The organism is Inquilinus limosus DSM 16000, from assembly GCF_000423185.1.
In the GTDB taxonomy this organism is placed as follows: Bacteria; Pseudomonadota; Alphaproteobacteria; order DSM-16000; family Inquilinaceae; genus Inquilinus; species Inquilinus limosus.
Genome location: NZ_AUHM01000025.1, coordinates 55,129 through 110,891, shown reverse-complemented (window position 1 = coordinate 110,891; position 55,763 = coordinate 55,129). Strand labels below are relative to the sequence as shown.

Here is a 55,763-nt window from a genome sequence, read left to right as displayed (position 1 = left end):
CTGGTGGTGCAGGTGCATTCGGTCGACCCGCCGCACCCCTTCATCCTGCGCTCGATCGAGCTGGTGGCGCAGGAGGTGGCGCCCGCCTTCGGCTGGGTGCGCCGGGACCGGGACATCCGCCTCGCCGCCGCGTCCTGCTGACGCCGCCGCAAGAACCATCCGTGAGAAGGACCAGACGATGAGCGAACCGACGGCCGATGTCATCGACCTCCTGGCCGGGGTCGAGCGCGGCTCCGCCCTCGACCGGATCCGGGCCCAGCGCCCCGCCGCCCGGGAGAACGCGCAGAAGAGCTGGGCGGCGCTGTTCCTGCCGGAAGATCCCGGCACGGTGTCGGCGCTGGAGCGCCACGCCGTCGCCGCCTTCGTCGCGGCGCTGCACCGCGAGCCGGCGCCGGCCCGCTTCTACGCCGAGGCGCTTGCCAAGCGCGATTCCGGCCTTGCCGCCGCCGTGGCCGTCGAGGCCGAGCGGGCGGCCACGGAGGGGCCCTATGGCCGCTATCCGGCCGGGCCGCTGAGCGCCGAGGACAAGGACGGCCCGGTCCACCACGTCTCGGATGAGAGCCGCGGCGTGCTCGGCCCGCGCCTCGCGGCGGCGCTGGAGCACACGCATCTGCTGGTGTTCCGCCCGCGCGATGCCAGCGCCGCGGCGCTGCAGGCGCTGCTCGACGCCGGCTGGTCGACCACCGACATCGTCACCCTGTCGCAGCTCGTCGCCTTCCTGTCCTTCCAGATCCGCGTCGTCGCCGGGCTGCGCGCCCTGGCCGCCGCCTGAGGCCCGCCATGACCGAGACCGTCCTGATCCATCCCGACAACCAGGAGCCGACCGTCTTCACCCAGGACGAGCTCGGCTGGCTGCCCTGGCTGGAGCCGTATCCGGCCGACCGGCTGACCGACCGGCACTGGGCCGGGCTGGTCGACCCGGCCCGCGCCAAATCCGACTATTTCCGGCTGCTGGTGCGCGATCCGGACGTGCTGCAGGCGCGCACCAGGACCGACAAGGACATCTTCTACAACCCCGAGGGCGGCCTGCCGCGGGCGGAGCGCGAGCTGGCGGCCACCGCGACCTCGCGCCTCAACGGCTGCATCTACTGCGCCTCGGTCCATTCCCGCTTCGCCACCGTCCATTCCAAGCGCGGCGACGACGTGCAGCGCCTGCTGGACGAGGGCGTCGGCGCCGATCTGGGCGAACGCTGGAACGCCATCGTCGCCGCCGCGGTGGCGCTGACGGCGACGCCGTCGGCCTTCGGGCCGGAGCATGTCGCGCGGCTGCGCGCGGCCGGGCTGGACGACGCCGCGGTCGCCGATGTCATCCAGGGCGCTGCCTTCTTCAACTGGGCCAACCGCCTGATGCTGTCGCTGGGCGAACCGCAGGTCCAGGCCGAGGCCTGACCGATCGAAACGGGAGTTGACCATGAGCCTGTCGCTGGATCACGTGGTGATCGCCGTCCGCGACCTGGACCAGACCGTCGCCGATTACGAGGCGCTCGGCTTCACCGTGGTGCCGGGCGGCGAGCACACGCACGGCGCCAGCCACAACGCGCTGATCGTCTTCGCCGACGACACCTATATCGAGCTGATCGCCTTCCGCCGTCCGAACCCGGAGTTCCGCTGGTGGCGGGTGCTGAGCGAGGCCGGCGACGGGCTGGTCGACTTCGCCCTGCTGCCCGGCGACATCGGGACCGATGTGGCGGCGGCGAAGGCGCGCGGCCTCGCGCTCGACGGGCCGACCGACGGCGGCCGGCTGCGGCCGGACGGGCAGCGGCTGGAATGGCGCACGGCGCGGGCGGCGACCTCGGACCTGCCCTTCCTCTGCGGTGACGTCACGCCGCGGCACCTGCGGGTGCCCGACGGCGATGTCCGCCGCCACGCCAACGGCGCGCTCGGCGTCGCCGGCATCGAGGTGGCGGTGGAGAACCCGGAGGTCAGCGCCTGGCGCTACGGCGCTCTGCTCGGCGCTGCCGTCGATTCCGGCGTGCCGATCGCGCTGGGCAACGGCCAGTCGGTCGGCCTGCTGGGGCCGGACCGCGCCGGCGCGTCGCTGGCGACGCGCGGGGAGGGGCCGGTGTCGCTGACGCTGCGCGTCGCCCCCGGCAGTGCTCCGGGCGATCTCGACCCCGTGCGCACCCAGGGTGTCCGCATCACCCGGATCGCCTGATCCCGGCCGGTCACAGGAAGCTGTTCGCGATCAGCTCCCTCGTGTAGGGGGCGGCGACGCTGCGGGCGCGCAGCGCGTCGGAGGGCAGCTCCTCGACGCAGGCCCCGTCCTTCATCACCAGCACCCGGTCGCACATCTGGCCGACCACGGCGAGGTCGTGGCTGACGAAGACATAGGTCAGCCGGTGCTCCTCGCGCAGGGCCATCAGCAGGTTCAGGATCTCCGCCTGGATCGAGACGTCGAGCGCCGAGGTCGGCTCGTCCAGCAGCACGACCGGCGGGCGCAGGGCCAGCGCCCGGGCGATGGCGATGCGCTGCCGCTGGCCGCCCGACAGCTCGTGCGGGTAGCGGTCGGCGAAGCGCGCCGGCAGGCCCACCCGCGCCAGGGCCCCGGGCACATGGTCCCAGGGATCCGGCAGGCCCATGGCGATCAGCGGCTCGGCCAGGGCGCGGCCGATCCGGTGCCGCGGATGCAGCGACCCGTAGGGATCCTGGAACACCATCTGCACCCGGGCCAGCTCGTCGCGGCCGCGCCGCGGCCCGACCAGGCGCCCGGCCAGCTCGATCCGGCCGGTCCAGCGCTGCTCCAGCCCGGCGAGGCAGCGCAGCACCGTCGACTTGCCGCAGCCGGATTCGCCGACGATGCCGAGCGTGCCGCCGGGCTCGACCGCGAAGGAGACGCCCTTCACCGCATGCACCGTGCCGCGGCGGGAGGAGAAGCGGACGTCGAGATCCGACACCCGGATCATGGCCTCGGCAGCGCTCATCGGGCGGCCTCCTCGAGCGCGGCGAGGCGCGCCCGGTCGATCACCGGCAGCCGGTGCGGCCGCGGGCCGTCGAAGCCGGGCATCGAGGCGATCAGCCCCCGCGTGTAGGGATGCTCGGCCTCGTCGAGCGACCGCAGCTCCTCGACCACCCTTCCGGCATACATCACCAGGATCCGGTCGCAGAAGCGCGCGACCATGCGGATATCGTGGCTGATCAGGATCAGGCCGGAGCCGTTCTCGCGCACCAGCCGGTCGAGCAGGGTCAGCACGTCCTGTCGCACGCTGACGTCGAGCGCCGAGGTCGGCTCGTCGGCGATCACCAGCTTCGGCTTGTTCAGCAGCATCATCGCGATCATCGCGCGCTGGCCCATGCCGCCCGAGATCTCGTGCGGATAGAGCGTCATCATCCGCTCCGGATCCCGGATCCGGACATGGCCGAGCATCTCCAGCGCCGCCTGCCGCGCCGCCCGGCTGCCCAGCTTCAGATGCACCCGCGCGGATTCCGCGATCTGCGTACCGATCGGCTTGACCGGATTCAGCGAATAGCGCGGGTCCTGCAGGATCAGCGCCATGTCCCCGCCGCGGATCCGGGTCATCTCGCGCTCGCTCAGGCTCAGCAGGTCGCGGTCCATGAAGCGCAGCGCGTCGGCCCGCACCCGCGCGCCCTTCGGCTGCAGCCGCATGATCGCGCGCCCGGCCGTCGACTTGCCGGAGCCGCTCTCGCCGACGATGCCGAGCCGCTCGCGGCCCAGCGTGAAGCTGACCTCGTGCACCGCCCGGACCGGTCGGGCCGCCTCGCCGAACTCGACCGACAGCTTCTCGATCTGCAGCATGGGAGCTTCAGCGGGCATGGCGGGGGTCCAAGACGTCGCGCAGCGCGTCGCCGAGCAGGTTGAAGGCCAGGCTGGTGGCCAGGATCGCCAGGCCGGGCATCACCGAGACCCACCAGGCGTCGAGCATGAACTTGCGGCCGCTGGAGATCATCGCCCCCCATTCCGGCGCCGGCGGCTGGGCGCCGAGGCCGAGGAAGCCGAGCCCCGCCGCGGTCAGGATCACGCCGGCCATCGACAGGGTCAGGCGGACGATCACCGACGGGATGCACATCGGCATGACGTAGAGGCCGATCAGGCGCAGATGCGAGGCGCCGTAGAGCCGCGCCGCGGCGATGTACTCGGCCTGGCGCACCACCAGCGTCTCGGCCCGGGCCAGCCGCGCGATCGACGGCCAGGCGGTCAGCGAGATGGCGACGATCGCGGTGCCCAGCCCGGCGCCGAGGGCCGCGGCGAAGGCCAGGGCCAGCACCAGGGACGGGAAGGACAGGACGATGTCGGTGGCCCGCATCAGCACGGCGTCGACCCGCCCGCCGCAATAGCCGGCGACGACGCCGATCAAAAGGCCGATCGGGCCGATGATCAGCGTCACCGTCACCACGATCTGCAGCGTGATCCGGCTGCCCCAGACGAGGCGGCTGAAGATGTCGCGGCCCAGCTCGTCGGTGCCGGCGAGATGCACCCAGTCCGGCCGCTGCAGGACGTTGTCCAGATTCTGCACGGTCGGGTCGTAGGGCGCGATCCAGGGCGCCAGGATTGCGACCAGGACGAGCAGGCCGATGAAGGCGAGGCCCGCCAGCCCCAGCGGCTCGCGGCGCAGGCGGCGCAGGGCCAGCACCCACCAGCTGCGGGCCGCCGGCTGTGCCGCCGCGGGCGGCGCGATCGGCTGCTGCGCTTCCATCGACATCACCGCGCCTCCCGCGTCCGCGGGTCGAGCGCCAGATAGGCCGCATCGGCCAGGGCGTTCAGGATCATGAAGATCAGCCCGATCAGGAGGGTGCAGGCCAGGATGGCGTTCATGTCGCCGATCATCAGCGCATTGGTCATGTACTGGCCGATGCCGGGCCAGGAGAACACGATCTCCACCAGCACCGCCCCCTCCAGCAGATGGCCGTAGGAGATCGCCAGGATGGTGACCAGCTGCACCGCGATGTTCGGCAGGATGTGGCCCAGCACCACGGCGGGCAGGCGCAGCCCCTTGGCCCGGGCGGCGATGATGTAGTCCTGGCCCAGCTGCTCCAGCGTGAAGCTGCGGGTCATGCGGACGATATAGGCCATCGAGGTGTAGGCCAGGATGCAGGCCGGCAGGATCAGGTGGCCCAGCGCGTTCCAGAAGATCTCGGTCTCGCCGGCCAGGAGGCTGTCGATCAGGATGGCGCCGGTCCGCGGCTCGACCAGCCCCTCGTAGAACACGTCGATCCGACCCGGGCCCAGGACCCATTGCAGCCCGGCATAGAATACGATCAGCCCGACGATTCCGAACCAGAACACCGGCAGGGAATGGCCCAGCAGCGACAGCACCCGCGCGATCTGGTCCAGCAGCGTGTCGCGGTAGAGGGCCGCCAGCAGGCCGAGCGGCACGCCGACCGCGACGCTGAGGATGATCGCCAGCGTCGCCAGCTCCAGCGTCGCCGGGAAGGCGGCGGCGAGGTCCGAGACCACCGGGTTGCCGGTCAGCACCGCGGTGCCCAGGTCGCCGTGGAGCAGGTTCGTCAGATAGACCCAGAACTGCTGGGGGATCGGCAGGTCGAGACCCATCTTGGCCCGCATCGCCGCATAGGCGGCCGGATCCGCCAACTCGCCGACGATGGCGCCGACCGGATCGGACGGCATCAGCCGCCCGATCACGAAGGTCAGGCACAGCAGGACGAACAGGCTGAGCAGGAGGCCGAAGGCGCGGCGCAGCAGCCTCAGCGGCAGGTCGCGGGTCATGGCCGGTCCTCCTCGCGCATTGCGGTCACTCGGCCTTCTTCTTCACCGCATCCAGCCGGACGCCGCGGAAGCCCTGGCCGACATAGCCCTCGACCTGCTCCGACACCACCACCGGCGAGAAGCGCTCGAACATCGGCAGGAGGGCCGGGCCGCTGGCCAGGAAGATCTCCTGGATCTTGGTGTAGATGGCCTCGCGCTTGGCCTGGTCGGCTTCGCCGCGGGCCTCGGTCGTCAGCTTGGTCAGCTCCGGGATGTCCCAGGCGGACCGCCAGGTGAAGTAGCCGGAATTGCCGTTCGGGCTGTTGTCGGGGTTGTAGGTGAAGTTCTGCAGCGACCCCAGCGGGTCCGGCATGTTGCCGCCGCCGGAGAGCGGCATCAGCAGGTCGAAGTCGCGGGCCCGGTGGGCGGCGATGATCTGGCTGCCGTTGCCCTGCTCGATCGCGACCTTGATGCCGATCTGGGCCAGCGAGGCCTGGATCGCGGTGGCCAGGTCGACGCGCGGCGTCTCGGCGATCGTCTTCAGCTTCAGCGAGAAGCCGTCCGGGACACCGGCCTTGGCCAGGTATTCCTTGGCCTTGGCGACGTCCAGCTTATAGCCGGGGTCGGGCAGGGCGGTCGGATAGTTCTCCGGCACCGGCACCTGGCGGACGCGGCCATAGGGGCCCATGATCGTCTTCTGCGTGCCGGCGTAGTCGAGGCCCCAGGCGATGGCGCGGCGGACATCGGGGTTGGCCAGGTACTGGTTCTGCGTGTTCATCGCCAGCAGATAGAAGCCGCCGGTCGGCACGCGTTGGGTGACGAAGCCGGCCTTGCCGTCGAAGGCGGCGAGGTCGGAGGCGCCCAGCGCCGTCGCCACGTCGATGTCGCCGCGCTCCAGCAGCAGGCGCTGCACCTGGCTTTCGGCGATGTGGCGCACCACCACCCGCTTCATCGCCGGCGGGCCGCCCCAGAAGCTGTCGTTGCGCTCCAGGAGGATCAGCTCGTTCGGCGCCCAGCGGCGCAGCACGAACGGCCCGGACCCGGCGGAGTTGGCGCGCAGCCAGCCATTGCCGAAATCGCCGTTGGCCTCGTGCTTCGTGGCCTCGGCCTTGTCGATCACGGCGCCGTTGTTGCCGGCCAGCGCGAACAGCACGAACTGGGCGATCGTGCCCTCCGGCAGCTTCAGGCGGAAGGTCTTCGGATCGACCACCTCGAGGAAGTCGTCGATGTTGGTCTCGTCATAGCCGTAGGGCTTCCACAGCGAGGCGGCGGCCTGGTTCAGCTTCAGCATCCGCCGCAGCGACCAGGCGGCGTCCTCGGCCGTCACCGGGTTGCCCGAGGCGAATGTGGCGTCGCGCAGATGGAAGACGATGGACCGGCCGTCCACCTCCCAGCGCTCGGCCAGCTGCGGCACCAGCTCGGTCGGATCATTGGGATCGGTCGAGACCAGCCGGTCGTATATGTTCGAGGTGATGATCCAGGACCCGGACTCGGTCGCCTGGCCGGGGTCCAGCGACAGGACCTGGGCCAGCGACGCGCCGATCACCAGCTGGTCGGCCGGCGTCTTGGCGACGGCGCCGCCGGCCGGCAGCAGCGCGACGGCCAGGGCCAGCAGCCTTGCAACCCACTTTCCCATGGGCGTGCCTCCCGATTTCTAGTATGATGTCAGTTGTATGATGACTGCTTTTTGAAATCTTGGCTTGGCGATCTTGACTTCGCAAGAGGCAAATATGTGACTGGGAAGGAATGGGTGGGGGCCGGCGCCCCGCGCGGATCAGGAGAAGCGGTGCCGAACCGGATGAGTGTCGAAGCGGCGCGGCCGCGGCGCCGCGAGAAGCTGGCCGTCGCCGTCGTCGAGGCCCTGCGCGACCGGATCGTCAACGGCGTGCTGCCGGTCGGGGCCAAGCTGCCGACCGAGCAGCGCCTGATCGACGAGTTCAACGTCAGCCGCACGGTGGTGCGCGAGGCGATCGCCGAACTGCGCGCCAAGGGGCTGGTCGAGCCGCGGCAGGGCGTCGGCGTGTTCGTGACGCCGGTGGCGGAGCCTGCGCCCGGCCTGTTGTCCGGCGACTTCACCCGCCTGTCGGAGGTGCTGGAACTCTTGGAGTTCCGCATGGGGGTGGAGATCGAGGCCGCGGGCCTGGCGGCGCTGCGCCGGTCCTCGGGGCAGGAGGCCGAGATCCTGCTGGCGCATGAGCGCATGATCGCCGTGGTGGATGGCGGCGGCAGCGCCGTCGACGCCGACTTCGCACTGCACCTCGCGATCGCCGCCGCCACCAACAACCACTTCTACACCGACGTCCTGAAATATCTCGGCCAGCGCACCATCCCGCGCAGCCGGCTGGGCGATTCGGCCGAGGCGACCACCGGCTATCTGCGCAAGGTGATCGTCGAGCACGCCCGGATCATCGAGGCGATCGAGCGCCAGGACCCGGACGGCGCCCGCCTGGCCATGCGCCACCATCTGACCGAAAGCCAGCGCCGCTACCGGATCATGGGCGGGCTGCCGGCCGAGTCCGCGCCCTGACGCGACGCCGGCCCTCCTTGTCACCACTCGTATGATGACATATCAATCGGGCGAACAGATCTCGACGGGAGGCGGGCATGTATCTCGGGACGCAGAACGGGGTGCGCGACGACGACGATTACCGGGTGCTGGCCCAGCTCGGCGTCCGGCACCTGAACGACAACCCGCCCGGCAATCCGCACGACTGGACGCTGGACGTGCTGCTGCGCCACCGCGAGAAGATCGAGAGCTTCGGCCTGGTGCTCGACATGGTGCAGCTGCCGCTGGCCTCGCGTCCGATCGAGCAGTCGGAGAGCCCCGACATCCTGTCGGCGGGGCCCAACCGCGACCGCCAGATCGACTCGATCTGCCGGCTGATCGAGAACCTGGCGCGGGCGGGGATCCCGGCGGCCAAGTACAACCTCAACATCATCGGCATCCCGCGCACGCCGGACGAGCCGGGGCGCGGCGGCTCGATGAACGCCTCCTTCCGCTGGGAGAAGGCGGACCACGATGCGCCGCCGACCATGGTCGGCACCCTGTCCGAGGACGAGAACTGGGAGCGCATCGACTATTTCCTGGAACGCGTCGTGCCGGTGGCCGAGGCGAACAGGATCCGGCTGGCCTGCCACCCGCACGACCCCTACACCCCGCCGGGCTACCGCGGCGTCACCCGGGTGCTGGGGACGGTCGAGGGGCTGAAGAAATTCGTGCAGATGCGCGAGAGCCCCTATCACGGCCTCAATTTCTGCCAGGGCACGATCGGCGAGATGCTGGACGACCCCCGCAACGAGATCGATGACGTGATCCGCTGGTTCGGCAGCCGCGGCAAGATCTTCAACGTCCACTTCCGCAACATCCGCGGCCGCAAGCTCTCCTTCATGGAGACGTTCCCGGAGGAGGGCGACATGGACATGTGGCGGTCGATCAAGCTCTATGCCGAGCTCGGATATCCCTACATGGTGATGCCGGACCACGTGCCGACGATCAGCGGCCGCGACCCGGAAGGCGTCGCCTTCGCCTTCTGCTACGGCTACATCGCCGCCCAGCTCGAGGCGGTCAGCCAGCTCTATCCGGGGTCGGTGACGCGCTGATCCCCAACTCGTCATTGCGAGCGCAGCGAAGCAATCCAGGGCGGCTCGCACGGCTCTGGATTGCTTCGTCGGCTTCGCCTCCTCGCAATGACGGTGACGGCCGGGTGATGCGTGAAGCCGTCTGCTGAGAGCCTGCCTCTCAGGCCGATCGCGCCCGGTGGCCGGTCGCCTGAGCCGGCGCCTGCAGCGCCAGATCGTCGAGGATCGGGCAGTCGGGGCGGTGGTCGCCGTGGCAGCTCGCCGAGAGATGCTTCAGCGTGGCGATCATCTGCTTCAGGCCTTCGACCTTCTGCTCCAGCTCGGCGACGTGTTCGAGCGCGATCCGCTTCACATCGGCGCTCGACCGGGCGCGGTCCTGCCACAGCGCCAGCAGGCCGGTGATCTGCTCGACCGAGAAGCCGAGATCGCGCGCCCGGCGGATGAAGCGCAGCGTGTGCACGTCGTCCGCGCTGTAGACGCGGTAGCCGGCCTCGGTCCGCACCGCCTTCCGGATCAGCCCGACCGACTCGTAGTAGCGGATCATCTTGGCGGAGACGCCGGAGGCGGCCGCGGCCTGCCCGATGTTCATGGTCTCGCCTCCTGCAGCGCGTTCGGGAAGGACGCCGCCGGCCCGCCCTCCCGGTCGGCCAGCGGCGGCCGGAAGCGGCGGAGCCGGAGGGCGTTGGCCAGCACGAAGACGCTCGACAGCGCCATCGCGCCGGCCGCCAGGATCGGCGACAGCAGCCAGCCCTGGGCCGGATAGAGGGCGCCGGCGGCCACCGGGATCAGCGCGACGTTGTAGGCGAAGGCCCAGAACAGGTTCTGCTTGATGTTCCGGATCGTCGCCCGCGACAGGGCGATGGCGTTGACCACGCCGCGCAGGTCGCCCGACATCAGCACCAGATCGGCGCTCTCGATGGCGATGTCCGTGCCGGTGCCGATGGCGATGCCGACATCGGCGGCGGCCAGGGCCGGCGCGTCGTTGATGCCGTCGCCGACGAAGGCGACCCGGCGATCGCCGGCGGCCAGCCGCCGCACCGCCTCGACCTTGCCCTCGGGCAGCACCTCGGCGGCCACCTCGTCGATGCCCAGGCGCCGGGCGATCGCCTGCGCCGTGCCGCGGTTGTCGCCGGTGACCATCGCCACCTTCAGGCCCAGCGCGTGCAGGGCGCGGATCGCCTCCGGAGTCGTGTCCCGGATCGGGTCCGACACCGCCAGGACCGCCGCCAGCCGCCCGTCGACCGCGGCGTAGAGCGGCGACTTGCCGTCCTCGCCCAGCCGGCGCGCCGCCGCGGCGAAGGCGGAGGGATCATGGCCGAGCTGGCGCATGAACCGGTCGGCCCCGACCGCGACGTGCCGGCCTTCGACCGAGGCGGTCACGCCATGGCCCGCCACCGCCTCGAAGGCCTCGGCCGGCGCCAGCGCCAGGCCGCGCTTCCCGGCCGCCGCGACGATCGCCTCGGCGATCGGGTGCTCGGACCGCGCCTCCACCGAGGCGACGAGCCGCAGGACCTCGTCGCGATCGAAGCCGTCGAGCGTGTCGAGATCCGTCAGCTCCGGCCGGCCGCGGGTCAGCGTGCCGGTCTTGTCGACCGCGATCACCTGGGCATCGCGCAGGGTCTGCAGCGCATCGCCCTTGCGGAACAGCACCCCCATCTCCGCGGCGCGGCCGGTGCCGACCATGATCGAGGTCGGCGTCGCCAGCCCCATGGCGCAGGGGCAGGCGATGATCAGCACGGCCACCGCATTGACCAGGGCGAAGGCGAGCGCCGGATCCGGGCCGAAGGCCAGCCAGACCAGGAAGGTCGCGGCCGACGCCGCCATCACGGCGGGCACGAACCAGGCCGTCACCTTGTCGACCAGGGCCTGGATCGGCAGCTTCGCCCCTTGCGCCTGCTCGACCATGCGGATGATCTGGGCCAGCACCGTCTCGCCGCCCACCCGGGTGGCGCGGAAGGAGAAGCTGCCGGTCTTGTTGACGGTGCCGCCGACGACCTCGGCGCCGACGCCCTTGGCCACCGGCACCGGCTCGCCGGTGATCATCGCCTCGTCAACGAAGGACGAGCCCTCGACCACCTCGCCGTCGACCGGCACCCGCTCGCCCGGCCGCACCAGCACGATGTCGCCGGCCCGCACCTCCGCGACCGGCAGGTCCAGCGTGCGGCCGTCGCGGACCACCCGCGCCGTCTTCGGCTGCAGCCCGACCAGCCGCCGGATCGCCTCCGAGGTCCGGCCCTTGGCCCGCGCCTCCAGCGTGCGGCCCAGCAGGATCAGCGTGATGATCACGGCCGCAGCCTCGTAATAGACATTGGCGGTGCCGGCGGGCAGCACGCCGGGCAGGAAGGTCGCGACGACCGAATAGCCCCAGGCGGCGGCGGTCCCCAGCACGACCAGCGAGTTCATGTCCGGCGCCCCGCGCAGCAGGGCCGGCACGCCCTTGCGGAAGAACCGCAGCCCGGGGCCGAAGAGGACCAGGGTCGCGAGGACGAACTGGAGGTACCAGCTCTCCCGCATCCCGATCGTCGTCATGACGACATCGTGGATGGCGGGGACGAAATGCGACCCCATCTCGAGGACGAAGACCGGCAGCGTCAGGGCGGCCGCGACAGCCAGGCTCCGCCCCAGCGCCTTGGATTCCGCGGCACGGGCGTCGCGCTCGCGGTCGCTGATGTCCTCCGAACCGATGCGCCGGGCCTCGTACCCCGCCTCGCGCACCGCCTGCTCCAGCGCCTCCGGCTGGACCGCGCCGCGGACGAAGCGGACCGTGCCGCGCTCGGTGGCGAGGTTGACCGCGGCCCCGGTCACGCCGGGCACCGCCAGCAGCCTCTTCTCGACCCGCGCGACGCAGGAGGCGCAGGTCATGCCCTGGATCGCCAGCTCGACCGTGTCCTGCGGCACGGCGTAGCCGGCGTGCTCGATCGCCTGCACCACCGCCGGAATGTCGGGCGCGGCCGCGAACGACACCTCGGCGCGCTCGGTCGCCAGGTTCACGGCCGCCGCGGCGATGCCCGGCGTCCGCGCGATCGACTGCTCGACCCGTCGGACGCAGGAGGCGCAGGTCATGCCCTCGATGGCGACCTGATGCACCTCCCGCCCGGCGGCGCCCGGCGCGGACGCGCCCGATGTCAATTCTGCTACGGCCACGATTCCCATCCTCGCAACAGCGGATGTGGGGAGAGATGGACCTTCCCACAATGGGAAGGTCAAGGGGGCCGCCGGACGATTTCCTTCTGGCCGCGGGCTTCGGCGGAAACTTGCCGATGCCGATCCCCTGGTCGGCGGAATTCCGCCGACCGCGGTTCGGCAAAACGGCCGAAACCTGCTCTCCTCGGCGCCGGGCCTGCCCTGGCACCCGTCTTGCAGACCTCCCCGGCGGCCGCATGCCGCGGCCGGTCAAGAAAGCCCGTTCGGGGAGATGCTCATGGAAGACGCCGTCTCCGGTCTCGGCCAGCGCCGATTCCGTCCCGCACCCGCCGCCGCCCAGCCGGTCGGCACCCGCCAGAGGATCGTGTCGATCTTCGGCGGCTCGGTCGGAAATCTGGTCGAGTGGTACGACTGGTACATCTACGCCGCCTTCTCGCTGTACTTCGCCAAGTCCTTCTTTCCGGCCGGCGACACCACCGCCCAGCTGCTGAACACGGCGGCGATCTTCGCCATCGGCTTCCTGATGCGGCCGATCGGCGGCTGGCTGATGGGCATCTATGCCGACAAGCACGGCCGCAAGGCGGGGCTGACCCTGTCGGTCATGGTGATGTGCGCCGGATCGCTGATCATCGCCCTGACCCCGACCTACGAGACGATCGGCGTCGCGGCGCCGGTGCTGCTGGTGCTGGCCCGGCTGCTGCAGGGCCTCAGCGTCGGCGGCGAATACGGCGCCAGCGCCACCTACCTGTCGGAGATGGCGACCAGCCGGCACCGCGGCTTCTACTCCAGCTTCCAGTACGTCACCCTGATCATGGGGCAGCTGCTGGCCCTGGCCGTGCTGATCCTGCTGCAGCAGGTGTTCCTGACCGCCGAGCAGCTGGAGGCCTGGGGCTGGCGCATCCCCTTCGTCATCGGCGCCATCTGCGCCGTGGTGGCGCTGTATCTGCGCCGCAACCTCGCCGAGACGGAGGCGTATACGAAGGCGAAGCGCACACCGCGCAGCGAAAGCCTGCTGCGGTCTCTCATGCGCCACCCGCGCGAGATCATGATCGTGGTCGGGCTGACGCTGGGCGGCACCGTCGCCTTCTACACCTACACCACCTACATGCAGAAATTCCTGGTCAACACCGTGGGCATGAGCAAGACGGACTCGACCCTGGTCTCGGCCGCGGCGCTGTTCCTGTTCATGTGCCTGCAGCCGGTGGTCGGCGCCTTCTCCGACCGGGTCGGCCGGCGGCCGCTGCTGATCGCCTTCGGCGTGCTGGGCACGATCCTCACCGTGCCGATCCTGTCGACCCTGGCGCAGACGCAGAGCGCGCTCGCCGCCTTCGGCCTGATCGTGGCGGCGCTGGTCATCGTCTCCGGCTACACCTCGATCAACGCGGTGGTGAAGGCCGAGCTGTTCCCGACCGAGGTGCGCGCGCTCGGTGTCGGCCTGCCCTACGCTCTGACCGTGTCGATCTTCGGCGGCACCGCCGAATACATCGCGCTGTGGTTCAAGGACATCGGGCATGAGAGCTGGTTCTACTGGTACGTGACCGGCTGCATCCTGTGCTCACTGCTGGTCTACGCCTTCATGCCGGACACCCGGTCGACCTCGAAGATCGACGACGGGACGCAGCCGTCGTAGTAGGGTCCAGGCCCCGCCGCACGGTGCGGCGGGGCCTGAGAACCGTGTCGCGTCCGCCATGTACCCGTCCCGCCTGACCGCCCGCCGGGGCCGGATCCTGCTCTTCGCCGCCGCCGGCGCGGTGGCGGCCGGCCTGTCGCTGGCGGTGCACGGCTGGGCGCTGCGCGACGGCAGCGAGGCGCTGGAAGGGCAGGCGCGGGAGCGGCTGACCCTCGCCGCTGCCAGCGTCGAGGCGGCGATCGGCCGCTTCCGCTACCTGCCGCAGGTGATCGCCCGGACTCCCCAGATCCGCACCTTGTACGACGCGCCGCCAAGTGCAGGCGCGATCGATGCCGCCAACCGCCACCTGCAGGCGATCAGCAATGCGGCGGGGGCGGCGGCGCTCTACGTCCTCGACCGCGGCGGCACGGCGATCGCCGCCAGCAACTGGGACACGCCCGGCAGTTTCATCGGCCACGGCTACGCCTACCGGCCCTATTACCGTGAGGCGATCGAGACGGGCGAGGGCAGCTTCTACGGCATCGGCGCCACCACCGGGCAGCCGGGCTATTTTCTGGCCAGCCGGATCGACGCGCCGGGGCCGGGCGGACAGCCCGAGCCGGTCGGCATCGCCGTGGTCAAGGTCGACCTGACCGGGCTGGAGCGCGAATGGGCCGGGGCCGACGCCACGCTGGCGATCGCCGATGCCGACGGCATCCTGTTCCTCGCCGCCCGGCCGGGCTGGCGCTACCGGCCGCTCTTCGCCCTCGGCGACCGCGCCCAGGCCTCGATCCTGGCCGAGCGGCGCTATGCCGGGCTGCCCTCCGTCACCCGGCCGATCTTCCGCAGCCGCTCGACAGCTGAAGCCCAGGGCCGGTCGGTCCGGCTGCTGGACCCCGCGCCCGACGGCGCCGCCGACCTGCTGCTGTTCACCCTGCCGCTGCCCGATCACGACTGGTCGCTGATCGCCGTGGCCGATCCGGGCCCGGTCCGGACCAACGCGCTGGTCGCGGCCGCGGCCACGGGGCTGGCCGTGATCGCGGTGGTGCTGGCCGGTGTGGCCTGGCATGCCCGGCGCCGCGCCCGGCTGGCGGAGCGACGGTCGAAGGACGAGCTGGAGCATCGGGTGGCGGAGCGGACCGAGGCGCTGACCGCCGCCAACCGGCGGCTGGAGGCCGAGATCGAGGAGCGCCGCCGCGCCGAGGCGGAGCTGCACCGCACCCGTGACGACCTGGTCCAGGCCGCCAAGCTGGCGGCGCTGGGCCAGGCCTTCGCCGGGCTGGCGCATGAGATCAACCAGCCGCTGGCGGCGCTGAAGACCTATCTGGCCAGCACCCGCCTGCTGTCCGGCCGCGGCGAGACCGCAAAGGTGGCGGCCAATATCGACGTGATGGCCGAGGCGGTCGACCGGGTCGCCGGGCTGACCGGCCAGCTCAAGCGCCTGGCCCGACGCGACGGGCACGACGCCGCGCCGGTCGACCTCGCCGCCGTGCTCGACAGCGTGCTGCGGCTCCTGGCCTACCGCCTCTCCGATCTCGGCATCGCGCTCGACCGGACCGGCGAGGGGCCGGCGGTGGTGATGGGCGAAGCCGGGCGGCTGGACCAGGTGGTGATGAACCTGCTGGGCAACGCGATCGACGCGGTGCGCGGCTGCGAGACGCGGCGGATCCGGGCGATGATCGAAACGCGGGACGGCGCGGTCCGGCTGACGGTCGAGGATTCCGGTCCGGGCATCGACCCGGCGATCCGCGGCCGGCTGTTCGAGCCCTTCGTCACCACCAAGGAGGCCGGGGACGGCCTCGGCCTGGGCCTCGCCACCGTCTACCGCATCGTCCGCGACCATGGCGGCGGCATCGCCCATCGCCCCTCCGATCTCGGCGGCACCGCCTTCGTGGTCACGCTGCCGCTGGCCGAATCCGAGAGGGCCGTCGCCGAATGACCGCGACGCCCCCGCATCGCATCCTGATCGTCGAGGACGACCCGACGGTCGCCGACTCGATCGAGCAGTGGCTGGGCCTGTGCGGCTTCGCGGTCGAGACGGCGCGCTCGGCGGCCGAGGCGCTGCGCCGGATCGACGGCTTCGGCCCCGACGCCGTGCTGACCGATGTCCGCATGCCGGGCGAGAGCGGCCTCGAGCTGCAGCGCCGGCTGGCGGCGGAGCGGCCCGGCCTGCCGGTGGTGCTGCTGACCGGGCATGGCGACGTGCCGATGGCGGTGGCAGCGCTGCAGGCCGGCGCCTTCGACTTCATGACCAAGCCCTACGAGCCGGACCACCTGGCCGCGGTGCTGCGCAACGCCGCGTCGCAGCACCGGCTGCGGCGCCGGGTGGGCGAGCTGGAGGGCCGGCTGGACGGTGCGCTGGCCGCGACGCTGGTCGGGGACGCCCCGGCGATGCGCCGCCTGCGCCGGCTGGTGGCCGATCTGGCGGCGCTGCCGGTCGACGTCGTGGTCCGCGGCGAGACCGGCACGGGCAAGGAGGTGGTGGCGCGGGCGCTGCATGAGTTCGGCCCGCGCCGCGACCGGCCCTTCGTCGCCATCAACTGCGCCGCGATCCCGGCCGAGATGATCGAGGGCGAGCTGTTCGGCCATGAGGCCGGCGCCTTCACCGGCGCCCGCGGCGCCCGGATCGGCAAGTTCGAGCATGCCGACGGCGGCACCGTGCTGCTGGACGAGGTCGAGAGCATGCCGCTGCCGGCCCAGGCCAAGCTGCTGCGCGTGCTGCAGGAGCGGGTGGTGGAGCGGCTGGGCTCCAACCGGCAGATCCCGGTGGACATCCGCGTCGTCGCCGCGGCCAAGGCCGATCTGCGCGAGCGGGCGGCGGCCGGCGCCTTCCGCGAGGACCTGTTCTTCCGGCTGGCGGGGGTGGAGATCGAGATCCCGCCGCTGCGCGACCGCGGCGACGACATCCTGCTGCTGTTCGAGCGCTTCGCCGGCGCCGCCGCCGACCGGCTGGGGCTGGAGCGGCGCCGCGCGTCGCCGGCCGAGGTCGCGGCGCTGCTGGGCCATGGCTGGCCGGGCAATGTGCGCGAGCTGAAGGCGGCGGCCGAGCGCTTCGCCATGGGCCTATCCGGGGCCGGCGCCGGCGACATCCTGAACCCGGCGGCACAGGCCGGCGGCGGGCTGGCGGAGCGGGTCGCCACCTATGAGCGCAGCCTGATCCTGGCGGCGCTGCGCGAGACCGGGGGATCGGTCGCCGCGGCGCTCGAGATTCTCGACCTGCCGCGGCGGACCCTCAACGAGAAGATGGCCCGGCTCGGCATCGACCGCTCGCGGCTCGACCCATCGGACTGACGGCCCGGCCCGGCTCCGGTCACAAAAGGGCAAAATTTGGGCAAATCCAGGCATGACTACTTTTTAATCTTTTTCCCCTTGCGACGGAGGCCCGGACATGCCATGTTGCAGTGCGACATGCAGCGTTGCTGCCTGTCGTAACGCACTTCTTGGGCGTTTCCTCCCTAAACTCGAGCCGCAGCGATGCGGCTCTTTTTCTTTTCGGGCTGCCGGTGCCCTCTACGGCGCCGCCTCCGCGTCCGTCCGGCGGCGCTCGCGCAGCCGCTCGCGCACGCGGGCGTCGCGGCGGGCCTGGCGCAGCTCCTCGCGGGTCGGCCGCCACCAGCCGCGGACCCGCTCGTCCGGCCCCGCCTCGGCGCGGCTGGGCCAGACGCCGATCAGCTCGTCGAGCGAGGGGCGGCGCCAGCTTGCCCAGACATAGTCGCCGGCCGCCGGGTCGGGATGGGCGTAGATCCCGGCGATGCCGGCGGGATCCGCGATCTCGCCCGTGATCTCGGTGAACGCCAGCATGCCGAAGCGTTCGGTCATCACCGGCCGGTCCAGCGGCGGCAGGTCGGCGGCGAGCACCGGATAGCGGTGCCGGCGGCGCTCCGCGGCCAGGATGGCGGCGCGGCGCTGGCGTTCGGGCGTCCATTCCGCCAGCCGGCGTTTGCGGCGCTCCTCCGGCTCGTTGCGGCGGGCGGCGGCCTCGATCACCGGCCAGCGCCGCCACAGCTCCTCATAGGACCGGAACGGCACCCGCCAGGTCCGGGTGGCGCCGTCCCACCAGGACCAGGGGATGGCGTGCATCTGGTCGACGACCGTCCGGGAATAGGGCGTCCGGACGCGCAGGTCGTCGGCGACCTCGAGATAGGGGCTTTCGATCGGATCGAAGTCGAAGGCGTCGCGGCCTTTGGCGTCGCCGTAATCGCCGCCGGGTGGCAGCTCCTGCGCCAGCCAGCGGGTGAGGCGGCGTTCGGCGGTGGTGCCGGGGATGAACCAGGCGCCTTCCGCCTCGCGCCAGCGGGCCCGGGGGAACGCCTTCATCAGGCGCTCGACCAGGGCGCGGTCATAGGGGAACCGGGCCTCGATCCCCGGCTTGTCGCCGCCGGCCGGCGTGATCGTCACGCGGCCCATGATCCGGTCGGGCTGCCGCCTGTCTGGTCGCATGCCGATTCAGATGGGGGCGCCGCGCCGCTCCGTCGACGCGCCGCGCGGCGGGTGACGGTCCGGCCATCCTCTGCTTTCACCGGTGTGAAACGCCGCTCCTGCCAAAGCGGTGTTCGCGAAACCTTGGCGCCCACGGGTGGGGCAAGCTTCTCCGCTGTCGGCGGCACTTGACAGCTCCCCGCATCGCCTCCAGGCTGATTTCACAAGAATGAAAAAGTAGCGCGACAGGAGGCGAGCCGATGCTGATGCGGGCCGACCGATCGCAAGCACCGTTGTCCCGGGCCGGGCAGGGGGCGCACGGCCTGGCGCTGACGCGGCTGTCGCGGCGCTACGGGCCGGTCCGCGCCGTCGACGACGTGTCGCTGGACATCCCGGGCGGCGAGTTCCTGACCCTGCTCGGCCCCTCCGGCTCCGGCAAGACCACCCTCCTGATGATGATCGCCGGCTTCGTCGCGCCCAGCGCCGGCCGGATCGCGGTCGATGGCCGCGACGTCACCGCCGTGCCGCCGGAGAAGCGGAACTTCGGCATGGTGTTCCAGGGCTACGCCCTGTTCCCGCACATGACGGTGGCCGAGAACATCGCCTATCCGCTCAGGGTCCGCGGCGTGAAGCGGGCGGAGATCGCGGCCAGGGTCGCCGCCGCCGTCGCCCGGGTGCGGCTGGACGGCTTCGACGACCGGTACCCCCGGCAGCTCTCCGGCGGCCAGCAGCAGCGCGTCGCCGTCGCCCGCGCCCTGGTGTTCGACCCCGACATCGTGCTGTTCGACGAGCCGCTCGGCGCGCTCGACCGCCAGCTGCGGGCCGAGATGCAGCTGGAGCTGAAGACGCTGCATCGCGACCTGGGCGCCACCTTCATCCTGGTCACCCACGATCAGGACGAGGCGCTGTCGATGGCCGACCGGGTGGCGGTGATGAATCGCGGCCGGCTGGTCCAGGCCGGCGCGCCGGACGAGCTGTATGAGCGGCCGCGCACCCGCTTCGTCGCCGAGTTCCTGGGCAAGAGCAACTGCATCGCCGGCCGCATGGCCGGCCGCGACGGCGCGCTGATCCGGCTGGAGGCCGGCGGGGCCGCGATCCTGCATCGCGGCGCGGCGACGCCGCCGCAGGGCCGGGCGGTGATGCTGGCGCTGCGGCCGGAGAAGGTGCGGGTCGCGGCGCAGGAGCCGCGCGACCTGGCCAACCGGGTGCCCGGCCGGATTCTCGACATCGCCTATCTCGGCGCCACGCGGCAGGTGGTGGTCGGGACCGACGCCCTCGGCCCCGTGACCGCGACCGGCTTCGCCTGGGAGGCGGTGCCGGATCTCGGCCTCGGCGCCTCCGCCTGGGTCGGCTGGGCGCCGGAGGCCACCGTGCTGATCGAAGAGGAAGCCGACGACCGATCGGCCTGAACAGACAGGGGGCAACCATGACGGCATCTCGGTATCGCGCGGATCTGGCCGCCATCGCGGCGGAGAACTTCGTCCAGGGCCGGATCGACCGGCGCGGCTTCCTGGCCGTGCTCGGCGCGCTCGGCGTCGTGCCGGCGCTCGCCTCGGATCCGGCCCGGGCGGCGGCGCAGGAGATCGTGGTGGTGAATTTCGGCGGCGACGCCGTGCCCGCCTGGGGCAAGGCCTGGGGCGAGCCCTTCACCAAGGACAGCGGCATCAAGGTCACGGTGCTGGGCGCCGAGCCGACGCCCGGCGCGATCAAGGCGATGATCGACAGCGGCAATGTGGTGTGGGACTGCACCGACGCCGACGGCTTCTACCTGCCGATCCTCAGCAAGCAGGGCCTGATCCAGCCCTACGACTATTCGAAGGTCGACAAGGCCAAGGTGCGGCCGGAATTCACCTTCGAATACGGCTGCGCCGCCTACATGTACTCGACCGTCAACGCCTTCAGCCTGGAGAAGACCGGCGGCAGGACGCCGAACGGCTACAAGGATTACCTCAATTTCAAGGACTTCCCGGGCAAGCGCGCGATCTACAAATGGCTGGTCGGGTCGCTGGAGGCGGTGCTGCTGGGCTCCGGGGTCGAGCCGGACAAGCTGTACCCGCTCGACGTCGAAAAGGCCTTCGCCATCCTCAAGGACCACCGCGACCAGTTCCTGCTGTGGGGCGGCGGGGCCGAGAGCCAGCAGCTGTTCCGCGAGGGCGAGGTGACGATGGGGCCGATCTGGTCCACCCGCGCCTCGGTGCTGGACCGGGATTCCGGCGGCAGGATCACCTGGACCTGGGACCACGGCATCGTCGCCCCGGGCGTGCTGCCGGTGCTGGTGAAGAACCCTGCCGGGCCGGCGGTGTTCGACTTCATCGCCTCGACCCAGGCGCCGGAGCGGCAGGTCGAGCTGCTGAAGCTGCTCGGCAACGGACCCGCCAACCCGGCGGCCAGCGCCGGCCTGCCGCCCGAGCTGCAGAAGATCGACTGCGGCTACGAGCCGAACTACCGGCGCCAGATCCCGATCGACAGCGCCTGGTACGCCGAGAACTACGACACCGTGCAGAACGACTTCCTCGATCTGATGGCGGGTTGAGGCATGGTGGCGCCGGCCTTTGGGCTCTCTCCGTCATCCTTTCCTCGTCATGGCGAGGAGCGAAGCGACGTGGCCATCCAGGGGCCGGTGCGAGCCGCCCTGGATGGCCACGCCCCTGCGGGGCTCGCCATGACGGGTCAATGGTTCGGGCTGCGTTTTGGGCTGTCGGCATGACAGCAGCGCCGGCCCTCGACAGCGCACCCCCGGCCGTCGCGCGGCGTCGCGCGCCCGCTGCGGCCTGGGGGCTGGTGCTGCCGCTGATGGCGGCGCTGCTGCTGCTCTACCTGCTGCCGCTGGCCAACATCCTGTGGATCAGCGTCACCGACCCGGCGCCCGGCCTCGGCAACTACCAGCGGCTGCTGGACTCCGAGGCCATGCGGCGGGTGCTGTGGACCACCTTTCGCGTCGCCGCCTGGACCACCGTCTGTGCCGTCGTCCTCGGCTATCTCGTCGCCTATGTCATGCTGCAAGCCTCGCCGCGGCACCGGCTGTGGATCACCGCCTTCGTGCTGGTGCCGTTCTGGGTGTCGGTGCTGGTCCGCGCCTTCGCCTGGCTGACGCTGCTGCGCAGCGAGGGGCTGGTGAACGGGGCGCTGGCCGGGCTGGGCCTGATCGCCGAGCCGCTGCCGCTGGTGCGCAACGAGTTCGGCGTGCTGGTCGGCATGGTGCACTACATGGTGCCCTACGCCGTGCTGCCGCTCTATGCCGGGATGAAGGGCATCGACCCGGCCCTGGCCGCCGCCTCGCGCTCGCTCGGCGCCGGGCCGCTGCGCACCTTCGTCAAGGTGTTCCTGCCGCTGTCCCTGCCCGGGATCTTCGCCGCGGCCCTGCTGGTCTTCGTGCTGTCGCTCGGCTTCCTGGTCACGCCCGCGATCCTCGGCGGCGGCAAGGTGGTGATGATCGCCGAATATGTCCGGCTGCAGATCTTCCAGACGGTGCGCTGGGGTGTCGGCACCATGATGGCCTCGGTGCTGCTGCTGTCCGTCCTGGCCCTGATCGCGGCGCTGTCCCGCGTGGTCGATGTCCGCCGCCTGTTCGGAGGAGGGGCCTGATGCGCTGGTCCGTCCTGGTCGCCCTGTGCTGGGCCGTGCTGCTGTTCCTGATGCTGCCGACGCTGGTGGCGATGCCGCTGTCGGTGACGCCGAACCGCTACCTGTCGCTGCCCACCGACGGCATCTCCTTCCAGCACTACGCCACGCTGTTCGGCGACGCGCAGTGGCGCTCGGCGATGCTGCAGAGCCTCGGCATCGGCCTCGCCGTCACCGCGCTGTCGGTGGCGCTGGGCACGCTGGCGGCGATCGGCCTCTGGCGGCTGTCCTCGGCGCTGGGGGAGTTCGCCCGGATGCTGGCCCTGGCGCCGCTGATCGTGCCGCCGGTGGTCTCGGCGCTGGCCTTCTACCGCTTCTTCGCCGGCATCAGGCTGCTCGACAGCTTCGCCGGGGTGATCCTGGCGCACACGCTGCTGGCGGCGCCCTATGTCCTCGTCACGGTGTCGGCCGCGCTGGCCTCGGTCGACCCGCGCCAGGACCAGGCGTCGCGCTCGCTCGGCGCCTCCCAGTCCCAGACCATCCGCTGGGTGATCCTGCCGCAGATCCTGCCCGGCATCCTGGCCGGCGGGGTCTTCGCCTTCCTCACCTCCTGGGACGAGATCGTGGTCACGCTCTTCATCGCCGCCCGCGCGGTCTACACCCTGCCGCGCAAGATGTGGGACGGCATCAACGAGCGGGTGGACCCGACCATCGCGGCGGCGGCCACGGTGCTGTTCGCCCTGACCCTGCTGCTGGTTCTTCTGCAGATCCTGCGCGCCGGCCGCGAGCCGGCGGCGACCGACCGAGAGGTTGCGCCATGACGATGACGAGCCCCGCCGCGCCGGACGGCGTCACCTGGACCCTGCCCGCCGCCTGGTACCGCGACCCGGAGCGTTACGAGGCCGAGCGCCGGAATATCTTCATCCGGCACTGGATGCTGTTCACCTGGTCGGACCGGCTGCGCAATCCGGGCGACTACGTCACCGGCACGGTCGCGGGCTATCCGGTCTTCGCCATCCGCGGCGAGGACGGGCAGGTCCGCGCCTTCCACAATGTCTGCCGCCACCGCGGCGCCCAGCTGCTGACGAAGGCGGAGGGGCAGTGCGGCAGGCTGGTCGTCTGCCCCTATCACAGCTGGAGCTACACGCTGGACGGCCGGCTGAAGCGGTCGCCGGATTTTGGCTCCGCCCCCGCCTTCGACCCGGAGGAATGGGGCCTCTACCGGATCGCCGCCGAGGAGTGGCGCGGCCTCGTCTTCCTGCGGATCGCGCCGGAGGGGCAGGGGCTGCGCGAGTGGCTCGGCCCCATCGACGCCCTGGCCGCCGACTATCCGCTGGAGCGGCAGCACTGGTTCGCGGAGAAGAACCGCGACTGCGCGGTCGACTGGAAGACCTACGGCGAGAACTACCTCGAATGCTACCACTGCCGGACCATGCATCCGGGGCTCTGCGCGTCGCTGGACATGAGCCGCTACAGCATCGACGTGCATGACGAGGCCGGTGTCTTCCACCTGCACGCGCCGCGGCGCGACGGCGGGCTGACCCGCGGCGTCTACTTCTACCGCTTCCCGTTCCTGATGCTGAACCTCTACGACTGGGGCAGCTCGATCGCGACGCTGGAGCCGCTGGGCGCCGGAAGGCTGCGGCACATCAACTGGTACTTCTTCACCGACGTCTCGCCGGAGACGGCGGAGGAGAACCGCCGGTCGATCGAATGGTCGGCCCAGATCGTCAGCGAGGACCTCGACATCATCACCGGGGTGCAGCGCAACCTGAACGCCGGCATCTACCAGCGCGGGCCGCTGTCGCCGAAGCACGAGCACGCCGTGCATGCCTTCCAGGACATGGTCCGCCGCGGCATGGACGACCCCGCCCCGCGCCACCGCGCCGCCGCCGAATAGAGAGACCGGATGACCACGACTGCTTCTTCCCAGCCCAATGGCACGGCGGCCGGCAAGCGCTACGACGCCATCATCATCGGCGCCGGCCACAACGGCCTCGTCTGCGCCAACTACCTGGCCCGCTCCGGCCTCAAGGTGCTGGTGCTGGAGCGCCGCAAGGTGCTGGGCGGCGCCGCGGTGACGGAGGAGATCGCGCCCGGCTTCCGCGCCTCGATCTTCTCCTACCTGATGAGCCTCCTGCACCCGCGCATCATCCGCGACTTCGAGCTGGCGAAGCACGGCCTCGTGGTGCTGCCCTGCTCGGACATGGTCTCGCCGGTCGGGGGCGACGACTACATCCTGTTCTCCGACGACATGGCCAAGACCCAGGCCAGCTTCGCCAGGTTCTCGAAGAAGGACGCCGCGATCTATCCGGAGTTCGACCGCTACCTGCAGGAGGCGGCGCAGATCGTGCGCAAGCTGCTGTGGGAGACGCCGGTCGACCCGGCCCGGCGCGACTGGCGCGGCTTCCGCGACACCGCCGCCTTCCTGTGGCGGCACCGCAAGATCGGCCGGAAGATGTACCGGGTCGCCGACATGCTGAGCATGAGCGCCTACGACTTCCTGCGCGAATGGTTCGAGGACGACAGGGTGATGGCCGTCCTCGCCTACTACGCCTCGATCGGCACCTTCGCCGGGCCGAAGACCCCGGGATCGGCCTACGTCATCATGCACCACGTCATGGGCGAGCATGAGGGCGCGGGGGGCTGGGGCTTCATCAAGGGCGGCATGGGGGCGATCACCCAGGCGCTGGCCTCCTACGGCCGCGGCATCGGCGTCGACCACGTCACCGAGGCCGAGATCAGGGAGGTGCGGCTGGCGGGCGACCGCGCCACCGCCGTGACCACCGCGGCGGGGGACACCTATTCGGCCCGGATCATCGTCTCCAATGTCAGCGCCAAGGCCCTCTACCTCGACATGATCGGCGAGGCGCAGCTGCCGGCCGAGCTGCTGCGCGAGATCCGCGGCTACCGCAGCTTCTCCACCGCCTTCAAGATGAACATCGCCTGCGAGCGGCCGCCGCAGTACCGGATCCTGGACAAGGTGCGGGCCGACGGCGCCTTGGGCAATTTCAGCTACCCGACCTACATGCACATCGCGCCCGACATCGACTATCTCGAGCGCGCCTATGACGACGCGAAATACGGCTGGTACTCCAGCCGGCCGTTCCTGACGCCGGTGGTGCCGACCATCGTCGACGACAGCCTGGCCCCGCCCGGCAAGCATGTCGTCAACCTGTTCGGCGGCCATGCCCCCTACACGCTGAAGGGCGGCGACTGGGCGGCTGAGAAGGAGAACTTCCGGAACACCGTGTTCGACACGATCGAGGAATACGCGCCCGGCTTCCGCAACGACGTGATCGAGGCCCAGCTGCTGGTGGCGCCCGACATCGAGCGCATCGTCGGCCTGCCGCAGGGCCACATCTTCCATGGCGAGCTGTCGACCGACCAGCTGTTCTTCCAGCGCCCGGTCTCCGGCTACGCCGATTACCGCACGCCGTTCCGGGGGCTTTACATCTGCGGCTCGTCGATGCATCCGGGCGGCGGCGTCTCCGGCATCCCGGGCCACAACGCGGCGCGCGAGATCCTGCGCGACGTCAAGGCCAGGCGGGCGTGAGGCGGAGAGGGATATTGGTCGACGAAAGCAACAAGCGGCTCATCTCCTTTAAGTCCCCCCTCCCCTTGCGGGAGGGGGGCAGGGGGAGGGGTCTGCACGCGTCCGCGCGCGAAAGGGCCGGATCAATCGGGCCGGGCAGCCGGGCCGGCTCTCCGCACATGATCGTCGGCTCAAGCCGAGAGACCCCCCTCCCCCTATCCCCCTCCCGCAAGGGGAGGGGGGACTCGTTCTGCGTCAGCTCGGCGAGGCAACAGGCCGGCGCGAAGGTGCGGTGATGACCGAAGGCGAACACACCGATCCGGACCTGCCGGGAACGGACTCCGACCCGTCCTCCGGCGACCCGGTCGACAGCCTGGGACCGCAGATCCGCGAGCTGCGGCAGCAGCGCGGCCTGACCCTGACCCGGCTGGCCGCCGTCACCGGCCTGTCGGTCGGCCACCTGTCGCAGGTCGAGCGCGGCCTGTCGACGCCGACGATCCGCCAGCTGCAGCTGATCAGCAGCGCCATGGGCGTGACCATCGGCTGGTTCTTCCGCGACCCGACCCCGCGCGACGACGAGGACCGGGTCGTGGTCCGCGCCGGCCGGCGCAAGGTGCTGGACATGGGCGGGCTCGGCCTGACCGACGAGCTGCTGGTGCCCAATCTCGACGGCAAGCTCGAGCTGCTGCTCTGCACCATCCAGCCGGGCGCCGGCAGCCCGGACAGCTACACTCATGAGGGCGAAGAGGCCGGCTTCATCCTGTCCGGCGCGCTGGAGCTGTGGGTCGACGAGAAGCTCTACGTCCTCGGCACCGGCGACAGCTTCGCCCTTGCCAGCACCCGGCCGCACCGCTACCGCAACCCGGGCCCCGGCATCACCCAGGTGATCTGGGCGATCACGCCGCCCAGCTTCTGATCGCGGCCCGGCGTCAGCCGGCCCGCCGGGCCCGGCGCTGTTCCTCGCTGTGGTTCACGACGTGCCCGACATCGCCGAAGGCGATGGCGTTGCCCTGTTCCGGGATGACCTGCTGGCCTTCCAGATCCAGCCGGGCGACGACGATGTCGTCCTTGTCGCCGTTCGAGTTCGTCACCTCCAGGTGGTCGCCGGGCTTGCAGCGTCTCAAGATCACGAGCGGATCCATGGCGGGCTCCATTCCGTTCCGCGACGGCCGCCCGGCCGCGGCTGCGGCGCGGGCCTGGCCCTCCCCGAGTCAACGGGCCGCGCGCGGCGGCGGTTCGGCGGGGCCGGCTACCGAACCGCCGGGGTCACGGCTCAGGCCGCGGCCGTGGCCGTCCGCGGGCGGATGCCGAGCAGGATCATCAGCGCGGCCACCAGGAGGATGAGGCCGGCGGCGGTAAAGACGCCCAGCGCGCCGCTCAGGTCGAAGATCGCGCCGCCGGCGGCCGCGCCCGTCGCGATCGCCAGCTGGACCGCGGCGACCAGCAGGCCGCCCGCGCTCTCCGCCTCGTCGGGGACCGTGCGGGTCAGCCAGGTCGACCAGGCCACCGGCACGGCGCCGAAGGCCACGCCCCACAGGGCCACCATCGCCGAATCCGCCAGGGGCGCGCCGCCGCCCAGGGCCACGAGGCCGAGCCCGAGCACGCCCATGGTCAGCGGCATCAGCATCATGGTCAGCCGCATGCTGCGCTCCAGCAGGAAGCCGCCCAGGAAGGTGCCCAGGAAGTTGGCGATGCCGAAGCCCAAGAGGATGCCCGAGACGCCGTTGATGTCGACGCCGGCCACGCCCTCCAGGAAGGGGCGGATATAGGTGAAGAAGGCGAAATGCCCGGTGAACACCAGGAGGACGGCGAGCATGCCGAATCCGACCTGCGGCCGCGCCAGCACCTCGGCCAGGGTGCGCAGGCTGGTCTGCGCGTTCGGCGCCATCCGCGGCAGCGTCGCGAACTGCACGACCAGCGCCAGCACGCCCAGCGCCGCCGCGATCAGGAAGACGCTGCGCCAGCCGATGAGGTCGCCGAAATAGCTGCCCATCGGGGCGGCAGCGACCGTCGCGGCGGAGACGCCGCTGAACAGCAACGACAGGGCCCGCGGCACCAGCGCCTCGGGCACGAGGCGCATCACCGTCGCCGCCGCCATGGTCCAGAAGCCGCCCAGCGCCACGCCCAGCAGCACGCGCCCGAGCAGCAGGGCCGGCAGGCCGGGGGCGAAGGCGACCAGCAGGTTCGAGATCGTCAGCAGGACCGAGAAGGCCAGCAGCACGATCCGCCGGTCGATCCGCCGGGTCGCGGTCGAGACCAGCAGGCTCGTCACCAGGGCGACCACCGCGGTCGCCGTCACCGCCTGGCCGGCCAGGCCCTCGGTCACGCCCAGATCCGCCGCCATCGGCGTCAGCAGGCTGGCGGGCAGGAACTCCGCCGTCACCAGCCCGAACACGCCGAGCGTCATCGAAAAGACAGCGCCCCAGACCGGCTCCACCCGCGCCGGCGCCGCACCCGTCCGCTGTGTCCACTCGCTCATGAGACCGTCCTTCGAAGAGAGTTTTTGGTGCAGTGCAGCAGAAGGTAGGATGGACTTTCCGGACGATCCATGTCAGACACTCCGGAATGTTTGATCGGAAGTCCGAAACTCGACCCGAGCAGACTCGCCCCCGGCCCTCGGGCGACTTCGTCAGCGAGCTGCTGCTGGGCATGCGCCTCGTCGGCGTCCAGTACCGCCGGATCGCGGTCACGCCGCCCTTCGGCCTCGGCTTCGGCACCGTCGGCGGGCGGGCGCAGTTCCACTTCATCGCCCGCGGCCCGGTCTTCCTGCGCACGGCGGGCGGGGATCTCCACGCCCTAGACAGCGGCGACGCCGTGCTGCTGCCGCGGGGCGGCGCGCATGATCTGCTCTCGGCGCCCGACCGGCCCAGCCGCGACATCGCCAGCTTCGAGGCCGCGGCGCTGTGCGAGACGGTCGGCGCGATCTGCGACTGCCCCGACGGCACCGGCCTGACGGCGGGCGTGCTGGTCTTCAGCGGCTGCATGGAGTTCGACCTCGGCGCCATGCATCCGCTGGTGGCGCTGATGCCCGAGGTGATGCGGGTCGGCACGCTGCTCGACCGCTATCCCGAGATCCTGCCGATGCTGGAGGCGATGGCGCGCGAGGCCTGCTCCGAACGCGTCGGCTTCGCCGCGATCCTGGCGCGGCTGGCGGATGTCGTCTCCGCCTCGATCGTCCGCGGTTGGGTGGAATGCGGCTGCGGCGACGCCAAAGGCTGGATCGACGCGCTGCGCGACCCGCGCCTCGGCCGCGTCATCGCCGCGATGCACCGCGATCCGGGCCGGGACTGGACGGTGGCTGAGCTGGCGGCGGAGATGGGCAGCTCGCGCTCGGTCTTCGCCGAGCGCTTCCTGGCGGTCACCGGCCTCACGCCGCTGCGCTACGTCACCGAGCTCAGGATGCGCCTCGCCGCCCAATGGATCGGGCGCGACCGGATGCCGATCGAGGCCGCAGCGCACCGCCTCGGCTACGGCTCGCAGGCCGCCTTCAGCCGGGCCTTCAAGCGGGTGGTCGGCCGGTCGCCCGGGGCGGTCCGCGCCGCGGCCGCCGCCCCGGCGGGGCCGGCCAACGGTCAGATGTTCGAGCTGTAGATCGCGTCGACAACCGCGTCCGTGACCTCCCTGGTCGTCGCGGTGCCGCCGACATCCGGCGTCAGGATACCGGCCCCGGTCACCCGCTCGACCGCGCGCATCAGCCGCTCGGCCGCCTCGCGCTCGCCGAGATGGTCCAGCATCTGCGCCGCGGTCCAGAAGCTGGCGACCGGATTGGCGATGCCCTTGCCGGTGATGTCGAAGGCCGAGCCGTGGATCGGCTCGAACATCGACGGGAAGCGCCGTTCCGGATCGATATTGGCGGTCGGTGCCACGCCCAGGCTGCCGGCCAGCGCGCCGGCCAGATCGGACAGGATGTCGGCGTGCAGGTTGGTGGCGACGATGGTGTCGAGGCTCCGCGGCTTCAGCGTCATCCGCACCGTCATGGCGTCGACCAGCATCTTGTCCCAGGTGACATCGGGGAATTCCCCCGCGACCTCGGCCGCGATCTCGTCCCACATCACCATGCCGTGGCGCTGCGCGTTCGACTTGGTGACCACGGTCAGCAGCTTGCGCGGGCGCGACTGCGCCAGGCGGAAGGCATAGCGCATGATCCGGGTGACGCCGACCCGGGTGAAGATCGCGACCTCGGTGCCGACCTCCTCCGGCAGGCCGCGATGGGCGCGCCCGCCATGGCCGGAATACTCGCCCTCGGAATTCTCGCGCACGATCACCCAGTCCAGGTCCCCGGGCCCGGCATGGCGCAGCGGCGAGGTGATGCCGGGCAGGATCCGGGTCGGCCGGACATTGGCATACTGGTCGAAGCCCTGGCAGATCGGCAGCCTGAGGCCCCACAGCGTGATGTGGTCCGGCACGTCCGGCGCGCCGACCGCGCCGAAATAGATCGCGTCGAACGGCTTGAGGATCTCCAGCCCGTCCGCCGGCATCATCGCGCCGTGCGCCTTGTAGTAGTCCGAGCCCCAGTCGAAGGTCGTCACGTTGAACCGGACGTCGCCGAGCCGCTTCTCGAGGCTTTCCAGCACCGTGATGCCGGCGGCGATCACCTCGGGGCCGATGCCGTCGGCGGGGATGGCTGCGATCGCGTAGTCGCGCATGGGCGAAGCTCCAGCAAGAGGGTGGTCAGCGCGGACCGACCGGAAGGGGAAGGGCGTCCCGGCGCCGCGGGCGCGCCACCAGGAGGGTGATCGCGGCGGACAGGACCAGGAGGCCGGCGACGAAGTAGAGCCCGCCCGCGAAGCTGCCGGTCTGGCCCTTGATCCAGCCGATCATCGCCGGCCCGACGAAGCCGCCGAGATTGCCGATCGAATTGATCGTCGCGATCCCCACCGCGGCGGCGGAGCCCGACAGGAACGTCGTGGGCATGCTCCACAGCGGCGGCTTGGAGGCGCTGATGCCGATGTTCACCAGGGTCAAGGCGATCAGGACCGCGGCGACGGTGGCGGCGAAGCCGGCGAAGACCAGCCCGGCGGAGGCGAGCAGGCAGGCGGCGACCACATGCCATTTCCGCTCGCCGGTCTGGTCCGACCGGCGCGCCCACAGCACCATGCCGACGACGGCGAGGGTTGGCGGGATGGCGTTGAGGAATCCGACCTGGAGCGAGCCCAGCCCGAACTCCTTGATGATCTGCGGCGCCCAGATCCCGAGCGTGTAGAGGCCGGCGGAGGTGCCGAAATAGACCAGCGCCAGGGCGATCACGCGGACGTCGGCGAGGCCGCGCCACAGGCTGTGGCTGGCCGTGCCGCTCTTGGCCGCCTGCTCGGCCCGCATCGTGGTCACCAGCCAGTGGCGCTCCTCCGCCGTCAGCCAGGACGCCTTCTCCGGCCGGTCGGTCATATGGAACAGGACCACGACGCCCAGCACCACCGCGGGAAGGGCCTCGAGCAGGAACATCCACTGCCAGCCGGCGAGACCGAACAGGCCGTGCATCTCCAGCAGGGCGCCGGAGATCGGCGAGCCGAGCGCGCTCGAGATCGGCACCGCGGCCATGAACAGCGCGGTCACCCCCGCCCGCCGGTGCGCAGGGAACCAGTAGCTGAGATACAGGATGATGCCGGGAAAGAACCCCGCCTCGGCGGCGCCCAGCAGGAAGCGCAGGATGTAGAAGCTGGTCGGGCCCTGCACGAAGGCCATCGCCGCCGAGACCAGGCCCCAGGTGACCATCACCCGGGCGATCCATATCCGCGCCCCGACCTTGTGCAGGATCAGGTTGGACGGGACTTCGAACAGGAAGTAGCCGAGGAAGAAGATGCCGGCGCCGAATCCGAACACGGCCGGCGAGAAGCCCAGGTCCTGGTTCATCGTCAGCGAGGCGAAGCCGATATTCACCCGGTCGAGATAGGCGATGAAGTACAGCAGCATGATGAAGGGGGTGATGCGGTAGGTGATCTTGCGCAGGACCCGCGCCTCGATCTCGCTTCCCATCAGCGTATCCTCGCCCGGCTGTTGTTGTTGGTTGGTCTGTCCGACCTTAGGAGCGGGCGGCGAGGAGCCTCAATCCGCGTTGGATTATTCAAAAAAATGATATGATCTAGCCCGGCCAAAAGGGGAAGGGATGGATCTGCACCAGCTTCGCTGCTTCGTCGCGGCTGCGGAGGATCTGCATTTCGGGCGCGCGGCCCAGCGGCTGGGCATGCTGCCCTCGGCGCTGGGCCGGCACATCCGCCTGCTCGAGGAGGATCTCGGGACGCGGCTCCTGGCCCGGACCACGCGCCATGTCGCCCTGACCGAGGATGGCGCCGCCTTCCTCGACGAGGCGCGCTCGCTGCTGGCGCGGGCCGACGAACTGACGGCGCGCTTCCGGGACAGGGGGCGCAGCCGGGCCACGACGCTGCGGCTCGGCGCCATCGACAGCGCCGCGGCCGGGCTGGTGCCGCTGCTGCTCCAGGATTTCCAGGACCGGCGTCCCGACGTCACGGTGCGCCTGGTCGAGGACAAGACCATCCGCCTGGTGCCGCGCCTCCTGTCGGGCCGGATCGACCTCGCCCTGATCCGCCCGCCGGAGACGCCGGACAAGGCCCTGGAGATCCTGTTCCTGTTCCATGAATCCGCCGTCGTCGCGGTGCCGGAGGATCATGCCCTGGCCGGCCGCGACCGGCTGGCGGTCGCCGACCTCGCCGGCGAGCCGCTGATCGTGCCGGATCGCCGCTCCCGCCCCCACAGCCACGACCTGACCGTCAAGCTCTTCGCCGAGGCCGGGCTGCAGCCGGACATCGCCCAGATTGCCGATGAGAAGCAGACCATCGTCAATCTGGTCGCGGCCGGGCTCGGCGTGGCCATCGTGCCGCGCTGGACCTCGCGGCTGGCGACCCGGGGCGTCCGCTACGTCCGGCTCGAAGGGGCCAAGGCGACCATGGACCGGCTGCCGCTCGCGGCCGCCTGGGTCCGCGATGCCCGCGACGCGGTCCGCGACGACATGGTCGCGCTGCTGCGGTCTCGCCTGGACCGCTATGCCGACCAGGCCTGACGGGCGACGCCGGACATCGCCGGGCGCGCATGCCGCCTCCCTGCGAGCGGATGGCCTGTAATACAGCGATCTGGATTTTATCAGTATTTCGCATTCAATATAAATATTGATGCGGTGGTTGTGTAGGAATTACAATCGAGATCGGAATATGAGAGGCAAATGAATTTAAAATCGCGGTGATTGCGCTCAGGATTGTCATGGCGTGGCGCCGACGATGACGAAGCCTCCAGCCCAAGGATGCGTGGCGGTTTCACCATGGAGGCGACGATGCCGCGATTGGACATCTCGACGATCTGCGATCGCATTGCCGTACAGGCGCCATACTTCGCCTTCGGCGAGCTGGAAGACCTGTCAGACGGGGCCGTCCGCGGCGTCTTCGCCTCGGAGCAGACGGTCGGCTACGAACGCGGGCCGGTCGCCTCGGCCGAGGTCGGGCGGCATCTCGCGATCCTCGGCTCCTGCGCCGCCGTGGCCGGGCGGGCGACGGAACGCATCTACTATCTCGCGACCCGGGCGCGCTTCAGCACCCTCGACGGCGCCGAGCCGAGGGGGGCGGGGAGGGCCTTCGAAGCGACCGCCGAGACGGTCAGCCAGGACCGGCGGTCCCTGACGGCGCAGGCGATCGTGTCGGCCGGCACGCCCTTCGCCCATCTGCGCTGCGAGTACCAGGCCCTGCCGGAGCGGGTGTTCCAGCGGCTGTTCCAGGACTACCGGGCTGAGGAGGTCCTTCCTTCCGGGGGATCTCCCTACCGGGAGCCGATCCCGCTGGAGTTCGACGAGCCGCAGGCGCTGTCGCTCACGGCGCGCAGCCAGCCGCTGGCGCCGGCCCGGTGCGCCGGCCACTTTCCCGGCTATCCGGCTTGGCCGGTCGCGATCATCGCCGAGACCATCGCCCAGGCGGTGGCCCGCCTCCTGCACCACATCCTGGGCCGGGAAGCCGAATACTCCGTGGTCCGGACCGACATCGCGGCGCTCAGGCTCGTCCCCGCCGCGACGCCGCTGTCCTTCCACGTCGACTGTCTTTCGGCCTCGCGCACCCTCTCGCATTACGTCTTCTCGGCGCGGGTGATGTGGGGAGAGGAGGTCGTCGCCACCCTGGATACGGAGCTGCGCGTGTAGGCCGCTGCCTCCAGTTATGCCAACGGCCGGACCGATTGATCCGTCATGGCGCCCCTCGGACTTGATCCGAGGGGCGCGGCCATCCAGGCTGGTTGGGCCTCCTCCGACTGCGGGACTGGATGGTCACGCTTCGCTCGCCATGACGGTTCGGGGGGCATGGGCCTGCTCTCTGGGTCAAGTCGGGATCCAGGTCCCGCCGGTCCGGATTCGCTGCTTTGACCAAAACCCGTCATGGCGAGCCCCGCCCCTTACGCCTATTGGGGGGCGCGGCCATCCAGCGGCACCGGCCCCTGGGATGGCCCCTTATGAACTTAAAAAGGCGCGCGCCGCGCCTCGCCATGATGGAACGGGCTGGAGGGTCGATCTTGGCCGGTGATATCAGCCCTTCGCGAAATTCGCCGCGATCCGCTGCTGCAGATAGTCATGCGCCGTGATCGGGTCGTAGCGGCGCTCCGGGCCCTGGATCACCGCGTCCCGATTGGCCTGGCAGAAGAAGGCGATGGAGTAGCGCGACCCCTGCGGCTCCTGCGGCTTCGGCATGCGGACGCGGTGCAGGGTAGAGAGCAGCCGGTCGTCGCTCCAGCGCATCAGCATGTCGCCGATGTTGCAGGTGACGACGCCGGGCAGCGGCTCGACATCGGTCCATTCCAGCGCCTCGGCCTCCTTGCCGGGGCAGAGCTGCAGCCCGCCCTGGCCGGGCCGCTGGTGCAGCAGGGTCAGGCAGTCGAAATCCGTGTGCGCCCCGGCCCGCCAGAACTTGAAGTCCTCCGGCCGCGCATTCTCCATCGGCAGGTAGTGCAGCAGGCGCAGCGTGCTCTGGTACTCCGGCGATTGCGGATCGTGCGCCGCGGTGAAGAAGTCGGGCGGGAACCCCAGCTTGAGGCGGAAGCATTCGAGCACCTTCATGCCGAGCGCCCAGTTCGCCCGCTCGAAGGCCAGTATCGTGGCCTTGAAGCCCGACAGCTCCTCGCCGCCGGGCCACAGCGCCGCCATGCGCGGCAGGGTGATCTGGTAGGATTCCTTCTGGTCGGCGGTGCCGGTCGACGGCCGCACCTGGGCCTTGTACTCCCAGCCGGCATTGCTGCCGCCGACCAGCGGATACTTCGCCTTGATCTCCTGCGGCAGGGCGAAGAAGCGCTCCGCCATGGCGAAGGCCTCGTCCACCAGCTCCGGCGCGATGCCATGGCCGACCAGCTGGAAGAAGCCGATCTCCGTCGCCGCCGCCCACAGCGCGTCGGCGATCTCCGCCTTCCGCGCCTCGTAGCGGCTCATGTCGATGCGCGGCACCGCGCGCGGCTTCTCCCGCCCTTCGCCGCCATAGGTCGCCTCCCGGCGCAGCTCCGCCAGCGTGGTGTCGGTCATCGAACTCTCCTTCCGTGACATGCTGTTGCTCACCGGGCGCCGGCGGTGCGGGCCACGACCCGTTCGGCGTCGGCAGCCAGTTGGCCGAGGTCGAGCCAGGGAATCCGCCCGTCCGCCACCACCGGCCGGCCGGCGACGAAGCTGTGCCGGACCGTCGCCCCGCCGCCCGAGATGACCGGCCCCAGCACCCGGTCGTGCTGGCCGAGATAGCGCGGCGCGCCGAGGTCGAAGATGGCGAGATCGGCCTGCCTGCCCGGCTCGATCGTGCCGATCGCGTCGAAGCCCAGGGCGCGGGCGCCGCCGGCCGTGGCCCAGCGCAGCACGGTCTCGGCGGTGGTCGCGGCCGCGCCCTTCTGCGCCCGGTGCAGCGAGAAGGCGGCGTAGAGCGCCGAGGCCATGTCCGCGGCCTCGTTCGCCGCCGCCCCGTCGACCGCCAGAGACACCGTCCCGCCCAGCGCGTGCAGCCGGTCGGCCGGCGCGATGCCGGATCCCAGCCGCGCATTGGCCTGCGGGCAATGCGCCATGGCGGTGCCGGTCCCGGCCAGGAGGCGCAGCTCGGCCTCGTCGCATTCGACCAGATGGGCGAACCAGACGTCGGGCCCCAGCCAGCCGTGCTCCGCCAGCCATTCCACCGGCCGCCGGGCGTAGCGCGCCATCGTGTAGGTGACGTAGTCGATGGTCTCCGACAGATGCGAATGCAGCCTGAGGCCCATGGCCCGCGCCGCGGCGGCGATCTCGCGCAGCTCTCCCTCCTCCAGCGAGAAGGTCGGCGTGGTCGGGGCGAAGGCGACCCGGCGCATCGCGGCGGGGGAGGGGTCGTGCCAGCGCCGGGCCGCGGCCTCGACCGCGGCGATCATGCGGTCCAGCGGCTCGGTCGGCAGCGGCGCGCTGCGGCCGGAATCGAAGGCCCGGCCCTTGGTGGCGCCGCCGCGGGCCAGGACGAAGCGCACACCGAAGCGCTCCGCGGTTTCGAACAGGATCGCGTCCGGATCGAAGTCGTAGCGCTCCGAGTAGAAGTAGTGATGATCGGCGACCGTGGTGGCGCCGGACAGCGCCAGCTCGGCCAGGCCGATCGTGGCGGCGACGCGCATCGCCGCCTCGTCCAGCCGGTCCCAATAGGCGTAGGGGACCAGGCGCAGCCAGGCGGCCAGCGGCTCGTTCATCCCTTCCGGCACGGCCTTCAGCACGCTCTGGAACAGGTGGTGATGGGTGTTGACCAGGCCGGGGGTGACGACCGCGCCCGCGGCGTCGACCACCCGCTCGCCCGGCTCCGGCCGCAGCGCGCCGATCTCGGCGATGACGCCGCCGCGCACGCGGATGTCGCCCGCCGCCCTTGCCGCGGGACCGGGCAGGCCGGTCAGGATGCCGACGGCGCCCGTGATCACGAAGTCGGTCATGCGCGGCCCCGCGGCAGGCTCCAGGGGAACCACAGGCGCTGCACCGCGGTGACCAGGTGGAACAGCGCCAGCGACAGCAGCACCAGGACCGCCAGCCCGGCCCAGGCCTGCTGCACCTTGAACATCGAGGTCGAGAACTGGATGAAGTAGCCGAGGCCCTTCTCGGCGGCGACGAACTCCGCCACCACCGCGCCGATGACGGCGAGGGTGATCGAGATCTTCAGCGCCGAAAAGATGTAGGGCACGGCGAAGGGCAGCCGGATCTGCGTGATCTCGCGGATCGCCGGCGCCCGCAGGCTGCGCGACAGCTCGATCAGCTCGGGCGGCGTCGCCATCAGCCCGGTGGTGATCGAGACCACCAGCGGAAAGAAGGTGATCAGCCCGGTGATGACGACGCGCGGCGCGTCGCCGGAGCCGAGCCCGACGATGATGATCGGCGCCACCGCCACCACCGGGATCGACTGCACGACGACGAGGATCGGGTACAGCGCCCGCGACATCAGCTCCGACCGCGCCAGCCCCACGGCGATCGGCAGCGAGATGGCGATCGACGCGAAATAGCCGATCAGCGCCACCCGCAGCGTCGCCCAGACATGCTCCAGCCAGCGCGCGGTCTCGACGGCCTCGAAGCCGCCGAGGATCCGGCTCGGCGCCGGCAGCAGGAAGGCCGGGATGGCGAGCAGGCGGCAGGACGCCTCCCAGGCGACCAGGATCAGCGCGAAGGTCGCGGCCGGCAGCAGGCCGGGCGTGCGGGCCAGCCGCGCGACCCGCAGCCGCCCTGCGGCGGCATCGCGTTCAGGCCGCACGCTTGAGGAGGAGGGCGCGGAGATGTCCGACATGGTCGTGCAGGGCCTTGTGGTTGCTGGTGTCGATGCCGCGCGGCCGGGGCAGGCCGACGGGCAGGTCCTCGACGACGCGGCCGGGCCGCTCGCTCAGCACCACCACCCGGTCGGCCAGCAGCACCGCCTCGCCGATCGAATGGGTGATGAACAGCACCGTCTTCGGCTGCGTCTCCCAGATCCGCAGCAGCTCGAACCCCATCTCCTCGCGGGTCAGGGCGTCGAGGGCGGAGAAGGGCTCGTCCATCAACAGGATGTCCGGGTCCATGAACAGCGCCCGGGCGATGCCGACGCGCTGCTGCATGCCCCCCGACAGCTCCGCCGGCAGCCGCTTCTCGAAGCCGGCCAGGCCGACCCGGGCCAGCAGGGCGCGGGCGCGCTCCCGGTCGCCGGGGCCGACCCGCCCGGTCTTGTGCCGGGCCGGGAAGACGACGTTGTCCTCGACGGTCGCCCAGGGCAGCAGCGTCGGCTTCTGGAACACGATGCCGATGTCGTCGCGCGGCTCCGTCACCGGCCTGCCGAACACCTCGACCGCGCCGGCGGTCGGACGCAACAGGCCGGCGGCCAGGCGCAGCAGGGTCGACTTGCCGCAGCCCGACGGGCCGAGCACCGCCACGAATTCGTGCCGGCCGATCGCCATGTCGACGCCGGCGAGGGCGCGGACCGTGCCGGCCTCCGTCGGAAAGGCCTGCTCGACGCCGGAAAAGCGGATGGCGGGCGGGGCCGTCATGACCTCACATCCCCGGCAGGAAGTTGCGGTCGACGACGGATTCGGGGGCCAGCGCCGCCGGGTCCAGCTTCTCCGCCTTCGCCACGCGCTCCCAGGTCGCCTTCAGCCGGCCGGGCTCGAACACGCCGAGGCCGTCCTTCTCCGTCACCTCGTTGAAGGCGAGGGCCAGCGCGTCCTTGACCGAGCCCTCGACATCCTCGGCCGACAGCTCCGGCACCATGGCCGCGACCGCCTCCGCCGCCTCCTTCGGGTGGTCCTTGGTGAATTCGAGGGATTTCCGGTAGGCGGCGACGAAGCGCCGGGCCACGTCCGGCCGCTCCTTCAGGAACCGGTCCGAGGCGATCAGCGAGGCGGAGTAGAGGTCCAGCCCCGCCGCCGCCCAGGGCAGGATGACCAGCTCCTTGCCCGCCTCCCGCGCCTGGCCGGTGTAGCGGGCGACATCGGTCAGCCAGGCGATGATGACGTCGGTCCGCCCGGTCATCAGCATCGGCCCGAGCGCGCCGGGATCGGCCTTGGTCAGGGTGATGTCGGCCTCGGAGAGGCCGACATCGGCCAGCACCAGCGGCAGGTAGACATTGGATTCGGTGAAGGGCGAGGTGGCGACGCTTTTGCCCTTCACATCCGCGACCGTGGCGACGCCTCCGCCGGCCAGGGCGTAGAAGGCGTGCGGCCCCTTGTTGAACAGCGACATCACGGCGGTGACCGGCACCTTCTCCGTCGCTCGCGCCTCCATCAGCGCGCCGAGGCCGGCGGAGCCGATGTCGGAGGTGCCGGTGGCGATCTTGGTGATCGCCTCGGAGGAGCCGCGGCCGCTCTCGATCGTGACGTCCAGCCCCGCCTCGGCGCAGAAGCCCTTCTGCACGCAGACATAGATCGGCGCCTTGTCGCCGCCCGGCAGCCAGTCCAGCTGGTAGACGACCTTGTCCGCCGCCTGTGCGGCGGGGATGGCGACGGCCAGGGCGAAAGTCCCGCCGAGCAGCCTCACGAGTGTTCCGTGCACGGAAAGCCCCCTTGGTTTGCGGCGCAGACGTGGTCCCGTCCGCCCGATGTCGCATCGGCCGGCTGTTGCGCCTGTCGTGTCGCTGAACGGAGAAGTCGGCATGGCGTCGCCCCAAGCGTCGATCCTGCCGAGCAATGTCCCGGGCCTCGGCCCTGACCGCTTCTACTCGTCACCCGCAACCATGCAGGAGGCGTGCCAGTCGGGAGACCGCTGAAACGGCGACGGTTTCCGTGCTCCTGCAGGCGAGGGGCGATCCGGATTCGGGCAGCCTGCCCAAACAATGGTCAGATCCGCGCTTGCCCGAAAACTGCTCATCCCGATCCTTGTGGCAACGCCTGGGGCCGGCTAGGACTGCGGGGAGCAGAGGAGAGGAGGAGGCCATGGCGATCACCCCGGACCGCGACATCGAGCTGCTGCGCCGGACGATTCGGTTGGCCGAAGAGGCGCGGGCGCGCGGCGACCATCCCTTCGGCGCGCTGCTGGCCGATGCCGACGGCAACGTCCTCCTGGAGGCGATGAACACCTGCGGCACGCGCGGCGACCGTACCGGCCATGCCGAGCGCAACCTGATGACCGAGGCGTCGATGACCTATGACGCCGCCTTCCTCGCCGGCTGCACACTGTATTCCAGCGCCGAGCCCTGCGCGATGTGCGCCGGCGCGGCCTACTGGGCCGGGGTCGGCCGGGTGGTCCACGGCCTCGGTGAGCGGGCGCTCAAGGCGCTGATCGGCCCCGATCCGGAGAACCTGACGATGGACCTGCCCTGCCGCGATGTCCTGGCCGCGGGCCAGCGGCGGGTCGAGGTGGTCGGCCCGCTGCTGGAGGCGGACTCCGCCCGGGTCCATGACGGTTTCTGGCGGCCGCCGGGACCACCGTCGGCGGCCCCATAGGTTTTCAGAGCTTTTCGCCGGGCAGCTGGCTGGCCTGCTTCACCCAGGCGGCGAACTGGGCCTCGTCGAGCTCGCCCTCGCGGATGTCGAGATAGCGCACCTCATTGTGCTTGGACTCGCCGGGCGGGACGGGGCGCAGCGAGGTGCCGCGGAAGAAGGTCACCTTGATGTACTTCGTGAAGCAATGGAAGCTGAGGAACCAGCCCTGGCCCTCGAGGCCGTAGAAGGGCGAGTTCCACTTCACGGCCTTGCGCACCTCGGGGACGGTGCGGACGACGATCGTGTCGAGGCGGCGGCCGATGTCGCTCTTCCAGCCCGGCATGGCCGCGATATAGGCCTGCACGGGGGCGTCGCCATAGCCTTTCGCGATCTGGGGATTGCCGCCGGAGAGGAGGGCCGGCTTCGCGTCCGCCGCGGGGCTCTTGCCCTTCTTGCCCTTGAGGTTCAGCGCGACGGCCGCACGGATGAGGTCCTTGAGGGCGGCTTCGTCGATCGCCTCCCCCTCGCGGATGTCGATGGCACGCCTGGTGTTGCCTTCGAGGCTGGAGTTGAAGAGGCCCGACGGGTCGTCCAGCGAGGCGCCCTTGGCGAAGGTCATCTTCACGACGCTCTTGTACGTCTCGCCGGTGCAGATGATGCCGGCGTGCGACCACACCGGGACCCCTCTCCACTTCCACTCCTCGATCACCTCTGGGTCGGCCTGCCGGATGAGATCCCGGATCCGGGCGAGCGTCTCGCCCCGCCAGTCACCCAGCTCCGCGATCCTCGCGTCGATCAGCCGGGAGGGGGACTCTCCCCCCGTTTCCTCCGTCGCTCCGCTCTTCCCCTTGATCGCCGTCGCGTTCTTCATGGCCGCTGTCGCTCCCCCCGTCTTTCGAGCATCGCCGGTCGGCGTTCGATGTCGGGTCAGCTTATCACGAGATCGCGTCGGCGATTTGGGGTCAGGCCGGCCGGTACACCGAAGTGGCCGTGCCGTGGAACAGCTTCGCCTGGTCCTCCGGCGGCAGCGGCGCCAGGATCCGTTTGAAGCCGGTGAAGATGTCGTCGAAGCTGCCGCACAGGCTGTCGACCGGGAAGTTGCTGGCCACCATCGCCCGGTCGGGGCCGAACATCGCCACGGTCTCGCGCACGATCCAGCCATTGGCCTCGGCGGTCCAGGGCTGGCCCGGCCGGCCGAGGCCGGAGATCTTGACCGCGACGTTCGGCCATTCCGCCAGCCGGGCCATCGCCCGGTGCCAGCCGCGCAGACCCTCCTCGCTGCGGTCGGCGGGCAGGCCGGTGTGGTTCAGCACGATCAGCGTCCGCGGGAAGTCGCGCGCCAGCGCCTCGGCCTCGTGCAGCACCCACCAGGCGGCCTGCAGGTCGAAATGCAGCCCGGCGCCTTCCAGCAGGGCATAGCCGGCGCGCCAGCCTTCGTCCGCCATCAGGCTGCGGCCCGCCTCGCCCGGCCGCGCCGGCCCGCCCGGCTTGTGGCGCACGCTGCGCACCAGCGGGAAGGCGGCCTGGGCCCGCAGCACCTCGGGCCAGTCCGCCCGGTCCAGCCAGCCCTGGGCGATGATGGCGTTGGGCCGGCCGGTCCGCGCCGCGAGCTCCGACACCCAGCGGGTCTCGCCGACCGGGTCGGCGGGGTCCCATTCGGCCTCCATGTAGACCGTGGCGCGGATGTCGTGGCCGCGCGCATCCTCCGCATAGTCCTCGGGCAGGTACCGCCGCTTGATCGGCGTGTAGTCGCCGTAGCGGAAGGGGATCATCGCCTCCGGCCGAAGCCAGGGGTGGTGGCCGTCCTCCGGGACCCAGAAATGCTGATGGGCGTCGACGATCGGGCCGGTCCACAGCGTCGGTTCGGTCATCGGGCGGCTCCGCGGCGGGCGAAGGGGATGGCCAGCGTGCCGACCACATAGGTCGCGGCGCAGCCGGCGAAGAAGGTCAGCACGGCGGCATAGGCGCCGGTGGCCTGCAGGATCAGCCCGGCGGCGATCGGCACCACGATGCCGCCGACGCTGCCGGCGCAGTTCATGAAGCCGCCGACCGTGCCCTCCCTGCCCGGCGGCGCCAGCATCGCCGGCAGGCTCCAGTACAGGCTGCCGAAGCACAGCAGGAAATCGGTCGCGGCCAGAAGGGCCACCGCCGTCCCCGCCTCGGCGACATGCGGCAGCAGCAGGAACCCGACCAGGGTGCCGAGGCCGGAGATGGTCAGGAGCAGCTTCAGCGCGATGCCGCGCCGCAGCCCGCGCTTCTGCAGCGCATCGGCCAGGAAACCGGCGGTCAGGGCGCCGAGGAAGCCGGCGCCGAAGATGACGAAGGTGGCGGCGCCCATGGCCTTGAGGTCGAGGCCGCGCGCCTGGGCCAGGTAGCTCGGCCCCCAGGTCAAGAGGCCGAAATTCATCATCGCCCAGCCGAAGCGGCCCAGCATCATCGGCGCCACGACCCGGGCGGCGACGGCGTCGCCGGTCCGGCCCTTCTCCGCGGCCTCCTGCGGCGCCGGGGCGCGGATATGCGCCAGCTCGGCGGCGTTGACGCCGGGATGCTTGGCCGGGTCGTCGCGCAGCAGCCGCCAGGCGGCGAAGCCCAGCGCGATGGTGACGATGCCGGCGATGCCGAAGGCCAGGCGCCAGGACTCGAGCGCGTAGATCAGCCAGGCGATCGCCGCCCCGCCCAGCGCGGCGCCGAGATAGCTGCCGCTGTCCATGATCACCGCGCCCCGCGCCCGCTCCTGCGGCGCCAGCCACAGCGCGTTCAGCTTGCCGCCGGCCGGGAACAGCGGCGCCTCCGACACGCCGAGGCCGATCCGGGTCAGCAGCAGAGTGAAGCCGTTCACCGCGAACATCGCCGCGGTCTGGAACACGCCCCACAGCAGCGTCGACCCGGCGATGATGCGGCTGGGCCCCATGCGGTCGATCAGCCAGCCGCCGGGGATCTGCAGCAGCGCGTAGCTCCAGAAGAAGGCACTCAGCAGCACGCCCTGCATGGCCGGCGACAGCTCCAGCTCCTTGGCGATCGCCGGCATGCCGACCGACAGCGAGGTGCGGTCGGCCAGGTTGATCACCGTCAGCACCGCGACGAAGGCGAACACCTTCCAGCGCACCGAGCTCGGCGCTTCGGTCCGTGCCGCGGCCGCGACTTCGATCTGCGCCATGGCTTCCTCCCGTCCGCCCTCGGGCGGTTCTCAGTTCGTGCGAATGCGGAACAGGCGGCCCGGCCGCGCCGCGCCGAGGGCGCGGCCGATCAGCGGCCAGGCCAGCATGACGAGGCCGAGCGTGGTGATGCTGCCGACCAGCGCGTTCGACCAGAACACCGACAGGTCGCCGCCGGACATGATCATCGACTGGCGGAACGCATCCTCGGCCTTGTCGCCCAGCACCATGGCCAGGACGAGGGGCGCGATCGGGTAGTCCAGCCGCTTGAAGACGTAGCCGGCGATGCCGAAGGCCAGCACCAGCCCCATGTCGAAGGGCGAGTTGGCGACCGTGTAGGCGCCGGCGAAGCACACCACCACGATCACCGGCCCGATCACGGCGAAGGGGATGCGCAGGATGGCGCTGAACACCGGCACGGTCGCCAGCACCAGGGCGACGGCGACGACATTGCCGAGATACATGCTGGCGATCAGGCCCCAGACGAAGTCCGGCTGGTCGATGAACAGCATCGGGCCGGGCGTCAGGCCCCAGATCATCAGCCCGCCCATCATCACCGCGGCGGTGGCCGATCCGGGCACGCCCAGCGCCAGCATCGGCAGGATGGCGCAGGTGCCGGCGGAATGGTCGGCGGCCTCGGGCGAGACGATGCCGGCCGGCTCGCCGTTGCCGAAGCCCTCCTTGCGGCGGGCGAAGCGGCGGGCCAGGCCGTAGCTCATGAAACTGGCGGCGGTCGGCCCGCCGGGGGTGATGCCCATCCAGCAGCCGACCAGCACGCTGCGCAGCAGCGCCAGCCATTGCCGCGGCAGCTCGCGCATGGCGCGGCCGACATCGCGCAGCCCGACCCGGGCGCGAATGCCGTCGAAGCGCAGCCCTTCCTCCATGGTCAGGATCAGCTCGCCGATGCCGAACAGCCCGATCACGGCGACCAGGAAGCTGATGCCCTTGATCAGGTCGGCCAGGCCGAAGGTGAGGCGCAGATTGCCGGAGACGGTGTCCATCCCGACCGTGGCGAAGGCGAAGCCCAGCATCATCGACACGATGGTCTTGACGGGAGACCCGCTGCCCATGCCGACGAAGGAGGCGAAGGCCAGGAAGTAGACGGCGAAGAACTCCGGCGAGCTGAAGCGCAGCGCGAACTGCGCCACCCAGCCGGACAGCAGGGTGATGACCACCACCCCGGCCAGGGCGCCGATCCCGGCCGACAGGAAGGCCAGGGTCAGCGCCCGCGCCGCCTGGCCCGCCCGGGCCATCGGATAGCCGTCGAAGGTGGTGGCGACCGAGGAGGGCTCGCCCGGGATGTTGAACAGGATCGATGTGGTCGACCCGCCGAACAGCGCGCCCCAGTACATGCAGCTCAGCAGGATGATGGCCGAGACCGGGTCCATGGCGAAGGTCAGCGGCAGCAGCAGCGACACGCCGTTCGGCGCGCCGAGGCCCGGCAGCACCCCGACCAGGATGCCGAGCATCACGCCCAGCACCATCAGCATCAGGTGATAGCCGCTCAGGACGGTGCCGAAGCCGTCGACGAGATGGGCGAGATTGTCCACGGGGGATCTCCGGATGTCAGGCGAGGCCGAGCCAGGCCTCGACCGGGCCCTTCAGCAGCGGCACCTGGAACCAGGTCTCGAACACCAGCCACAGCAGGATGGCGACGCCGAGCCCGACCGGCACGGCGCTGCGCAGCCGATAGCCGCCCTGCAGCACCATCACCCCGGCCAGATAGAGGGCGGAGGCGACGTAGAGGCCGAGCGGGATGGACAGCGCGACGAAGGCCGCCATCGGCCCGAAGAAGGCGGCCACCCGGCCCAGCCGCGCGCCGTCGAGGAACACCGCGCCGTCACGCGACCGCAGCGCCTGGACCAGGGTGCCGAGGCTGCCGGCGACGATGATCAGGCCGACGGCGAAGGGGAAGGTCCCGGGCTCGGGCCCCGCCTCGTTCCAGCCGATGCCGCTCTGCAGCCCGCCGACCGTGACCGCGGCGCCGACCGCCCCGGTGGCCGCGGAGGCCGCGCATTCCATGGCGAAGCGGGAGATGCCGCCGCCTTCAGGCCTATGACGTTCAGACACCACCTGTCGGGCCCTTTCCTAGTTCTTCTCTCCTTGCGAGACCTTTTCAAAACACCCATCCCTCATCGTCATTGCGAGGAGGCGAAGCCGACGAAGCAATCCAGGGGCCGGTGCGAGCGGCCCTGGATTGCTTCGCTGCGCTCGCAATGACGGTGTGGGGAGTTCTGAGAAGTCTCACCTTGCGGAGAAGCGCCCTCCGTCAGCCGGCGAGCCAGCCCTGCTTCTGGTAGACCGCGCGCACCCGGTCCTGCTCGGCGCGGATATAGGCCTGCCATTCCTCGCCGGTCAGGAACCGGCCGCTCTGCGAGCTCTTGGTCAGGTAGTCCTGCCATTCCGGCGTCTCGCTGACCTTGCGCAGCAGGTCGGTGTAGAAGGAAGTCGCCTCGGCCGGCACGCCGCCGGGCAGCCAGACCGCGCGCGGCATCTGATAGCTGTCGATCGGGATGCCCTCGTCGCGGCACAGCGGGATGTCGGCCCAGCCGAGATCGCCGGACACCTTCGGGCCGGCCGGCAGGCGCTGCGTGGCGAAGACGCAGAGCGGCCGCACCATCCCGGCCTGCCACTGGCCGCGATTCTCGTTCGGGTTGTTGGTGTTGCCGTCGATATGGCCGCCGGCCAGCTGCACCGCGGCCTCGTTGCCGCTCTTGAACGGGACGTAGGTGAAGCGGGCGCCGGTGGCCTCGCCGACCATGGTGACCAGGGTCTGGTCGACATCCTTGGACTGGCTGCCGCCGAATTTGAGCGCGCCCGGCTTCTCCTTCGCCGCGGCCAGCAGGTCGGCTGCGGACTTGTAGGGCGACTCGCCGTTGACCCACAGCACGAACTCGTCCATCGCCATGGCCGCCACCGGCGTCAGGTCCTCCGGCGCGTAGGGCAGGTTGGCGACGAAGGGCAGCAGGTATTCGTTGTTGGTGCCGAACACCAGCTTGTGGGCGTCGCCCGCGGAACCTTTGCCGTAGACGAAGCCCTCGGCGCCGCTGCCGCCGCCCTTGTTGCTGACGATGATCGGCCGGTCCACCAGCTTGTGCTTGACGATGATCGCCTGCACCGCGCGGGCGAAGTTGTCGGTGCCGCCGCCGGGGCCGGAGGTGACGACGAATTCGATCGGCTTCTGGGGCTCCCAGGCCTGGGCGGATGCGGCCGGCAGCAGCGCTGCCAGCGCCAGGGTCAATGTCTTGAGCATGTTCCGTTTCCTCCCTTTGCTTGTGGTTGACGTGACGGGCCGGATCAGCCGGCCGGGGCGCGCCTCCGGGCCGCCATCCGGGCGGCCAGCAGCACCGCGGCGCGGCTGGCGCCGATATCGGCGATGCCCTGTCCGGCGATGTCGTAGGCGGTGCCGTGGGCGGGGGTGCAGATCGGGAAGGGGAAGCCGCCCAGCATGGTGACGCCGCGGTCGAAGCCCATCAGCTTCATCGCGATCTGCCCCTGGTCGTGATACATGGTCAGCACCGCGTGGCAGCCTTCCTTCGGCGCCCGCAGGAAGACGGTGTCGGCCGGGTAGGGGCCGACGACGTCCAGGCCCTCCGCCGCCGCGGCGCGGACCGCCGGGCCGATCACCTCGATCTCCTCGCGCCCGAAATTGCCGCCGTCGCCGGCATGGGGGTTCAGCCCGGCCACCGCGATGCGCGGCCGGTCGATCCCGGCGGCGCGCAGGCAGTCCGCGGTCAGCGCCAGCTCGGCCCGGATGCCGTCCGCGGTGATCGCCGCGGCCACCGCGGACAGGGGGATGTGCGAGGTGACCCGCGCGTTCCAGATCGTGTCCAGGATGTTGAATTCGCGGGCGGCGCCGGACCAGCCGATGGCGTCGGCGACGAATCGGATCTCGTCGTCGTAGCCGGGAGTGGCGTAACGCATCGCCTGCTTGTTGAACGGGGTGAAGCACACCGCGTCGGCTCCGCCGGAAGCGGCGAGCTTCAGCGCCCGGCGGAAGTTCTCGGAGGCGAACCTCCCGCCCGCCAGCGTCGCCTCGCGCGGCGTCACCTCGGCCGGGTCGAGATGGCGGAGGTCGACCAGCACCGGCCGGTCGCCCGACACCGACTCATCGGTCGTCACCTCCAGGTCCAGCGTGACACCGGCCGTCCGGGCGCCGGCATCCAGAATCCGGCGGTCGCCGAACACGACGAATCGGGCCGCGGCGCGGATCTCGTCCAGCGCCAGCAGCCGGGCGGTCAGCTCCGGGCTGATGCCGGCGGGATCGCCCATGGCCAGGGCGATGACGGGACGGCTGGAGGCCTCGGTCGGCCGGATGTCGGGCTGGGCTGCCACGGTGCTCCCCAAAATCTTCTTGCTTCTGGGGTCACCGTATCAGGCATGCATGCACACATCAAGCATGCTGCACTCTGCATGCAGAATGCTGAGATTGACGTCCGGAGGGGTTCTTCGCCATCCTGGCCGGGCCGGGCGATGCCGCCGGCGAGGTGCGAGGACGGGATGGAACTGGATCTGCAGGACGCGTTGGCCGACAGCCCCGGCGGCCCGATCGCCCGCCCGTCGCTGCACGACCAGATCGTCAACCGCATCCGCGACATGGTGATCGAAGGCGTGCTGCCGCCCGGCGCGCGCATCCATGAGGGCCAGCTGGGGGCGCAGCTCGGCGTGTCGCGCACGCCGCTGCGGGAGGCGCTGAAATACCTCGCCAGCGAGGGCCTGCTGGACCTGGTCCCGGGCCGCGGCGCCGTGGTCAAGCGCTTCTCGGCCAAGGAGGTGCAGGACATGCTGGCGGTGCTCGGCATGCTCGAGGCCGAAGCTGGCCGGCTGGCCTGCGCCGAGGCGTCCGATGCCGGCATCCGCGAGGTCCGCGACCTGCATGACCGGATGCTGGCGCATTACCGCCGGCGCGAGCGGCTGGAGTATTTCAAGCTCAACCAGGCCATCCACTCCGCCATCCTGCGCCTGTCCGGCAACGCGGCGCTGGTGACGGTGCACGGCATCCTGCAGTCGCGGCTGAAGCGGATCCGCTTCATCGGCAACGGCAGCGAGGAGAAATGGGCCGCCGCCGTGGCCGATCACGAGGAGATGATCGCGGCGCTGGAGGCCCGGGACCCGGAGCGCCTGGCCGCGATCCTCAGCCGCCACATGGCGGAAAGCTGGAACCGGGTGCGGGACGCGATCTGAGGCGGCCCCTGACATAGAACCGTCATGGCGAGCCCCGAAGGGGCGTGGCCATCCGGGGGTCGGTGCCGCTGGATCGCCGCGTCGCTTCGCTCCTCGCGATGACGAAGAGGGCCAGGGGCAGGGTCTGAAGCCCGCCGGGCGCTACAACACCAGCGTCTCGTGCGGGCGCAGTGAGACGGTGCGGGCGGCGCCTCCGGTGACCGATGCCGGCACGGCTCCCTCGAACGGCCGGTCGCTGGCGTTGAACAGGCTGACCAGGTCGCCGTCCGGGAGGCCGCGCACCCTCTGCACGATCAGGTCGCCGAGCCCGTCCGGATCCGGCCGGCCGACGGCGGCGCCGAGGCGCGGGAAATCGCAGGGGCGGGCCCGGCCGTCCCCCAGCAGCCGGCGCAGCAGCGCCTTGCGCGCCGCCGGGATCTCGCCGAGATGGTCGCTGGTCATCAGCACGCCGCCGGCGAGACCGGCGAACAGCGCCAGGGATTCGACCTCGGTGTCCGACAGCTCGTGGAAGCGGTCGCGCAGCAGAATGCAGTCGGGGTCGGCCTGCCACAGGATGCCGTTGGCGAAGCTGCGGGTGGTCTGGTCGCGCAGCAGCGATTCCGCCGATTGGTGGCCGATCCAGGACACGCCGATGTCGCGGCCGATGCGCATGGCGTCCACCAGCCCGACCGGGGCGAAGATCGGCGACCCGCAGCCCAGCCAGAGGGCGTCGCCGATCTCCTCGCGGATCAGCCGGGCCATCCGCATCCACACCTCGATCCGGGTCAGCCCGTCGCGGTGCCAGCGGGCGTGGTCCGGGCCGAACTCCGACCCCGCATTCATGAAGTCGGTCTTGAAGTAGCGGCAGCCCCAGTCCCGCGCCCAGGTGCGGAAGACGCCGCGGATATAAGCCTCGGCTTCGGGATGCGTGACGTCGAGGACATGGTATTCCTCGCTGCGCTTGTGCCAGCGGAACTCGCCGTAGAAGCGCGAATAGACCAGCGGTTCGTCGCGGTCGCGCTGCCGTACCACCCAGTCGGGATGGTCGCGGTAGAGACGGCTGCGGTTGCCGACCAGGAAGGGCGCGATCCACAGGCCGGGGACGAAGCCGGCGGCGGCGATGTCGGCCAGCAACGGCGCCATGCCGCGCGGGAATTGCGGCTTCACCTCCAGCCAGTCGCCCATCTCCGGCGTGAAGCCGTCGTCGATCTGGAACACACGCAGCGGCAGGCCCTCGGCCTTCGCCCGGCACGCGCCCTCCAGGTGATCGAGGAGGTTTTCCTCGGTGATCGCGGCATAGAGGTTGTACCAGGAGCACCAGCCGGTGATGCGCTCCTCGGCGATGCGCGGCGGCAGCGGTGAGTGCTCAGCCACCGCCCGGGCCCAGGCGCGCAGGCCTTCCTCCACCGCCGCATGCTCGAACAGGGCGAACCATTCGGAGACGGCGTTGCCATCGTGCGGGGCGTGGTCCCAGAGGGCCTCGATGACGACCGCGAAACCGCCCGTCGCCGGCCGGAAGCCGAAGCGGTGCTGGAACCGGTCGTGGCGCAGCGCGCCGAGCACCACGCCGCCCTCGCCGTCGCGCGGCAGCAGCTGGGTCACGGCGTATCCGGTCCAGGCCTTCTCGTCGCCGGAGGCGAGGCGCTCGGGCGTGACGAAGAAGCTGCCGTCCCAGCTGTGATAGCCGGTACGGAGATAGGCGCGGGCCGGCCCGGCGTGGCCGATCTCGAGGCCCAGCGCCGACAGCGGCCGGCCGGCCAGCCAGCCGTCGAGCACCAAGCGGAAGGCGAGGCCTGCCGTGCCGCCGAAGGTGCGACGTTCGATCTCCAGCCGGAAACGGCCGTCCTCGGCTGGCCATTCAAGGGTCCAGCCTTCAGGCACCTCCCGGACGACCGGCGCCGTGCGCACCGCCGCGCCGTCGATGAGCGGCACGATGTCCGAGAGGCAAAGAGTGGAACCCTGGAAGGCGAGGGCGTCGGCGTCGAATTGCATCAGGTCTTCTCCGCCCGTTGGCTTGAGCGATGATCCCTTATGCGGATGGCGTCTATCCCTGACCCGTCATGGCGAGCCCCGCAGGGGCGTGGCCATCCAGGCTGGTCGGGTCTGCTCCGGCCGCGGGACTGGATGGCCACGCTTCGCTCGCCATGACGGTCAATCAAAACGCCACCTCTCTCCGCTCCTCTGCCGAGCGCAGCGCCGCCAGCGCCAGATGCAGCGACCGGGCGCCGTCGCGGATCGGGGTGCGGGCCGGGCAGCCGCTGCGGATGGCGTCGATCAGGTCCAGCAGCTGGGCGGCGAAGACGTCGCGCGTCCCGGCGATGCGCTCCGCCGCCGGCTCGCCGTCGGTGCGGGTGAGCGCCGCGGTGTTCCAGTCGGTGAAATGGCCGGTCATCCGCTCCGCCACCAGATGGATCTCCTTCTCCCAGCGGCCGGGCACGGCGCCGTTGGTGGCGTTCAGCAGGGCGATGCGGCCGTCGTCATAGCCCAGCAGCATGGCGCTGAGATCATCGCTGTCGTAGCGCTCGACGCCGCGGTGGAAGAAGGAGGCGGTGCGGGCATAGACCGTCGCCGGGTCGCCCAGAAGGTACCGCGCCAGGTCGATCATGTGGATCAGCTGCTCCACCATCTGCCCGCCGGATTTCGCCTTCTCCCGCCACCAGGGTGCGTGCAGCGCGTTGCAGTGGAAGCGGGCGGAATAGAGGCCGGGCCGGCCGGTCTCGCCGGCAGCGGCCAGCTCCGTCCAGCGCTCGACCGCGGCGCCGAAGCGGCCCATGAAGCCGACCTGAGTCTTGATGCCCGCGGCCTCGGCCGCCGCCACCATGCGGTCGGCATGGTCGCCGTCCAGCGCGATCGGCTTCTCCAGCAGCAGATGGATGCCGCGCCGCGCGGCGCTCTCCACCTCGTCGGAATGGGCGAAGGGGGGCAGCGCGACGATCAGGATGTCGAGATCCGCCTCGTCGAGCATGCGCTCGCGGTCGGCATAGGCCCGGCCGCCATGCGCGGCGGCGAAGACGGCGGCCTTGTCCGGGTCGCGGCCGCAGCAGGCGACCAGGGTCGCCGCCTCCGGGTTGGCGGCGATCGCCGCGGCGTGGCGGGCGGCGATGCCGCCGGCGCCGAGGATGCCGATGCGCAGCGGCCTCATTGGTCCTCTCCGAAGGTCAGCACGGTCTGCAGCGCGTCCGGATCGCCGCGGTCCAGCCGCTCGAACAGCGCCGGCGCCTGCCGGAACGGCACCTCTTCCGTGATCAGCGGCAGCAGGTTCAGCCGGCCCTCATGCTGCAGCCGCACCGCCGTCTGCCACAGCCGCGGCTTCGACCAGCGGTAGCTGGCGCCGGGGGCGACGCCGGAGATCTGCGAGCAGACCAGCTGCACCCGGTTGTGGTGGAACTCCTCGCCGAGGTGGAGGCCCCGCGCCTCGCCCTGGAAGAAGCCGAGGGCGACGACCCGCGCCGAATAGGCGACGGTCCGGATCGCCTCGGCCAGCGCCGCCGGCACGCCGGAGACCTCGATCGCCGCATCGGCGCCGCGCCCGCCTGTCTTCTCCTTCACGATCTCGGCCACCGACCCGGCCGTGGGATCCAGCACTTCCGAAGCGCCCAGCAGCAGCGCCATCTCGCGCCGCGACGCCACCGGGTCGACGCCGATCACCTCGGCGCCGGAGGCGCGCGCCGCCTGCGCCACGATCTGGCCGGGCACGCCGAGGCCGAAGACCACGACGACATCGCCGATCCGGATCTCGGCGTCGTGGACGCCGTTCAGCGCCACGGCGCCGATATGGGAGAAGATGCCGATCCGCGGGTCGGCGCCCTCGGGCAGCAGCCGGCCGATCACGGCGTCCCGCGCGGCGACATGATGGGTGCGGTGGCCCCAGGTGCCGTAGACGCGCTGGCCCGGCCGCAGGTCGGACACCTCGCGCCCGACCTCGACGATCTCGCCCGCCTCCTCATAGCCCAGGTTGCGCACGGGATAGTCCCAGCTCGGCGTGTCGGCGGCGCGGAACAGCCGGCTCGCCTCGTCCCAGCTTTTGGCCATGAAGGGGTTGGAGCCGCGGTACTGCGACAGCTCGGTGCCGGCGCTGACGCCGGAAAAGAGGGTGCGGATCCGCACCTCCTCCGGGCCGAGCGGCGGGTGCTCGAAGCTCTCGAAATCCAGCGCACGCGGGCCGCGCAGCAGGAGGGCGGTCGGCATGGTCAGGCGGCCTTCGCCCGCTTCCGCACCAGCTCGGCGACCATCGCCGCGGTCCAGGTGAAGTTGCCGCCGCCCAGCCCCTCGCCGGTGACGGGGTCGTAGTATTCGGCAAAGCCGCCCGCGATCAGGCTCAGGCTGTCCTCGTGCACGGCGTCGGCGGCCTCGGCCAGGCCGCAGCGGGCGAGGCCGTCGGCGACCAGGTAGTTGACGATCAGCCAGGCCGGCCCGCGCCAGTAGCGCTTCGGCTCGAAGCGCGGATCGGCCGGGTCGTGGCTGGTGATGCCGAAGCGGGTCCTGCCGCGCCACTCGGCGATGCGGGCGGCCAGCGCCCGCTGCCGCTCGGGCGTGCCGAGGCCCGCGAACAGCGGCAGCAGCCCGCCCACGGTGCGGCTCTCGATCAGCGTGTCGGTGGTGCGGTCGAGGCAGAGATACTGGCCGTGCTCCTCACTCCACAGCCGCTCGAAGGCCGCACGGGCCTTTGCCGCCCGGGCCCGCGCGGCGGCGGCGAGCCCCGTCATCCCGAAGGCCTCGCCCAGCGCCGCGATGTCCTCGTCGGAGCGGATCAGGATGGCGTTGAAGCCGGGGTCGACGACTCGGAAGGGCGAGGCGTCGTGCAGCTTGGCATTGTCCCAGCCGAGGCCGCGGAAGCGCTGCACCAGCCAGAGATAGCGGTCGTACTCCGCCTTGTGCGGGCGCTGCGAGGGATCGACATGGCTGGTGTCGCGGCGCTGATAGGGCTCGACCCCCTCGGTCGGCACCCGCGCCAGCGCCGCGTCCCAGTCGACCGAGTTGTCGCGGCCGGATTCCCAGGGGTGGAGAATGGCGACCAGGCCGGTGCCCTGCGGGTCGCGGGCGGCGTAGAACCAGCGGTGCCAGGCATCGGCCGCGCCGATCAGCGCCCGCGCCTTCTCCTCGGCCAGCACCCTGTCCTTCGCCTCCTCGTAGAGGCGCCGCAGCACGAAGCCCATCACCGGCGGCTGGGTGATGCCGGAGGTCGGCGTCGGCCGGCCGGTGTTCCAGACCTCCGGGCCGGGGAAGTAGCCGTCGTCATACACGTGGAAGACGATGTGCGGGATCATCCCGTCCGGCCATTGATGGGCCGCCAGGGTCTCGATCTCGGTCCAGGCGCGGCCCTCGTCGATGTGCCGCTGGCCCAGCGCGGTCAGGCAGGAATCCCAGTTCCACTGGAAGGGATACAGGCCCTTGGTCGGGACGGTGTAGCTGCCGCGGTCGTTCTCGGACAGGACGGTCGCCGCGCGCGCGAAGGCGGTGTGGTCGTCGAAGGCGGTCACAGGAAGGCTCCGGTGGGCTCGGGGGAGGGGAGACGTCACTGGATGGCGTGGCCGGTCTCGGCGTCGAACCAGCGCACCCGGCCGGGCTTCGGCCGCAGGCTGATCGGCTGGCCGGGCTCGACCGCGTGCTCGTTGTCGACCACGGCGCGGAAGCGGTGGCCGGCGACGTCGAGGGTCAGCAGCTTGTGCGGCCCCAGCGGCTCGATCACCCGGACGGCGCCGGACAGCCCGTCGGCGCGGATCTCGACATCCTCGGGGCGGATGCCGAACTCGATCCGGCCGGCCGCGGCCTTCGGCGGCTCCAGCGTCAGCCCGGCCACCTTGATGCCCTGGCCGTTCGGCTCGGCCGGCAGGAAGTTCATCGGCGGGTTGCCGATGAAGCTGCCGACGAAGCGGGTCGCCGGGTCGGCATAGACCTCGGTCGCCGGCGCCGCCTGGACGATGCGGCCCTGGTTCATCACCGCGATGCGGTCGGCCAGGCTCATCGCCTCGACCTGGTCGTGGGTGACGTAGATGGTCGTGGTCCGGCTCTCCTGCAGCACGCCCTTCAGCTCGGCCCGCATCTCCAGCCGCAGCAGGGCGTCGAGATTGGACAGCGGCTCGTCCATCAGCAGCACCGCGGGCTCGACCGCCAGCGCCCGGGCGACGGCGACGCGCTGCCGCTGCCCGCCCGAGAGCTGGCCGGAATAGCGCTGCAGCAGCTGCTCGATATGCATCAGCTCCGCCGCGCGCCCGACCTTCCGGGCGACATCCGCCTCCGGCATCTTCTTCATGCGCAGGCCGAAGGCGATGTTCTCGAACACCGTCATGTGCGGGAAGACGGCGTAGTTCTGGAACACCATGGCGATGCCGCGGTCGCGCGGCGCCAGCCCGTCGACCCGCCTGCCGCCGATCCGGACCTCGCCGCTGGTCGCGGTCTCGAGGCCGGCGATGATGCGCAAGAGGGTCGTCTTCCCGCAGCCCGACGCGCCGAGCAGCACCAGGAACTCCTGGTCGCGGATGGTGAGGTCGACGGCGTGCAGCGCGGTGTAGCTGCCGAACCGCTTCTCGACGCCTTTGATTTCGATGTCTGCCATGGCGGGATCCTCGTCAGCGGTTGGCGATGCCCCAGAGGGAGAACAGGTACTTTCGGATCAGGAACAGGAAGATCAGCGCCGGCACCACCAGCACCAGCGCCCCGGCGAATTTCAGGGGCAGCGGCGAAACGTCCAGGCTGGTCAAGAGGAAGGCGGTCAGGGTCTGGTTCTGGATGGTCAGCACCGAGGCCGCGAACACCTCGTTCCAGGAGGTGACGAAGGCGAAGACGCCGGACGCCGCGATGCCCGGCAGGGCCAGCGGCACCACGATCTTGAGGAAGGCCTGGAACCGGGTGCAGCCCAGCGTCCAGGCCGCCTCCTCCAGCTCCACCGGGATGCTCATGAACAGCGAATAGGTGATCAGGATGGCGAAGGGCAGCGCCAGCACCGTGTGGATCAGCGCCAGGCCCCAGATCGTGTCGTCGAGGCCGGTGCGGATGTAGAAGACCGCCAGCGGCAGGGCCAGCAGCGGCAGCGGGAAGGCCCGGGTCATCAGCACCAGCAGGCGGAAGCTGCCCTTGCCGCGGAAGCGGAACCGCGCCAGGGCGTAGCCGGCCGGGGCGCCGATGCCGATCGACAGCAGCATGGTCAGCCCGGCCACCAGGATGGAGTTCAGCAGCGCCCGGGCGACGCCGGCGTAGTTCCAGAAGAAGGACAGGCTGTCGATGTCGAAGGTCGGGACGAAGGCCTTCGGCCAGCCGGTCACCGCCTCGCGCGAGTTGAAGGCGTTGACCGCGAGGAGATAGAGCGGCACCAGCACCCAGAGGCACAGGACGATGGTCGAGATCCGGATCCCCCAGCGGCCGGGCACGGCGGCCGGCGCGGCGGGGACGGCGACGGTGTCGGGGGTGGTCGCGGTCATCGGGCGGCCTCCTTCCTCTCGCCCAGCGCCCACAGGAAGAAGAGGGTGAAGGCGATCGAGATGCCGAGGATCACCATGGCGTAGGCCGCGGCGCCCTCGCGGTCCTGCAGAGCGAACTGCCAGTTGAAGGTCTCGCCCATCAGGATCGGCAGGTTGTTGCCGGCCAGCACCATGACGATGGCGAAGA

The 55,763-nt window shown here is 71.0% G+C and carries 52 protein-coding genes (2 of these 52 only partly in view); 21 read left to right on the top strand and 31 right to left on the bottom strand.

The window, feature by feature from the left end; all coding sequences use genetic code 11:
• The 4 genes in view from G537_RS0121680 to G537_RS0121665 are tightly spaced (at most 37 nt apart) and all read left to right on the top strand, a layout consistent with a single transcriptional unit that may run on beyond the window.
• Positions 1-141, top strand: partial view of a putative FMN-dependent luciferase-like monooxygenase gene (locus G537_RS0121680; protein WP_026871906.1) — the 3' end only. Its footprint begins 894 nt before the window's first position; only the last 141 of its 1,035 coding nucleotides appear in the window; its start codon lies beyond the left edge, outside the window; the stop codon is at positions 139-141.
• A gap of 37 nt (positions 142-178) precedes the next feature.
• Positions 179-772 carry a CMD domain protein gene (locus G537_RS0121675; RefSeq protein WP_026871905.1) on the top strand — a complete coding sequence of 198 codons (594 nt, stop codon included), beginning with the start codon at positions 179-181 and terminating at the stop codon, positions 770-772.
• Between the two features lie 8 nt (positions 773-780).
• On the top strand, positions 781-1,389 hold the full coding sequence (locus tag G537_RS0121670; RefSeq protein WP_026871904.1) for an alkylhydroperoxidase domain protein: 609 nt from the start codon (positions 781-783) through the stop codon (positions 1,387-1,389).
• Between the two features lie 22 nt (positions 1,390-1,411).
• On the top strand, positions 1,412-2,155 hold the full coding sequence (locus tag G537_RS0121665) for a VOC family protein (RefSeq protein ID WP_026871903.1): 744 nt from the start codon (positions 1,412-1,414) through the stop codon (positions 2,153-2,155).
• A gap of 10 nt (positions 2,156-2,165) precedes the next feature.
• Here the strand turns inward: G537_RS0121665 and G537_RS0121660 are convergent, their stop codons facing one another.
• Genes G537_RS0121660 through G537_RS0121640 form a run of 5 tightly spaced genes read right to left on the bottom strand, consistent with a single transcriptional unit; the run spans position 2,166 to position 7,298 of the window.
• Positions 2,166-2,921: an ABC transporter ATP-binding protein gene (locus G537_RS0121660; RefSeq protein ID WP_211230457.1), complete on the bottom strand. Its 756-nt coding sequence runs from the start codon at positions 2,919-2,921 to the stop codon at positions 2,166-2,168.
• Positions 2,918-3,772, bottom strand: a complete 855-nt coding sequence (locus G537_RS0121655; protein WP_026871901.1) for an ABC transporter ATP-binding protein — start codon at positions 3,770-3,772, stop codon at positions 2,918-2,920. The genes G537_RS0121660 and G537_RS0121655 overlap by 4 nt, the downstream gene beginning before the upstream one ends.
• Complete coding sequence (locus G537_RS0121650; protein ID WP_026871900.1) at positions 3,762-4,658, bottom strand: ABC transporter permease; 897 nt, start codon at positions 4,656-4,658, stop codon at positions 3,762-3,764. Before G537_RS0121650 ends, G537_RS0121655 begins: the two co-directional genes overlap by 11 nt.
• A complete protein-coding gene (locus G537_RS0121645) occupies positions 4,658-5,683 on the bottom strand; it encodes an ABC transporter permease (protein WP_026871899.1) in 1,026 nt (341 codons plus the stop codon). Before G537_RS0121645 ends, G537_RS0121650 begins: the two co-directional genes overlap by 1 nt.
• A gap of 25 nt (positions 5,684-5,708) precedes the next feature.
• On the bottom strand, positions 5,709-7,298 hold the full coding sequence (locus tag G537_RS0121640) for an ABC transporter substrate-binding protein (protein ID WP_026871898.1): 1,590 nt from the start codon (positions 7,296-7,298) through the stop codon (positions 5,709-5,711).
• A gap of 150 nt (positions 7,299-7,448) precedes the next feature.
• Between G537_RS0121640 and G537_RS0121635 the strand changes: the two genes are divergently transcribed.
• Together G537_RS0121635 and G537_RS0121630 are read left to right on the top strand one after the other, a co-directional pair.
• A complete protein-coding gene (locus G537_RS0121635; protein ID WP_211230456.1) occupies positions 7,449-8,189 on the top strand; it encodes a FadR/GntR family transcriptional regulator in 741 nt (246 codons plus the stop codon).
• Positions 8,190-8,266: 77 nt separating this feature from the next.
• The gene (locus G537_RS0121630) at positions 8,267-9,262 is read left to right on the top strand and encodes a mannonate dehydratase (protein WP_026871896.1); all 996 of its coding nucleotides are present in this window, start codon (positions 8,267-8,269) and stop codon (positions 9,260-9,262) included.
• 139 nt (positions 9,263-9,401) lie between these two features.
• On the opposite strand, the gene cueR is transcribed toward G537_RS0121630, so the two are convergent.
• Entirely contained in the window at positions 9,402-9,830 is a 429-nt protein-coding gene (gene cueR, locus G537_RS39175) for a Cu(I)-responsive transcriptional regulator (protein ID WP_051248821.1), read from the bottom strand.
• A complete protein-coding gene (locus tag G537_RS39170) occupies positions 9,827-12,385 on the bottom strand; it encodes a heavy metal translocating P-type ATPase (protein WP_425402302.1) in 2,559 nt (852 codons plus the stop codon). The genes cueR and G537_RS39170 overlap by 4 nt, the downstream gene beginning before the upstream one ends.
• A 277-nt stretch (positions 12,386-12,662) precedes the next feature.
• Here G537_RS39170 and G537_RS0121615 point away from each other — a divergent pair, with 277 nt between their 5' ends.
• From G537_RS0121615 to G537_RS0121605, 3 genes are read left to right on the top strand one after another with little or no spacing between them, the layout of a single operon-like run.
• Positions 12,663-14,015 carry an MFS transporter gene (locus tag G537_RS0121615; RefSeq protein ID WP_026871895.1) on the top strand — a complete coding sequence of 451 codons (1,353 nt, stop codon included), beginning with the start codon at positions 12,663-12,665 and terminating at the stop codon, positions 14,013-14,015.
• A gap of 58 nt (positions 14,016-14,073) precedes the next feature.
• Complete coding sequence (locus G537_RS0121610; protein WP_051248817.1) at positions 14,074-15,933, top strand: sensor histidine kinase; 1,860 nt, start codon at positions 14,074-14,076, stop codon at positions 15,931-15,933.
• Positions 15,930-17,285: a sigma-54-dependent transcriptional regulator gene (locus tag G537_RS0121605; RefSeq protein ID WP_026871893.1), complete on the top strand. Its 1,356-nt coding sequence runs from the start codon at positions 15,930-15,932 to the stop codon at positions 17,283-17,285. The genes G537_RS0121610 and G537_RS0121605 overlap by 4 nt, the downstream gene beginning before the upstream one ends.
• Before the next feature lie 219 nt (positions 17,286-17,504).
• Here G537_RS0121605 and G537_RS0121600 read toward each other — a convergent pair whose 3' ends face one another.
• The gene (locus tag G537_RS0121600; protein WP_211230455.1) at positions 17,505-18,434 is read right to left on the bottom strand and encodes a hypothetical protein; all 930 of its coding nucleotides are present in this window, start codon (positions 18,432-18,434) and stop codon (positions 17,505-17,507) included.
• A gap of 239 nt (positions 18,435-18,673) precedes the next feature.
• On the opposite strand from G537_RS0121600, the gene G537_RS39165 reads away from it, so the two are divergent.
• The 7 genes from G537_RS39165 (at position 18,674) to G537_RS0121560 (ending at position 26,425) form a co-directional block, all read left to right on the top strand.
• Positions 18,674-19,822, top strand: coding sequence for an ABC transporter ATP-binding protein (locus tag G537_RS39165; RefSeq protein WP_081688962.1), 1,149 nt, complete (start codon positions 18,674-18,676; stop codon positions 19,820-19,822).
• A gap of 17 nt (positions 19,823-19,839) precedes the next feature.
• The gene (locus G537_RS0121590; protein ID WP_026871891.1) at positions 19,840-20,946 is read left to right on the top strand and encodes an extracellular solute-binding protein; all 1,107 of its coding nucleotides are present in this window, start codon (positions 19,840-19,842) and stop codon (positions 20,944-20,946) included.
• Positions 20,947-21,116: 170 nt separating this feature from the next.
• Positions 21,117-21,998, top strand: a complete 882-nt coding sequence (locus G537_RS0121585; protein WP_051248815.1) for an ABC transporter permease — start codon at positions 21,117-21,119, stop codon at positions 21,996-21,998.
• Positions 21,998-22,795, top strand: coding sequence for an ABC transporter permease (locus tag G537_RS0121580; protein WP_034852545.1), 798 nt, complete (start codon positions 21,998-22,000; stop codon positions 22,793-22,795). The genes G537_RS0121585 and G537_RS0121580 overlap by 1 nt, the downstream gene beginning before the upstream one ends.
• Entirely contained in the window at positions 22,792-23,874 is a 1,083-nt protein-coding gene (locus G537_RS0121575; RefSeq protein ID WP_026871889.1) for an aromatic ring-hydroxylating oxygenase subunit alpha, read from the top strand. The genes G537_RS0121580 and G537_RS0121575 overlap by 4 nt, the downstream gene beginning before the upstream one ends.
• A gap of 9 nt (positions 23,875-23,883) precedes the next feature.
• Positions 23,884-25,530 (top strand): phytoene desaturase family protein, encoded by a 1,647-nt coding sequence (locus G537_RS0121570; protein WP_051248813.1) that lies wholly within the window; start codon positions 23,884-23,886, stop codon positions 25,528-25,530.
• Between the two features lie 274 nt (positions 25,531-25,804).
• Entirely contained in the window at positions 25,805-26,425 is a 621-nt protein-coding gene (locus tag G537_RS0121560) for a cupin domain-containing protein (protein ID WP_034852543.1), read from the top strand.
• 13 nt (positions 26,426-26,438) lie between these two features.
• Here G537_RS0121560 and G537_RS0121555 read toward each other — a convergent pair whose 3' ends face one another.
• A complete protein-coding gene (locus G537_RS0121555; protein WP_026871885.1) occupies positions 26,439-26,651 on the bottom strand; it encodes a hypothetical protein in 213 nt (70 codons plus the stop codon).
• Positions 26,652-26,782: 131 nt separating this feature from the next.
• Positions 26,783-27,988 carry an MFS transporter gene (locus G537_RS0121550; RefSeq protein WP_026871884.1) on the bottom strand — a complete coding sequence of 402 codons (1,206 nt, stop codon included), beginning with the start codon at positions 27,986-27,988 and terminating at the stop codon, positions 26,783-26,785.
• Between the two features lie 86 nt (positions 27,989-28,074).
• Between G537_RS0121550 and G537_RS39160 the strand changes: the two genes are divergently transcribed.
• Positions 28,075-29,100, top strand: a complete 1,026-nt coding sequence (locus G537_RS39160) for an AraC family transcriptional regulator (protein WP_051248811.1) — start codon at positions 28,075-28,077, stop codon at positions 29,098-29,100.
• On the opposite strand, the gene G537_RS0121540 is transcribed toward G537_RS39160, so the two are convergent.
• Positions 29,082-30,155, bottom strand: a complete 1,074-nt coding sequence (locus G537_RS0121540) for a tartrate dehydrogenase (protein ID WP_026871883.1) — start codon at positions 30,153-30,155, stop codon at positions 29,082-29,084. The two genes, G537_RS39160 and G537_RS0121540, sit on opposite strands and share 19 nt — an antisense overlap.
• 25 nt (positions 30,156-30,180) lie before the next feature.
• The gene (locus G537_RS0121535) at positions 30,181-31,482 is read right to left on the bottom strand and encodes an MFS transporter (RefSeq protein ID WP_034852539.1); all 1,302 of its coding nucleotides are present in this window, start codon (positions 31,480-31,482) and stop codon (positions 30,181-30,183) included.
• A 130-nt stretch (positions 31,483-31,612) separates the two neighbouring features.
• Between G537_RS0121535 and G537_RS0121530 the strand changes: the two genes are divergently transcribed.
• Both G537_RS0121530 and G537_RS0121525 read left to right on the top strand, forming a co-directional pair.
• Entirely contained in the window at positions 31,613-32,524 is a 912-nt protein-coding gene (locus G537_RS0121530) for a LysR family transcriptional regulator (protein WP_026871881.1), read from the top strand.
• 267 nt (positions 32,525-32,791) lie between these two features.
• The gene (locus tag G537_RS0121525; protein ID WP_155888709.1) at positions 32,792-33,643 is read left to right on the top strand and encodes a hypothetical protein; all 852 of its coding nucleotides are present in this window, start codon (positions 32,792-32,794) and stop codon (positions 33,641-33,643) included.
• A 378-nt stretch (positions 33,644-34,021) separates the two neighbouring features.
• Here the strand turns inward: G537_RS0121525 and G537_RS0121520 are convergent, their stop codons facing one another.
• The 5 genes from G537_RS0121520 to G537_RS0121500 are packed head-to-tail and all read right to left on the bottom strand — an operon-like array spanning position 34,022 to position 38,971.
• A complete protein-coding gene (locus G537_RS0121520; protein WP_026871879.1) occupies positions 34,022-35,005 on the bottom strand; it encodes an isopenicillin N synthase family dioxygenase in 984 nt (327 codons plus the stop codon).
• A 29-nt stretch (positions 35,006-35,034) separates the two neighbouring features.
• On the bottom strand, positions 35,035-36,402 hold the full coding sequence (locus G537_RS0121515; RefSeq protein ID WP_026871878.1) for an amidohydrolase family protein: 1,368 nt from the start codon (positions 36,400-36,402) through the stop codon (positions 35,035-35,037).
• Positions 36,399-37,241 carry an ABC transporter permease gene (locus G537_RS0121510; RefSeq protein ID WP_081688961.1) on the bottom strand — a complete coding sequence of 281 codons (843 nt, stop codon included), beginning with the start codon at positions 37,239-37,241 and terminating at the stop codon, positions 36,399-36,401. Before G537_RS0121510 ends, G537_RS0121515 begins: the two co-directional genes overlap by 4 nt.
• Positions 37,198-37,971: an ABC transporter ATP-binding protein gene (locus tag G537_RS0121505; protein ID WP_026871876.1), complete on the bottom strand. Its 774-nt coding sequence runs from the start codon at positions 37,969-37,971 to the stop codon at positions 37,198-37,200. Before G537_RS0121505 ends, G537_RS0121510 begins: the two co-directional genes overlap by 44 nt.
• Before the next feature lie 4 nt (positions 37,972-37,975).
• On the bottom strand, positions 37,976-38,971 hold the full coding sequence (locus G537_RS0121500) for an ABC transporter substrate-binding protein (protein ID WP_211230454.1): 996 nt from the start codon (positions 38,969-38,971) through the stop codon (positions 37,976-37,978).
• A 380-nt stretch (positions 38,972-39,351) separates the two neighbouring features.
• Here G537_RS0121500 and G537_RS0121495 point away from each other — a divergent pair, with 380 nt between their 5' ends.
• Positions 39,352-39,861 (top strand): nucleoside deaminase, encoded by a 510-nt coding sequence (locus tag G537_RS0121495; RefSeq protein WP_034852535.1) that lies wholly within the window; start codon positions 39,352-39,354, stop codon positions 39,859-39,861.
• Between the two features lie 4 nt (positions 39,862-39,865).
• On the opposite strand, the gene G537_RS45095 is transcribed toward G537_RS0121495, so the two are convergent.
• The 7 genes from G537_RS45095 to G537_RS0121460 all read right to left on the bottom strand — a co-directional run bounded on the left by G537_RS45095 (position 39,866) and on the right by G537_RS0121460 (position 47,330).
• Positions 39,866-40,711: a DUF1801 domain-containing protein gene (locus G537_RS45095; protein ID WP_081688959.1), complete on the bottom strand. Its 846-nt coding sequence runs from the start codon at positions 40,709-40,711 to the stop codon at positions 39,866-39,868.
• A 91-nt stretch (positions 40,712-40,802) separates the two neighbouring features.
• Positions 40,803-41,711, bottom strand: a complete 909-nt coding sequence (locus G537_RS39150) for an amidohydrolase family protein (protein WP_034852533.1) — start codon at positions 41,709-41,711, stop codon at positions 40,803-40,805.
• Positions 41,708-42,997, bottom strand: coding sequence for an MFS transporter (locus G537_RS0121480; protein ID WP_051248803.1), 1,290 nt, complete (start codon positions 42,995-42,997; stop codon positions 41,708-41,710). The genes G537_RS39150 and G537_RS0121480 overlap by 4 nt, the downstream gene beginning before the upstream one ends.
• A gap of 30 nt (positions 42,998-43,027) precedes the next feature.
• On the bottom strand, positions 43,028-44,545 hold the full coding sequence (locus G537_RS0121475; RefSeq protein ID WP_026871871.1) for a tripartite tricarboxylate transporter permease: 1,518 nt from the start codon (positions 44,543-44,545) through the stop codon (positions 43,028-43,030).
• Positions 44,546-44,561: 16 nt separating this feature from the next.
• Positions 44,562-45,065, bottom strand: a complete 504-nt coding sequence (locus tag G537_RS0121470; RefSeq protein WP_026871870.1) for a tripartite tricarboxylate transporter TctB family protein — start codon at positions 45,063-45,065, stop codon at positions 44,562-44,564.
• A gap of 199 nt (positions 45,066-45,264) precedes the next feature.
• Positions 45,265-46,248, bottom strand: a complete 984-nt coding sequence (locus G537_RS0121465) for a tripartite tricarboxylate transporter substrate binding protein (RefSeq protein ID WP_026871869.1) — start codon at positions 46,246-46,248, stop codon at positions 45,265-45,267.
• Between the two features lie 44 nt (positions 46,249-46,292).
• Entirely contained in the window at positions 46,293-47,330 is a 1,038-nt protein-coding gene (locus tag G537_RS0121460) for a 4-hydroxythreonine-4-phosphate dehydrogenase PdxA (protein WP_245579072.1), read from the bottom strand.
• 165 nt (positions 47,331-47,495) lie between these two features.
• On the opposite strand from G537_RS0121460, the gene G537_RS0121455 reads away from it, so the two are divergent.
• Positions 47,496-48,179, top strand: a complete 684-nt coding sequence (locus tag G537_RS0121455; RefSeq protein WP_034852530.1) for a GntR family transcriptional regulator — start codon at positions 47,496-47,498, stop codon at positions 48,177-48,179.
• Positions 48,180-48,320: 141 nt separating this feature from the next.
• Here the strand turns inward: G537_RS0121455 and G537_RS0121450 are convergent, their stop codons facing one another.
• From G537_RS0121450 to G537_RS0121420, 7 genes are all read right to left on the bottom strand, one after another.
• On the bottom strand, positions 48,321-50,150 hold the full coding sequence (locus tag G537_RS0121450; RefSeq protein ID WP_026871866.1) for a glycoside hydrolase family 36 protein: 1,830 nt from the start codon (positions 50,148-50,150) through the stop codon (positions 48,321-48,323).
• Positions 50,151-50,313: 163 nt separating this feature from the next.
• Positions 50,314-51,300 carry a Gfo/Idh/MocA family protein gene (locus tag G537_RS0121445; RefSeq protein ID WP_026871865.1) on the bottom strand — a complete coding sequence of 329 codons (987 nt, stop codon included), beginning with the start codon at positions 51,298-51,300 and terminating at the stop codon, positions 50,314-50,316.
• Complete coding sequence (locus tag G537_RS0121440) at positions 51,297-52,346, bottom strand: zinc-binding dehydrogenase (RefSeq protein WP_026871864.1); 1,050 nt, start codon at positions 52,344-52,346, stop codon at positions 51,297-51,299. The genes G537_RS0121445 and G537_RS0121440 overlap by 4 nt, the downstream gene beginning before the upstream one ends.
• A 2-nt stretch (positions 52,347-52,348) precedes the next feature.
• Positions 52,349-53,638, bottom strand: coding sequence for an amylo-alpha-1,6-glucosidase (locus G537_RS0121435; protein ID WP_026871863.1), 1,290 nt, complete (start codon positions 53,636-53,638; stop codon positions 52,349-52,351).
• A 35-nt stretch (positions 53,639-53,673) separates the two neighbouring features.
• Positions 53,674-54,714: an ABC transporter ATP-binding protein gene (locus tag G537_RS0121430; protein WP_026871862.1), complete on the bottom strand. Its 1,041-nt coding sequence runs from the start codon at positions 54,712-54,714 to the stop codon at positions 53,674-53,676.
• A gap of 13 nt (positions 54,715-54,727) precedes the next feature.
• On the bottom strand, positions 54,728-55,576 hold the full coding sequence (locus tag G537_RS0121425) for a carbohydrate ABC transporter permease (protein WP_026871861.1): 849 nt from the start codon (positions 55,574-55,576) through the stop codon (positions 54,728-54,730).
• Positions 55,573-55,763, bottom strand: the 3' portion of a protein-coding gene (locus G537_RS0121420; RefSeq protein ID WP_026871860.1) for a carbohydrate ABC transporter permease. 658 nt of this gene lie beyond the right edge of the window; the window shows 191 of its 849 coding nt (coding positions 659-849); its start codon lies off the right edge, out of view; its stop codon occupies positions 55,573-55,575. The genes G537_RS0121425 and G537_RS0121420 overlap by 4 nt, the downstream gene beginning before the upstream one ends.

Excerpts from the sequence above, each read along its gene's own strand:
- G537_RS0121525 (WP_155888709.1), top strand. The coding sequence starts at position 32,792 with ATGCCGCGATTGGACATCTCGACGATCTGCGATCGCATTGCCGTACAG.
- G537_RS0121425 (WP_026871861.1), bottom strand. The coding sequence starts at position 55,576 with ATGACCGCGACCACCCCCGACACCGTCGCCGTCCCCGCCGCGCCGGCC.
- G537_RS0121590 (WP_026871891.1), top strand. The coding sequence starts at position 19,840 with ATGACGGCATCTCGGTATCGCGCGGATCTGGCCGCCATCGCGGCGGAG.
- G537_RS0121480 (WP_051248803.1), bottom strand. The coding sequence starts at position 42,997 with ATGGCGCAGATCGAAGTCGCGGCCGCGGCACGGACCGAAGCGCCGAGC.
- G537_RS0121640 (WP_026871898.1), bottom strand. The coding sequence starts at position 7,298 with ATGGGAAAGTGGGTTGCAAGGCTGCTGGCCCTGGCCGTCGCGCTGCTG.
- G537_RS0121600 (WP_211230455.1), bottom strand. The coding sequence starts at position 18,434 with ATGCGACCAGACAGGCGGCAGCCCGACCGGATCATGGGCCGCGTGACG.
- G537_RS0121555 (WP_026871885.1), bottom strand. The coding sequence starts at position 26,651 with ATGGATCCGCTCGTGATCTTGAGACGCTGCAAGCCCGGCGACCACCTG.
- G537_RS0121670 (WP_026871904.1), top strand. The coding sequence starts at position 781 with ATGACCGAGACCGTCCTGATCCATCCCGACAACCAGGAGCCGACCGTC.
- G537_RS0121675 (WP_026871905.1), top strand. The coding sequence starts at position 179 with ATGAGCGAACCGACGGCCGATGTCATCGACCTCCTGGCCGGGGTCGAG.
- G537_RS0121560 (WP_034852543.1), top strand. The coding sequence starts at position 25,805 with ATGACCGAAGGCGAACACACCGATCCGGACCTGCCGGGAACGGACTCC.
- G537_RS0121540 (WP_026871883.1), bottom strand. The coding sequence starts at position 30,155 with ATGCGCGACTACGCGATCGCAGCCATCCCCGCCGACGGCATCGGCCCC.
- G537_RS0121575 (WP_026871889.1), top strand. The coding sequence starts at position 22,792 with ATGACGATGACGAGCCCCGCCGCGCCGGACGGCGTCACCTGGACCCTG.
- G537_RS0121450 (WP_026871866.1), bottom strand. The coding sequence starts at position 50,150 with ATGCAATTCGACGCCGACGCCCTCGCCTTCCAGGGTTCCACTCTTTGC.
- G537_RS0121665 (WP_026871903.1), top strand. The coding sequence starts at position 1,412 with ATGAGCCTGTCGCTGGATCACGTGGTGATCGCCGTCCGCGACCTGGAC.
- G537_RS0121610 (WP_051248817.1), top strand. The coding sequence starts at position 14,074 with ATGTACCCGTCCCGCCTGACCGCCCGCCGGGGCCGGATCCTGCTCTTC.
- G537_RS0121430 (WP_026871862.1), bottom strand. The coding sequence starts at position 54,714 with ATGGCAGACATCGAAATCAAAGGCGTCGAGAAGCGGTTCGGCAGCTAC.
- G537_RS0121630 (WP_026871896.1), top strand. The coding sequence starts at position 8,267 with ATGTATCTCGGGACGCAGAACGGGGTGCGCGACGACGACGATTACCGG.
- G537_RS0121455 (WP_034852530.1), top strand. The coding sequence starts at position 47,496 with ATGGAACTGGATCTGCAGGACGCGTTGGCCGACAGCCCCGGCGGCCCG.
- G537_RS0121515 (WP_026871878.1), bottom strand. The coding sequence starts at position 36,402 with ATGACCGACTTCGTGATCACGGGCGCCGTCGGCATCCTGACCGGCCTG.
- G537_RS39150 (WP_034852533.1), bottom strand. The coding sequence starts at position 41,711 with ATGACCGAACCGACGCTGTGGACCGGCCCGATCGTCGACGCCCATCAG.
- G537_RS0121550 (WP_026871884.1), bottom strand. The coding sequence starts at position 27,988 with ATGAGCGAGTGGACACAGCGGACGGGTGCGGCGCCGGCGCGGGTGGAG.
- G537_RS0121465 (WP_026871869.1), bottom strand. The coding sequence starts at position 46,248 with ATGCTCAAGACATTGACCCTGGCGCTGGCAGCGCTGCTGCCGGCCGCA.
- G537_RS0121440 (WP_026871864.1), bottom strand. The coding sequence starts at position 52,346 with ATGCCGACCGCCCTCCTGCTGCGCGGCCCGCGTGCGCTGGATTTCGAG.
- G537_RS45095 (WP_081688959.1), bottom strand. The coding sequence starts at position 40,711 with ATGAAGAACGCGACGGCGATCAAGGGGAAGAGCGGAGCGACGGAGGAA.
- G537_RS0121505 (WP_026871876.1), bottom strand. The coding sequence starts at position 37,971 with ATGACGGCCCCGCCCGCCATCCGCTTTTCCGGCGTCGAGCAGGCCTTT.
- G537_RS0121530 (WP_026871881.1), top strand. The coding sequence starts at position 31,613 with ATGGATCTGCACCAGCTTCGCTGCTTCGTCGCGGCTGCGGAGGATCTG.
- cueR (WP_051248821.1), bottom strand. The coding sequence starts at position 9,830 with ATGAACATCGGGCAGGCCGCGGCCGCCTCCGGCGTCTCCGCCAAGATG.
- G537_RS0121650 (WP_026871900.1), bottom strand. The coding sequence starts at position 4,658 with ATGTCGATGGAAGCGCAGCAGCCGATCGCGCCGCCCGCGGCGGCACAG.
- G537_RS0121510 (WP_081688961.1), bottom strand. The coding sequence starts at position 37,241 with ATGTCGGACATCTCCGCGCCCTCCTCCTCAAGCGTGCGGCCTGAACGC.
- G537_RS0121495 (WP_034852535.1), top strand. The coding sequence starts at position 39,352 with ATGGCGATCACCCCGGACCGCGACATCGAGCTGCTGCGCCGGACGATT.
- G537_RS0121570 (WP_051248813.1), top strand. The coding sequence starts at position 23,884 with ATGACCACGACTGCTTCTTCCCAGCCCAATGGCACGGCGGCCGGCAAG.
- G537_RS0121615 (WP_026871895.1), top strand. The coding sequence starts at position 12,663 with ATGGAAGACGCCGTCTCCGGTCTCGGCCAGCGCCGATTCCGTCCCGCA.
- G537_RS0121660 (WP_211230457.1), bottom strand. The coding sequence starts at position 2,921 with ATGAGCGCTGCCGAGGCCATGATCCGGGTGTCGGATCTCGACGTCCGC.
- G537_RS0121645 (WP_026871899.1), bottom strand. The coding sequence starts at position 5,683 with ATGACCCGCGACCTGCCGCTGAGGCTGCTGCGCCGCGCCTTCGGCCTC.
- G537_RS39160 (WP_051248811.1), top strand. The coding sequence starts at position 28,075 with ATGTTTGATCGGAAGTCCGAAACTCGACCCGAGCAGACTCGCCCCCGG.
- G537_RS0121580 (WP_034852545.1), top strand. The coding sequence starts at position 21,998 with ATGCGCTGGTCCGTCCTGGTCGCCCTGTGCTGGGCCGTGCTGCTGTTC.
- G537_RS0121520 (WP_026871879.1), bottom strand. The coding sequence starts at position 35,005 with ATGACCGACACCACGCTGGCGGAGCTGCGCCGGGAGGCGACCTATGGC.
- G537_RS0121585 (WP_051248815.1), top strand. The coding sequence starts at position 21,117 with ATGACAGCAGCGCCGGCCCTCGACAGCGCACCCCCGGCCGTCGCGCGG.
- G537_RS39165 (WP_081688962.1), top strand. The coding sequence starts at position 18,674 with ATGCTGATGCGGGCCGACCGATCGCAAGCACCGTTGTCCCGGGCCGGG.
- G537_RS0121535 (WP_034852539.1), bottom strand. The coding sequence starts at position 31,482 with ATGGGAAGCGAGATCGAGGCGCGGGTCCTGCGCAAGATCACCTACCGC.
- G537_RS0121445 (WP_026871865.1), bottom strand. The coding sequence starts at position 51,300 with ATGAGGCCGCTGCGCATCGGCATCCTCGGCGCCGGCGGCATCGCCGCC.
- G537_RS0121605 (WP_026871893.1), top strand. The coding sequence starts at position 15,930 with ATGACCGCGACGCCCCCGCATCGCATCCTGATCGTCGAGGACGACCCG.
- G537_RS0121655 (WP_026871901.1), bottom strand. The coding sequence starts at position 3,772 with ATGCCCGCTGAAGCTCCCATGCTGCAGATCGAGAAGCTGTCGGTCGAG.